Below are 41,718 nucleotides of genomic sequence, written 5' to 3' on the forward strand. Positions count from 1 at the left end.
AGGCGGGCGACGTTGGCGGCCGGGCAGACGGGATCGTGCATCCCGTGCGCGGCGAACAGCGGCACGCCCGCCTGCGCCGCCCGGCGCGCGAGCGCGAGCACGCGGCGCTCGCCGAGCCAGCAATCGCGCCGCAGGTAATGCGCCTGGATCCGGTACTTGTCGATCAGCCGGGCGACGGTCTTGTGCGAGCGGATCGCATCCGCGGGTGAGCGGCGCGGGTTCGGCGATGCGAGGATGGCGTTCTCGTACGCGTGCCAAGCAAGCGCCACCGCCCGCTGCCGGGCCGCGCCCGCGCCGGGTTGCAGCCGGCGCGCGCAGCACGACAGCAGGCGATCCGGCCAGCTGCAGCCGGCCGCCGCGTACAGGCGTCGCCATTCGCGGGGCGCGCGCGTTCGCGACGTCGTGAACAACCGGCGGACTTCGCGTCGCGACGTCAGGAACAGCCCGCGCAGCACGACGCCGGTGATCCGTGCGGGATGTGTGCCCGCGTATGCAAGTGCGAGCGCCGCGCCCCACGAGCCGCCGACGACGCCCCAGCGCGCGATGCCGAGCTGCGCGCGCACCGCTTCGAGATCGTCGATCAACCGCGCGGTGTCGTTGTGGCGTGTGCCGCCGCGCGGTGCCGACGCGCCCGCGCCGCGCTGGTCGACGAGCACGACGCGCACCCGCGTCAGGTCGAACAGCCGCAGGATGCCGGCCTGGCTGCCGCTGCCGGGCCCGCCGTGCAGCACGACGACCGGATGGCCGTGCGCCGCGCCGGCGACGGAGAACGCGATCGATTGCGCGTCGCGGTGCAAGCGTCCGCGAACGGGCGCGGCGAGCGCGGCCGGTGACGCCGGCGACGCGGGTCGGGATCGGGATAGGGGGCGAATCGGGGCAGGCATCGTGTCGAATCGGTTCGGGGGGAATCGGGGCAATCGTCATGCGGCCGCGATAGAGCCGAAGCGACCACTGTAATTGATCCATGACAAAGCCAGAAACGCGCCAGCCGCAAAGATCGGGATTCGCACGGGTAGTCACGCGCCGGGCGGACGCGGTATCACGAAGACCGGCCCGTGCGGTAACTCGACACGCCCGGCGGAACCGGATCGTGTCTTACATCCTGCTTTCGACTGAAGCCGTGCCGCTCGCGTGGCCCGATGCTTGCTTGCAATGACGGCAAAGAGTCCGGCAACTGACCGGAAGATCCCCGGAGGAGACAATGCGCGATGACGTAGAGCAGGCGGCCGGAACGCGGGCCGCGCATCCCGCCGGCTGGCCCGCGCCGTCGATCCAGAAAGCCCATGAGCGGTCCGAGACGTTCGGCCTGCAGGTGTCGGCGCGCCCCGACTACGACGTGCTGTCGAGCGCGGCGCTGGTGCTCAAGCGCGAGCAGAGCCGCGTGCTGTGCGCGCATGCGATGCCGGTGATGGAGACGCTGCACGAGCAGATCGTCAACACGCAGAGCATGATCGTGCTGACCGATGCGCAGGGGTTGATCCTGCATTCGATCGGCGACGACGATTTCCTGCGCCGCGCGGAGAAGGTCGCGCTGCGCCCGGGCGCGAACTGGGCGGAGGACCGGCAGGGCACCAACGCGATCGGTACGGCGCTCGCCGAGCTGTGCCCGATGGTCGTTCACGGCGACCAGCACTTCCTCGCAGCGAACCGCTTCCTCACCTGTTCGAGCGTGCCGATCCTCGATCCGTACGGCGACGCGATCGGCGTGCTCGACGTGACCGGCGATCACCGCAGCTATCACCAGCACACGATGGCGCTCGCGAAGATGTCGGTGCAGATGATCGAGAATCACCTGTTTACGACGACCTTTCAGGAGACGTTGCAGGTGTCGTTCCATGGCCGCCCCGAGTTCCTCGGCACGCTGATGGAGGGGATCGTCGCCTTCACCGCCGACGGCCGTTTCCTGTCCGCCAATCGCAGTGCGCAGTTCCAGCTCGGCATGCCGCTCGCCGCGCTGCGCGCGCATACGCTGTCGTCGCTGTTCGACGTCACGAGCGCGCAGTTGATCGACCGCATGCGCGCAAGCACCGACCGGCACCTGATGCTGAACCTCTGCAACGGCGCGGTGGTTTGCGCGCGCGTGCATTTCCGGCGCGCGACGCTCGCCGAAGGCAGCCGGCCGACGGACGTTCACGATGCGGGTGCGCCGGCCGCGCGCGCGAATGCCGTGCCCGCGCCGGCGGCCGGCACGTCGGCCGGCCTGTCGCGGCTCAACTACCTCGATACCGGCGATCCGCAGGTTGCAAGCGTGATCGCGAAGGTGCGCAAGGTGATCGGCAAGGACATCCCGATCCTGATCACCGGCGAGACCGGTACCGGCAAGGAACTGCTCGCGCAGGCGATCCACAACGACTCGCCGCGGCGCGATGCGCCGTTCGTCGCGGTCAACTGCGCGTCGATTCCGGAGACGCTGATCGAGTCCGAGCTGTTCGGCTACGAAGAGGGCGCCTTCACCGGCGCGCGCCGCAAGGGCTCGATCGGCAAGCTGCTGCAAGCCAACGGCGGCACGCTGTTTCTCGACGAGATCGGCGACATGCCGTATCCGCTCCAGGTGCGGCTGCTTCGCGTGCTGCAGGAGCGCCTCGTCAACCCGCTCGGATCGACGAAGACGATCGCCGTGGACATCGCGATCATCTGCGCGACGCACCGCGACTTGCGCGACATGATTGCGCAGAACCGCTTTCGCGAGGATCTGTACTACCGGCTGAACGGCCTCGTGGTACGCCTGCCGCCGCTGCGCGACCGCACGGATCTCGCGGTGGTCGTGCAGAAGATGCTGCAACGGGAAGCCTACGCGGGCCCGGGCCGGCCGCCGCTGTCCGTCGCGCCGGACGTGATGGCGCTGTTCGTGCGCTGCGCGTGGCCCGGCAACTTCCGCCAGCTCGGCAACCTGCTGCGCACGGCGGCGGCGATGGTCGACGACGACGGCGAGATCCGGCGCGAGCACCTGCCGGACGATTTCTTCGACGACCTGCGCCGCGACGATACGCGGGCCGATCCGGCCGCGCACGATCCGTCCGCCGCGGCATGGCCCGCGGACGCGCTCCCGGCAGGCGATGCGCGGTTGCAGGATGTCGCCGCGTCCGCGATTGCGGCTGCGCTCGCGCGCCATGGCGGCAACGTGTCCGCGGCGGCGCGCGCGCTCGGCGTGTCGCGCAACACGATCTACCGGAAGATGCCGGCCGCCGACCCGCAGCGCCAGCCGTCCGACGAAAGCTGACGCGCGCCACGGGTTCGCGGCCGCGCGGCCTGTCACAGCCGGTGTGTCAAGTTGCAACACCGGTGTTCAACGATTCAACACCTGTCACCGCCCACGCGCATCGTGCGGCCGTGGCGCCGAACCGCATTCGTGCCAATCGCGTAGGCAAATCGTAAGGATTCCGTCCCGATGCCCGGGCGACCGCCGCGTATCGCTGTCGGGCCGTCGAATTGCGGCCTCGGCACGCTCCTTGCTGAATAGGAACCGACCGCTCGATTGCCGCGGTTGTACGACTCACCGACGCAACTCATCAACTCAATCAGGAGACACATCATGCAGTGGACCACCCCGTCTTACACCGACCTGCGTTTCGGCTTCGAAATCACGATGTACATCGCCAACCGCTGATCGCCGAGCGTGCCGCCCGTCTTGCCGTGATCGGCGCGGGCGGCGTCGGGAGCTGACGCCCATGAAGATCAAGATACTCGGCTCGGGAGCCGGCGGCGGCCTGCCGCAATGGAACTGCAATTGCGCGAACTGTCGCCGCGCACGCAGCGGAAGCGGGCACGTGCTGCCTCGCACACAGTCGTCGATCGCGGTCAGCGACGACGGCATCGACTGGGTCCTCGTCAACGCGTCGCCCGACATCCTTTCCCAGTTGCGCGCGGATCCGGAGCTGCAGCCGGCACGCGCGATTCGCGACAGCGGCATCGCCGCCGTCGTGCTGTGCGACGCGCAGATCGATCACGTGACGGGCCTGCTGATGTTGCGCGAGCGTTCGACGCCGCTGCCGCTCTACGCGAGCGCGCCGGTGCTCGACGACCTGTCGACCGGCTTGCCGCTCGTGCCGCTGCTCGGCCATTACTGTGGCGTCGCCGCGCACACGATCGTGCTCGGCGAGCCATTCACGGTGCCGGCGGCGAGCGGGGTCCGCTTCACCGCGATTCCCGTCGACAGCAAGGCGCCGCCTTATTCGCCGCGGCGTGCGTCGGCCGCGCCCGGCGACAACATCGCGCTGTCGATCGAGGATGTCGCGAGCGGCCGGCGCGCGTTTTATGCGCCGGGGCTCGCGGCCGTCACCGACGACGTGCGCGCGGCGATGGACGGCGCCGATCTCGTGCTGGTGGACGGCACGTTCTGGAGCGGCACCGAGATGATCGACCTCGGCCTGTCGGGCAAGCACGCGGCCGACATGGGGCATCTCGCGCAATGCGCGGAGCACGGGCGGCCCGGCATGATCGACTGGCTCGACACGCTGCCCGCGCGCACGCGCAAGGTGCTCACGCACATCAACAACACGAATCCGATTCTCGATCCGCATTCCGTCGAGCACGCGCACCTGCGCGCGCATGGCATCGACGTCGCGCACGACGGCATGCAATTCCAGGTCTGACCATGAACGCACCGATTCCCGCTACGGCATTGCATCCGACGCCCTGGAGCGCGCCCGAGTTCGAGGCGCGTCTGCGCGCGCTCGAATCGCGCTATCACATCCATCACCCGTTCAACCGCCGGCTCAACAGCGGTGCCTGTTCGCCCACGCAGATCCGCGGCTGGGTCGCGAACCGCTTCTACTACCAGATCAACATCCCGCTCAAGGATGCGGCGATCCTGTCGAACTGCCCCGACCGCGACACGCGGCGCCGCTGGATCCAGCGGCTGATCGACCACGACGGGCAGGGCGACAACGAAGGCGGCATCGAGGCATGGGTGCGCCTCGGCGAGGCATGCGGTCTGACGCGAGACGAACTGTGGTCGCTCGAACACGTGCTGCCCGGCGTGCGTTTCGCGGTGGACGCGTATGTGAATTTCGCGCGGCGCGCGCCATGGCAGGAAGCCGTGTGCTCGTCGCTGACAGAGATGTTCGCGCCGCAGATCCATCTCGACCGGCTCGCGGGCTGGCCGTCGCATTACCCGTGGATCGAGCCGGACGGGCTGCATTACTTCCGCAGCCGCGTGCCGCTTGCGCAGCGCGACGTCGAGCACGGGCTTGCGGTCACGCTGCAGCACTTCACGACGCCGGATGCGCAGCAGCGTGCGCTCGGCATCCTGCAATTCAAGCTCGACATCCTGTGGTCGATGCTCGACGCCGTCGAAAAGGCCTACCCGCTATGAACGCGATCGAAGCTGCCAGCGGCGTGCCGCTGCGCCCCTGTCTCAGGGGCATGTACCGCCTGCAATGGGAGGCGGCCCAGGATGCATACGTGCTCCTCTATCCGGAAGGAATGGTCAAACTGAACCCGAGTGCCGGCGAGATCCTCGCGCGTTGCGACGGCACGCGCGAGCTGGACGACATCATCGGCGAACTCGAGCGCCTGTTCAGCCAGTCGGACCTCGCGACCGACGTGTACCGTTTCCTCGATCATGCGCGACTGCGCGGCTGGCTCGACTGACATGGCCCCCGACACTTCCCGTCCGTCCGCGCCGCTGTGGCTGCTCGCGGAACTGACGTACCGATGCCCGCTGCACTGCGCGTTCTGCTACAACCCGGTCGATTTCGCGACGCACGGCGCGGAACTCGACACCGATGCGTGGCGCACGGTCATCAGCGATGCGCGCGCGCTCGGCGCCGCGCAGATCGGTTTCTCGGGCGGCGAGCCACTGCAGCGCGACGACCTCGAGACGCTCGTCGCGCATGCGCGCGGGCTCGGCTTCTATACGAACCTGATCACGTCGGGCGTCGGGCTGAACGTCACGCGCATCGAGCGGCTCAAGGCGGCCGGGCTCGACCATATCCAGTTGTCGCTGCAGGATTCGACGCGCGAGCTGAACGATTTCCTGACGAGCACGCGCACGTTCGAGCTGAAGCGCGGCGTCGCGCGGCTGATCAAGGCGCACGGCTACCCGATGGTGCTCAACTGCGTGCTGCATCGCTACAACCTGCCGCACGTCGGACAGATCATCGAGATGGCGCTCGACCTCGGCGCCGATTACCTCGAGCTCGCGAACACGCAGTACTACGGCTGGGCGATGGTGAACCGCGACCAGCTGATGCCGACCATCGAGCAGGTGCGCGAGGCGGAGGAAACGGTCAACCGCTATCGCAAGCTGATCGGCGAGCGTTGCAAGATCCTGTTCGTCGTGCCCGACTATTTCGAGCGTCGCCCGAAAGCGTGCATGAACGGCTGGGGTTCGGTGTTTCTCGGCGTCGCGCCGGACGGCACCGCGCTGCCGTGTCATGCGGCGCGGTCGCTGCCGGGGCTCGCGCTGCCGAACGTGCGCGACCGGTCGCTGAAGGAAATCTGGTACGACAGCGACGCATTCAACGCGTATCGCGGCGAGGACTGGATGCGCGAGCCGTGCCGCACGTGCGACGAGCGGCATGTCGATCACGGCGGCTGCCGGTGCCAGGCGTATCAGTTGGCCGGCGACCCGGCGCAGCCCGATCCGGTGTGCGAGAAGTCCGCGCATCACGGCCGGGTCGAGCAGGCCGTGCAATTCGCGCGGCGGCCCGCGCCGCGCGACGAACGACCGCTGGTGTTTCGCAGCAAGGAGAATTCGCTCGCGCAATGTGGAGCGGCCTGCGACTGCTGACACGGCAACGGCAAAGGCCGCGCGGCTAACAAGGCAAGGCAACGCGATGGAAGACGGATCGATAGATATGCACTCCTCTTCATGTCGGCGATGTGGCGCACATGTACGAGGATGGGTGAACGCGGGAAGGCGGGGGCGATGAGCACCGCTGCCTTAGGCGCGCGGCAGGCGACCGGCGTGCGTGGTGCCGCTGGCGATCGGGCACGCCATCGCGGAATTTGCGTCGCGTCGGTTTTCGCAGTCGTATGCGCTCTGCATGCCGCCCTGTTCGTACTGCTCGCACATCAGCAGATCGTACGACGCGAACCACTGCAACGGCAGGTGATGGTGGCGACGCTGATCGCGTCGATGCCGGAGGCGTCGACGATGGCGGCTGCGAAGGCGAAGCCGGTTGCCGCGTCGCGCGCGGTGCAGGAGGCTAGGTCTGCGCCCCGATCGTCTGCGGGCAGTGCGTTGCGGACGAACCGGCAGGTCGCGTCCGGCCGTACCCGCCCGCCGGCGCATGATGCGCCCGTGCCGGCTCCGGCACGGCCAGATCCGTCCCCGCCGGCCGTGGCGCAACGCGATACGTCGCGCGGCGACGCGGCCGCACGGATGCCGACGCAGACATCGACACTGACCCCGACTCAACCCGAATCCCGATCGTCTTCCGTATCTGCGCCGCCGCGCTTCGTCGCGCATCCCGACTGCGCGCTGGTCAAGCCCGACTACCCGCCGCAGTCGCTGCGCCAGGGTGAGCACGGCACCGTGCTCGTCGAGCTGGAGACCGATGCGACGGGGCAGATCGTCGCCGCGCGTGTCGTGACCGGCAGCGGTTATCCGCGTCTCGACGCGGCGGCGCGTGAAGCCGTACTGGCGAGCCGCTGCGCGCCGCATGTGTTCGACGGCGCGCCGGTGCCGACGCGGGCACGCGCGCCGATCGCGTTCAACCTCGACGACTGACAGGACACGTCATCACGACAATCCATGGAATCGAGCACGGATGGACGCAGGGCGACCCGATGATGCGCGCGGTCGCGCTGTTGCTCGTCGCGATGTCGATCGCATCGTGGACGGCGATCGTCATCAAGGCGATCGAACGCGTCGGCATCCGTTGCCGCGCGGTGCGCGCGGAAGCGCGCTTTCGGGGCGCCGGCGGCGCGGCCGGCGCGATGCACACGCTCGGGGAGCAGGACAGTCCGTTCGTCGATCTCGTTCACGCGGTGTCGCGTTGCATGGACGATGCGATGCGGCACCTTCGCCGCACCGCGTCGTGCCGGGGGCTTACTTCGCCGAACTCGCGCTGACCTTCGCGAAGTCCAGGCTGCCGAAGCCCGTATCGTCGTCCCAGCCGGCCTTCGCGGTATAGCCGTGGCTGCTATAACCGTTGTTGCCCGAGGTCACGTCGTGGAGCAGCGACGTATTGGTCGGGAAGTTCTGGTAGAACGCCGACGTCGGCAGGCCGAGGCTGTTGTTATTCGCCGATTCGACCCGCGCCCAGCCGCCGACGAAGATCGGCGATGCGAGGCTCGTGCCGCCGACGAGCTGGTTGGCCTGCCCGTTGATGACGATGTACGCGCCCGTCGATTGCGCGGCGTCGAACGCCACGTCGGGCACCACGCGTTTCGTCACCGTGCTGCCGAGCGCGGCCGTCTGCCAGCTCGGCGCGGTTTCGAACGCGCTCACGCCGCCGCCCGTCGCCCAGATCCGCACGGCGTTGTCGACCGGGTTGCCGTTGCTGTCGAGATCCGCGTACGCGACGCCTTCGTTCCACACGGTTTCGCCGGCCCACGTCGTGGTGCCGGTGGTCGAGAGCGTCGTGCCGCCGACCGCGACGACATACGGCGAACTCGCGGGCGACGACACGCTGTACTTGGACAGGTTGATCGTCGTCCTGACCGACGTGCCGTTGTACGTGCCGATGTAGCCGGGCGCGCCTTGCGGCGACGTCGACCATTGATAGACGCCCGCGTCGCCGGCCGAGACCGAGAAGATCTGGCCCTGCGCGACGGCCTGCTTGAACACCGCGTCGTCGGCGGCGAGCGAGCCGTCCGAGTTCGCGGCGGTTTCGTCGAGGCCGAGCGACACGTTGATGACGGTCGCCTTGTTGTCGGTCACGGCCTTGTTGTACGCCGCGGTCAGCGTCGCGTCGGTGAGGCCGCTGTCGTTGCTGTCGCCGTTCACCGCCGAGTAGAAGATCAGCTGCTTGACGCCGCCGGACGTGCCGATGATGTCCTGGCTGTCGAGATCCCATTCGCCCGGATCGCCGTCGTCGGCCAGCGTGCCCGATCCGCCCGCGACCACGGCCATGTTGACGGTCGGCAGGCCGGCATTCTGCGTGAAGGTGTTCAGGTCGGCGATGGTCTGGGTCATGTCGCCCCAGGTGATGATGCCTACCGTGGTGTTGGTCGCGGCGGGCAGGCCGCTCGCATCGTAGATCTTCGCGAAATCGGTCGGCTGGTGGCCGACTTGTTGCGACGCGGCGGCCGCGTTCTTCGCGATCCTGTTCGGCTCGATGGCGGCGGCCGGCGCGAAGCGGTGGAGCAGGCGGTGCGGCACCGCGGCGTTCTGCAGGCCGAGCACCGCATCGACGACCGGGCCGAGCGACGCCGGGATCAACGCGGCCGAATCGTTCGCGAAGACCGGCTTGCCGCGATAGTTGAAGCGCTTGATGCTCGCGTGGAAGCCGTTTTGTGCGTTGGTCGCGTTGCCGTCGGCGGAGACCAGCGTGTTGTTCTCCGACACCGTGACGTTGCTGAAGCCGTTTGCCTTCAGGTGGGCCACGACGGCCGCGACCTGGTCGTCGGTCGGCGCGAAGCGCGCCTTGAACTGCGCGGGCGTCAGGTACTTGCGGTAGTTCGCGCTGCCCGGCTGGTTGACGTCGCGCAGGAACGCGTCGAGCTGGTCGGTGTTGCGGTTCTTCAGCACCACGGTGACGTGCAGCGGCTGGCTCAGTTCGAGCGGGGTGACGTGCGTGTCGGTGAGCGCCGGCGTGCCGATGCTGTTGAGCGAGTACGCAGGCTGGGCCTGCGTGGCGGCCGAAGCAGCCGCGGCGGGCGCATTCGACAGCAGGAAAGCGGCGGTGCGGGTCGGCACCCAGCTGGTGGCGGCCTGGGCGGGCAGCGGTGCCAGCGTGGCGGCTAGCGCGAGCGGCAGTGCGGCGAGGGCAAAGCGTTGCGAGCGTGTGCGATTGACGTGCTGAGTTCTCTGCATTGTGAGCTCCGAGATTTCGACGAAGAACCGGTGCAGCGCGCGACCCGGATCGCGGGTAGCGGCAGGGCGGCGCATGCAACCTGACGCAAGACCGGACCGACCGGCGTGATTCACGGCGACATGAGTTTTCCTCCCCCTCCCACCATCAAGATCGGAGGCCGGCCCGGGTGTCGGATTCACATATCGCGAACGTCGATCCCGCGCACGGCCTGCTGTCGTGCCGGCTCGCGTCGCAGCAACGGCGCGCGTGCCGGCCATCTGTTTCCCTTCAATCTGCTGTTGCGGATGCTTCACTGCGTTATCACTTAATTAGGAATCCAATGTATAAAATCCGTATAAGCGGGCAATGCATTGTCGAGCGACGACGTGGTGTGCGTGTTTCGTGTGAGGTGCTGCGGGCGAGATCGAATGTCCCGGTCAGCCGGGAGAGATGTCGACATCGTCCTCTTCCGCCAGAAGCGGAACGGGATGACCGGTGAAGCGGGAGCTGTGTGTTGCGAGCGGGTGCTGCGGCTTACGAATCAGCTACTTGTCGTTTGAAACGTAATAAAAACGGAAGTGGATTGTCGGGCCGTTGATTCCCTGATGCGGATTCGATTTCCCGGCGAGATTTCTTGCGGGGAAAGATAACAAGAAAGAAAACGACGAGTCAAACTTTTTTTGATTAGGTTTAAAAAGTTTAGATAATCGCTTCTCAGGGTGTTTTTTATAAACGGGAAACGATGATGTAAGTCGTTCGTCATCCTTGACGAATGAGGCATTGACGCAATGCAGGCGAAGCGCAGGCGTTGCCGAGAACCGGTGCGGCCGCTGTCAGCTGTCCGTTGTCCGTTGTCATTTCGCGGCGGCGTTCCGAAGCCGGATCTCGAGATTTCCTTGTTGGCGTGTGGCGAGAGCGCGCGCGTTCGGCGCAGCGCTCGATTCCCTTCGATTGAAACCAGGCGGATCGCACGCCTGGTGTTGCACGGCATCTTCTTTTCCTTCTTGCCGGCTTTCCTGCTTTCCGCAGCGGCGGCGCGCGGGTCGCGCGCCATGTGCCGCGCATCACGGCCCGGCGATCATCCATCGTCCGCCTTGGCCTGCAATCCCTTCAACCCCTGGATCACGACCAGCAGCGCGCGGCCGTGCTCGTCCGATCCGTCCCACGCGTCGACGATCGCGTCGCGCAACAGGTCGTTGTATTGGCGGCGCGATGGCTCGGTATCGACGCCGTAGAAATTGCATAGCTTATTGAATGGCGCGCTGCGGCGCAGCCGATGCCCGTTCGACAGCCTCAGGCGCGATACGGTCGGCTGGCTGACCCCGGAGAGTCGCGCTATTTCGCTGGACGAGCGTGTATCTGCCAGCAGGCGGCGCAACAGGTCTTGTACGGGAAAATCTTGGTCCGGGGCTTCCATGCGATGCATTATACCTATACAGTTACGGCTGTTGAATGGGCTTGCTGTCACCAGCGAGGCTGTATCCCGAGAAAGTTGATGACACTGAAACACCTCCCACCCACGTTCTGCTGGACCAAGATCGGTACCGAGTCCGGCGAGGAACTGCCGACCGTCGTGCTCCGCAAGGAATGGGAGCGCCGGCTCGGGGGCGGGCGTTTTCTGTGGGGCATCAACCAGCCGCTCGGCAACAGCGCGCAGATCGCCGCGCATCGCACGGGTTCGCTGCTCGCGCTGTTCTCGCCGGTCGCGTCGCGCCCGCGCGCGGGCGAGCGCAAGGACGCGCTGTTGTGGAATGCGTGGATCGACGCGAGCGGGCAGGTGCGGCCGTTGCCGCCGCATACCTTCATCGCGAGCCGCTCGACCTTGCCGTCGGGCCGGCGCCGCGAACAGCACTACGCGCTCGTCTGCGCGTCCTCCACCGCGCTGACGGTCGGCACGCAATTGCGCGTGTTTCCCGATCACCTGCGCAGCGTGAGCACCGGCAAGGCGCTCGGCGCCGCACAGGGCGCGGCCGTGGTCGATTGCGTCGGGCGAGCGAAGGAACAGACGGGCAAGAGCTATCCGCTCGCGCTGTCGGTCGAACTCGAGGCACCGTATTTCGTGCGGCTCGCCCAGCCGTGCGTGCTGAAGGCGCGCGATCTCGCGGAAGTGAACAAGGCGACGCGCGCCGGTGATTTCGATCGCTTCGTCGAACTCGTCGCGCGCTTGCGCGGCCGTTCGCCGACGGACGCCGTGCGCGGCGTCACACGCGATCTGTTCGACGTGCCGCCGATCGAAACGGCGGCCGCGTATGTGGCGCCCACGCACGTGGCGCGCTTGCGCAACCGGCCGGCGGCCGAGCATCCGCGCGATCTCACGGGCGACCTGTTCGACCTGTCGCCGGGCGAAGCGGCCGCGTTCGCGGGCCTTGCACATCCGCGCGTCGGGCGCGCGTGACGAATCACGCGCGGCACGTCGCGCAAGAATTTGTTGCAATCTCGCCATAGCGGAGCGGCGAGTGCGGAGGGACAATCGGCTCGAAGCGCGCTGCGCGGCGGCCGATGCGTCGACGATCGACGGGTCGTGGTTCACGCTGCCGACATGCGCACCACGCACACGGGGCGTCGGCGTGCTTCACACTGCAACCCTGAGGGAGAAGTGTCGATGTCGACCCACATCTGTTCGCGGGAAGCCCGGGCCGCGCAACGCTTCGTCGAAGCAACGCGCAACGTCGATCAGGCCTTTCGCGCCGTGCGCGGCGAAAGCGACGACGACGGTTCGTCGGCCGAATACGCGCGCGCGATGTCGCGCCTCGATCGCGCGCTCGCCGAGCTGGCGCGTGCGCAGGAGTTCTTCGATCGCGTGGTCGGCGCCGATACGACTGCGCACGACAGCTGATTCCGCCGCTTCCATGTATCCGCGCGTCGAGTGACGCGCGCGCCTCTTCATGCCGGGCAGGGCAGTCCGGCATCTCGTTCGTCCCGTTCAGATTTCAGACCTTGCGGCCTTCGGCCGGATAGCCGGGATCGGTATACCCGTGCGTCGATGCGTGCCCCGGCGGCACGATCGACGAACCGTTCGTCGTCCGGGCCGGGTTCGGGCGTCAGCATAGCGATGTCGCTGTCCCGATGCGCATCGGTGCGCAGCCCTGCGATCGTCGAGCCGACGATGCGGTTCTTCATGACCCATGCGAGCGCGAACGCCACCGATGTCGCACAGCGCCCGGCCGCTCGCGTGAAACTGCGCTCGCGCGCGACGGCGATGAAGGCGGGGAGGTCCGCCAGGTTGTCGCGCGGCATGGGAGGTGTCGGGTGGTCGATGCCAGTGCAACGTACCACCGGGTTCAGCGGGCCGCGCGGCGTACGCGTCAGCCCGCGCGCGTCATCTCCGGCACAGCCGGTGCGGGATGGTACGCGTAACCGCGATGCTGGAACGAGGTCGCGAAGAACCGCATCTGGTAGCGGATCGCATTCGCCCAGTAATCCCACGTATGACCGCCGGGCCGCTCCGTATAGTCGTGCGGCACGCCGAGCGCGAGCAGGCGTTCGTGCAGCGTGCGGTTCGAGCCGACGAATGAATCGTCGCGGCCGCAATCGATCGCCAGGTCGAGATGGGCGCGCACGAACGCGCGCGCGCTTTCGACGATCACGTTGCGGTTCCAGAATGACGAATGGCGTTCGGGATCGCCGAACACGTGGTCGATGCCCGGCTCGTCCGCGCAGCAGCGCGGATCGACCGCGCCGCTGATGCTGCCGACCGCGCCGAACGTGTCGGGCCGGTCGAGTGCGATGCGCAGTGCGCCGAAGCCGCCCATGCTGAGCCCGGTGATCGCGCGCGCGTGCTGCGTCGCGATCGTACGGAAATGCAGGTCGACGTAGGACACGACTTCATCGCCGATGAAGGTTTCGTAGCGGCTGCCCGAATCGAACGGGCTGTCGATATACCAGCTTTCGTGGCCGCCGTCGGGCATCACGAGGATCACGTGATAGCGGTCGGCGAGCGCGGCGATGTGCGTGTTCGACGTCCAGTCGGTATGGTCGCCGCCCGAGCCGTGCAGCAGATAGACGACCGGATAGCGTTCGTTGCCGCGGTTGTCGCGCGCGTAATCGTCGGGCAGCACGATCGTCGCCTTCAGTGTCTCGCTCATCGCAGCGCTCGGGATCGCGACGACCCGCGCATGAAACGCGAAGGCAGGGCTCGTGACGGCCAGCAGCAGAAGCAGCCAGAAGGTACGTGCCAGGTGCATCGATCGTTGCATGTGTCGACCCAGTCCGGCGCCGGGCGCCGGGAAAACCCTGTTCCGGTGACTCTAGCAACCGCGCCTTTCAACCAAATTTCGGCGAATCATACGGTTTCGACATTTTCCCCGCCTGACGACCGGAGTTTCCTGCTGCGCCCAGGATGCGCCCGATTGCATCGCGAAACGCATCCGGCCGCTCGGCCGGAATCAAGTGCCCGCAGCCAGCGATCATGTCGAAGCCAGCGCAGCGCGCGAGCGCCCAGTCGGGCACGTGCCAGCCCGTGCGTGAGCGTTCGCCGGCGACGAGCCAGACGGGATGACGCTCGAACACCTGCGCGAGCGCCTGCAGGTAGCCGGGTTCGCCTGTGGTCGCGACGACGGAGCGGCCCATCGCGCGCAGCGTCGATGCAGGCTGATGCGCGAGCCAGCGGCGGGCGTCGTCGAACTGGGCCGGCGACGGCGCGTCGATCGCGCCGCGCAGCCAGCCGGGCGCATCGGCGCGCAGCCCGTCGAGCATCGCATCGGCTTCGTCGGGTGTCATGCGGCCGACCGACGCCGACCAGAACGCATCGTCGAGCGTGAAGTTGCCTTCGACGTTGACGATCCGCCGCACGCATTCCGGGTGCGCATGCGCGAACAGCATCGCGATCGCGCCACCGACCGAGTGGCCGACGACATCGACCGGCTGCGCGCCGAAGTGAGCATCGACGGTTTGGCGCACATGCTCGACCTGGCCGGCAAGCGAGATCGCGTCGAATGGCGCCGCGCGATATGCGCCGTAGCCGAGCAGGTCGGGCGCGAGATGCGGGCCGTTCCATCCGCGCACGTCGAGCGTGCCGATGAAACCGTGAATGAAGACGACGGGCGTGGGCTGGGTCATGGCGCGGGCGGGCAAGGAAGGGGCGGCAATGCGAGTTCGGCGAGCAGTTCGTCGAGTTCGAGCACGTGCGTGCGGTCGTGATCGAGCAGCTCGCGCACGAGTTCGTCGAGCGACATGCGGCGGATGCCGTCGCGCAGCCCGCAGCGTGCGAGCTGCGCGGGATCGAGCGCGGCGGCGACTGCGCACAGCGCCGCGCGGCCCGTGCGGAACGCCGCGACCGCCGCGTCGAGCGGCTGCGCGAGATAGTCGCGTTGCGCGGCGAGTGCGGTGCCGTCGACGGAGGCGATCACCGGCAGGTCGAGCGTGCGTACGGCGTCGATGCGCTCGGCGAACACCGCGTCGAGATCCCGCAGGTGGCACGCATGCTCGACGAGCGAGAAGCCCGTGCCGTCGGGGCGGCGCGTCCGCAATGCGGCCGGCACGTGCGCCGCATACGCGGCGAGCCGATCGGGCAGTTGCGCCAGCGCGGCGACGACACCGGCGAACGGCAGCAACTGCGGATGCGCGCTGAACACCGCGCCGTAACTGAACAGCGTGCCGCCGAGCCGCCCGCGCGCCTGCACGACGTCGTGGCCGTGACGGCGCATGACGTCCGCGACCATCGCGCCGCAGAACTGGCGGGCCGTCGTGTCGGTTTCGATTTCAGGGAATTTCAGCGCGATCTCGTGCTGGATCGCGCCGATCGCGGCGACGCCCACGCGCGACAGCGCCGCGAATTCGACGTAGCGCTCGGGTTGAGCGATCAGTGCTTCGAGCTGGGCGCCGAGCGCGGTGGTGCGGAAGCGGTCGAAACGGGAATGCATGATGGAAGGCGCTCACCGGGTAACGTATCAAAACGATACGTTACCCGGTGGGGAGCGTCAACCGGGGAAGTCGGGCGATGCGCGGCATCACTCCTTGCCGGCGCCCCTGGCGGCCTGTTCGATCAGCTTCGCGACTTCGGCCGGATGCGAGATGTAGGCCACGTGGCTCGACTTGAGTTCGATCGTCTTGCTTCCGGCGCGTTGCGTCATGAAGCGTTCGAGCTCGGGGTTGATCGCGCGATCCGCGGAGGCGACCACCGCCCAGCTCGGTTTCGTCCGCCATGCGGCGTGCGTGATGGGTACACCGAACGACTGCGCGGCCGGCGTGACTTGCGAGATCGCCATGAATTTCGCTTCGGCGGCCGGCACGTCGGCCGCGAAGTCGGCGTGGAACGACGCTTCGTCGAAATACAGGTGGCCGTCTTCGGTGGCCTTGATCGCCTTCGTCGCGGGCGGCGTCTTCTTGGTGAGGTCGAGCGGGCTTTCGCCGGTGTCGGGCTGGAACGCGGCCACGTAGACGAGGCCCGCGACCTTGTCGTCGTTGCCGGCTTCGGTGATCACCGCGCCGCCGTAGCTGTGGCCGACGAGGATGCTCGGGCCGTCCTGCGCGTCGACGACACGCCGGGTCGCCTTCACGTCGTCGTCGAACGACGTTTCGGGTTGCTGAACCACCGAAACCTTGTAGCCGTCGCGCGTGAGGATGTTCGAGACGGCTTGCCAGCCCGAGCCGTCGGCGAAGTAGCCGTGAACCAGTACGACGTTCTTGACGGGGGCCGCGACGGCCGCATGCGAACCGAGTGCGGCGGCGGACAATGCGAGTGCCGCGGCGATCTGGCGGACTTGGGAAAAACGCTTCATTTTCATTCTCCAGAAGGAAGACAGGGTAGAAACCGTCGAATATCGACAGCTATCTCGTTCTGCCGATGTGTTCATCCTACTAGTAGGTAGGGTGAGATGCAATGAAAAATCACGGCTGGAAAAGAGTATCTCAGGGCGGTAAACTATCCCTGTTTTTCATCCGACTAGATGGTAGGCAGATATGACGGTAACGGGGGACAGTACGGCGGGCCGCATTCTCGAGGCCGGGCGGCAACTGATCATGCGGCGCGGCTACAGCGGGTTCAGTTACGCCGACATCGCCGACGCGATCGACATCCGGAAGGCGAGCATTCACCACCACTTCCCGACGAAGGCGGACCTGGCGGTCGCCGTGCTGCAGCAGTCGCAGGCGAAATTCGATGCCGACATGGCGCTGCTCGACGCGAGCGGCGCCGACGCGCTGGTGCAGATGCGCGCATACATCGGCTACTGGGAACGCTGCATCGCGGACGACAGCGCGCCGTTCTGCGTGGCCGGCATGCTCGGCGCGGAGCTGCCGGCGCTGCCTGACGAAGTCGCGCGGGCCGTAAAGGCGCATTTCGACGACCTTGCCGCATGGCTGGTGCGCGTGCTCGAGGCAGGGGTGAAAGACGGCATCGTGCAGCCGGACGTGTCGGTGCAGACCGAGGCCGCGACGTTCGTGGCGCTGGTCTATGGCGCGATGCTTGCCGCGCGGGCGTACGGCAATGCCGGGATGTTCCGGGACGTGACCGGCGGGGCGGTCGAGCGGCTCGCGGTGCCGCGCAAACGCGCATGAGCCGCGCACACTCAAAAAAGCAGGGCGGCGCCCGGCGGTCATGTGAAACCGTCCGGCGCCGCCCGTCTCACGCGTGTTTCCCCGCCTCCGCTTGCGCACTCTGCCGAGCTTTCAGTTCCTGCAGCTCGGTCGTGAATGCCGGACTGAAATCCTCGGCCTCGAACAGCGGGCGGATCTCGATGTCGGAGTCGCCGGGCATCGGGTTCGGGCAGCGCTTCACCCATTCGACCGCTTCTTCCATCGATTTCACCTGCCACAGCCAGAAGCCGGCGACGAGTTCCTTCGTTTCAGCGAACGGGCCGTCGATGACGGTGCGGTTCCTGCCGGCAAAGTGCACGCGCTTGCCGCGCATGCTCGGGTGCAGCCCGTCGGCGGCGAGCAGGATGCCGGCTTTCGCCAGTTCTTCGTTGAACCGACCCATCGCGGCGATCATTTCGGGGGCGGGCATCCGGCCGGATTCGGAATCGGCGGTGGCCTTGACGATTACCAGGACGCGCATGGTCGTATCTCCTTCAAGGGAATGAGGGGGCGCCGCCGGCCGCGCCGACGGCAAAACGATCGGTTACGACAACACGACGCGCGACGGCGACGCGAATCGACATCGGTTCCGACGAATATTCGGGGATGCCCGCGCCGGCGGGCGATGCGGCGGAGCCCTGTGCCAAAACTGGTATGCTGATCCCCACCACGTTCACGCGGAGGGTGCCATGGCTGCTAAGGAAGTGTCGAAGAAGAAGTACCTGAAAATCCTGAACAAACGCCTGCGCGCGGAACCGGAGGCCCCGGCCGGCGCATCGTTTGTCTTTTTCCCGCTGGGTGCGAAAGCGAAGAACGCGACGGGTGTCGTGTCCGGCGACGCGCGCAGCAAGCGCGAACTGGCGGTGATGGCCGCGGTCCAGCGCAAGGCGGCCGAAGAGTTCGTCGTCGCCGGCGCCTGACCGGAGCCAGCCGGACCGTCGTCGGGTGGCCGCCTCCACGGCTTACGCGGCGGCGGCCTCGCAATGTGCGATCGCGCCGGCGAGCACGCGCGGGATGTCGTGTGTGATCGGGCGCGAATCCTGTCAGTTCACGCAGCGGCCGGCACGGCGCTGAGCGCCATGCCGGCCGGAACGCACGCCCGGGTCGTCGATTCGGCGCTCAGGACATCTTGTCGGCCGCTGCCGCATACCGGCCGCCGCCGCCCGCTTCGTCGCCTGCCGCGAGCTGTTCCAGCGCGAGCCCCTTCGTCTCGATACCGAGCGTCCACACTGCAATTGCCGCCGCGACGAACGACAGCGCGCCGAGCGTGAACACGCCGCCCTGGCCGAACACCGGCAGCACGACGCCGACCACATAAGGCCCGATCAGCGAGCCGACGCGCCCGATCGCCGATGCGAAGCCCGACCCCGTCGCACGCGCACCCGTGCCGTACAGTTCGGGCGTGTACGTGTACAGCGCGGCCCACATCCCGAACAGGAAGAACTGCATCGCGAGGCCGGTGACGATCAGCAGCGTCGTGCTGCCGCCGTACAGCGCGCTCTGGCCGTATGCGTATGCCATCGCACCGCCGCCGATCAGCGACGCGATGCAGGTCGGCTTGCGCCCCCAGCGTTCGACGAGCCACGCGGCGCACAGGAAGCCCGGCACGCCGCCGAGCGAAATCAGCACCGTGTAGAACACCGATTTCGTGACCTCGAAACCGGCCTGCTGCAGCAGCGCGCCGAGCCACGACGTGAGGCCGTAGAAGCCGAGCAGCGCGAAGAACCACAGCAGCCACACCATCACCGTGCGGCGACGATACACGCCGCTCCAGATCTCGCGCAGCGCGCCGTGGCCGCGTGCCACGACCGGTTCCGCAAGCCGCGACGGCGGCGGCAGCGTCGTGACGCCGGCCGAGCGCATCACCTTCGCCTCGATCGTGCGCATCACCGTGTCGGCTTCCGTGTGCCGGCCCGCATGCTCGAGCCAGCGCGGCGATTCGGGCACGATCCGGCGCACGACGAGCACGAACACGGCGGGAATCGCGAGCAGCGCGAACACCGTGCGCCAGCCGAACTGCGGCAGCACGAAATACGCGACGATGCCGGCCGTGATGAAGCCGAGCGGCCAGAAGCCGTCCATCAGCGCGATCAGGCGGCCGCGCTTCTCGGTCGGCACGAATTCGGACAGCAATGTTTGCGCGACCGGGAATTCCATCCCCATCCCGATCCCGAGCAGCACGCGGTAGACGATCAGCGCGTCGACGCTCTGCGCGGTCGAGCACAGGTAGGAGGCCGCGCCCCACAGCACCATGCTCCACTGGAATACCGGCCGGCGGCCGAAGCGGTCGGCGAGCAGGCCGGCCACGGCCGCGCCGAGCACCATCCCGAAGAAGCTCGCGCTCGCGACGAGGCCGGCGGCCGCGGTCGACAGGCCGAACTCCTTGCGGATCGAGCCGAGCACGAACGTCATCGTGCCGAGGTCGACCGAGTCGAAGAAGAACGCAATCGCGATGATGAAGAAGATCCGCTTGTGATAGCCGGAGAACGGCAGGCGTTCGAGCCGGGCGGCGGCGGAGGCGGGAGCGGTGGCGGCGGGCATGGCGTCCTCTGAAATGAAAAGGGGCCGCGAAGCGCGTGCTTCGCGGCCCCGATGCTTCGTCTTCAGTAGACGCGACCACAAAATGCCGCATCAGAGGAAAAACGCCGCCTGCTTGCCCAAATGCGTCATCGGCGGCGGCGCGGGGTGCGGCCGCTTTGCATCAGTTCTTCAGCTTGTAGCCGGTGCGGAACATCCACGCGACGATCGCCAGCAGGATCACGAGGAACAGCCCGGTCGCGGCGAGGCTGATCCACACGTGCACGTCGGCGAGCCCGTAGAACGACCAGCGGAAGCCGCTGACCAGGTAGACGATCGGGTTGAACAGCGTGATGACGCGCCACGCGGGCGGCAGCATGTCGACCGAGTAGAAGCTGCCGCCGAGGAACGTGAGCGGCGTGATGATCAGCAGCGGCACGAGCTGCAGCTTCTCGAAGCTGTCGGCCCAGATGCCGATCACGAAGCCGAACAGGCTGAACGTGACCGCCGTCAGCACGAGGAACAGCACCATCCAGAACGGATGCAGGATGTGCAGCGGCACGAACAGGCCGGCCGTGGCGAGGATGATCACGCCGAGCAGGATCGACTTCGACGCGGCCGCGCCCACATACGCGATCACGATCTCCCAGTACGACACGGGCGCGGAGAGGATCTCGTAGATCGTGCCCGTGAAGCGCGGGAAGTAGATGCCGAACGACGCGTTCGAGATGCTCTGCGACAGCAGCGACAGCATCACGAGCCCCGGCACGATGAACGAGCCGTAGCCGATGCCGTTCACATCGCTGATGCGCGAGCCGATCGCGGAGCCGAACACGACGAAATACAGCGACGTCGAGATCACCGGCGCGATGATGCTCTGCATCAGCGTGCGGCGCGTGCGGGCCATTTCGGCGCGGTAGATCGCGCGGATTCCATGCAGGTTCATGCGTCAGGCTCCTTGCTGCACGCCGTTGCGGCGGTTGTCGATCAGGCTGACGAAAATGTCCTCGAGCGAGCTCTGCGTCGTATGCAGGTCGCGAAAACCGATGCCGGCCGAACCGAGCGCGTTGATCAGCGTCGCGATGCTTGCATCGTCGCGCTGCGAGTCGTACGTGTAGACGAGCGCTGTGCCGTCGTCCGCGCGTTCGAGGCCGAACGGCGCGAGCGCGGGCGGCACGTCCGCGAGCGGGTGCTCGAGCTGCACGGTGAGCTGCTTCTTGCCGAGCTTGCGCATCAGCTCGCGCTTCTCCTCGACGAGCACGAGCTCGCCGCCGAGGATGATGCCGATCCGGTCGGCCATTTCCTCGGCTTCCTCGATGTAGTGCGTGGTCAGCAGGATCGTCACGCCGCTTTCGCGCAGCGAATCGACGAGCTTCCACATGTCGCGGCGCAGCTCGACGTCGACGCCGGCCGTCGGCTCGTCGAGGAACAGGATGCGCGGCTCGTGCGACAGCGCCTTCGCGATCATCACGCGGCGCTTCATGCCGCCCGACAGCGTCATCAGCTTGTTGTCGCGCTTGTCCCACAGCGACAGCGCCCTCAGCGTCTTCTCGATATGCGCGGGATCGGGCGCCTTGCCGAACAGGCCGCGGCTGAACGACACGGTCGCCCAGACGGTTTCGAACGCGTCGGTCGTCAGTTCCTGCGGTACGAGGCCGATCATTTCGCGGGCCGCGCGGTAGTGATCGCGGATGTCGTGGCCGCCGACCGTCACGCGGCCCGAGGTCGGCGTGACGATGCCGCAGATCGAGCCGATCAGCGTCGTCTTGCCGGCGCCGTTCGGCCCGAGCAACGCGAAGATCTCGCCGGGGCGGATGTCGAGGGTCACGTGCTTCAGCGCCTGGAAGCCGGACGCGTAAGTCTTGGAGAGGTCGGAGACGGAAAGGATCGGTTGCATGCTCACGGATGGCGCGGCCGGCCGGCGCAACGGTGTGCGCCGCGCGTGCCCGGCGCCGCCGCCGCTGCGAAGCGGCCGGGACCGGGGACGGCATGGCGAACGGGCGTCATGTCGAACGGCGTTGTGGTGCGGGATCGCGGGATCGCCATATTAGCAATCGACAGATGGAAATGCATTCTCGTGGAAAGGGCGAGCATTACCGGTGCCGGATTGGCGCGAATTGGCGGCGCATTACCCAATAACGTGGTGATTTATTTGCGGCTTGCGAACAATGAGCGCCATTTTCCGCGAACAGGGGGGCGATCGCGTGTCCGCCCGGATGCGGCGCGGCCGGCCGGCCGACTGTGCTGCCTGAAGCCCGTCGCGCCGTACCGGGACGGCGTGTGCCGCGCTCGCGATAATGCGTTCCTTTCATCGTTTACGGAGCGAAACGCATGTCTTTGATCGATTTCAAATCCGTGGCGGCCGCGCAGGCCGTCGCGTGGAAATCCACGATCGTCGGCGAGGTCGGGCCGGCCAGGATCAAGGTGCTGCGCATGGATGCGCAGGCTTACGAAGCGGAAGTGCACGACTACAACGAGGGGCTGCTGGTGCTCGACGGCCGGATGATGCTCGAGGTCGGGGGCGAGACGGTCGTCGTCGAGGCCGGGCAGATGTACCTGGCGCTCGCCGGCACGCCTCACGCGGTGCTGCCGGGCAGCCACGGCACGCTCGCGATCGTCGACGTATGAGGTTGCGCCGCAGCATGCGGGCGGAGCGTCGAGGGCCGGCAGGCAAGGCAGAGCGTGGATCGGCCATGGTTATTCAAACGCGTGTTACACGGGCCATGTATTTGTCTGAGCAAATAAATTGAAGGCTGTTTGAAAATCTGTCAAATCCCCGGCACGCACTGCGATTGCGCGGTTTCGGCCGTTTGGAACTCTGCATCCATTTACTTGTAGGAATCGTCCGATCATAGTCTCGTCAAACGACGCATCACGATAACGAATCAAGCGTACGGATGGAGACCAATTGATGAGACGCCTATCCGCGGGGCCAGTCGGACTGCCGTTTCCCGTTTTTTCGCTGAACGCAGGCGCGATGCAGGTCGCGTACCTGCGTTGTCATATCGCCGTGTAGCGGCGAACCACATCCCGTTTCGATTGTTCTCACGGCGCCGTGCCGCATGACGGCGCCGCGGGAGAGCGCTTGCCTGCCGCCGCGGCGCGTGCCGCATTTGCCTGACCGGCATCGCGGCAACCTGGCGCACACCGTCATGCGCCGCGCGTTCGTGCGGCGGCGCGATACCAACCGGCGGGCCATGCAGCCTGTCCGGACGAGACTTGTCGTACCTGAAAAGGAGGGGTTGATGATTTGCATTCCTGAATGGCGGAAAGCGATCCTGTCGTGCGCGGTCATCGCTTTGCCGTTCGTCGCCGGTTGCGGCGGCGGCGACGATCCGGGGCCGATCAACGTGCCGCAGTGCTCGGGGAGCGCGTGCGGGCCGAGCGGTTCCGTCACGACGCCGCCCGTCGTCACGAAGCTGTGCCCGGACGCGCTCGACTACACGACGACGTACACGGGTGGCGCAGGCAGCGGCGAGTACGTGAAGGTGAAGTTCGACACGACGAAGATGACTTACCAGATGCAGTTCATCGAATCGTCGGTGCCGACATCGGCAGGGCAGGTCAACAACACGCGCGCCGGCCTGACGATCAGCGGCGCGTTCCATCATCCGACCACGCTCCCGACCGCCGAGCAGAACCGCTGTGCGTTCGTGCTCGACAGCGGCGCGACGAGCGACGGCGCGTATTCGGTGACGATCAACCGTGCGGATCCGCCGATGCTGTTCGTCGGCAATGGCGTGGTGGGCGGCGGGATTCCGGGGGCGACGATTGCGTTCGCCGGTATCCCGCTGCTCCCGGGCATCACGCTCGGCGTCGTACCGTCGCGCACCTTCGATTTCTATCCGTTCATCGGCTTCACCGACACCGAAACCGACTTCACGAAAGTGGCGGGCAACTACAACGAGGTCGGCATCCATCTGTCGCCGATCGGCGGTGATGGTCAGAGCCCGACCGGGCCGGTCGGCTGGGAGCCCGACGTCGTCAACTGGAATCAGACGTTCAATGCGGACGGTTCGTGTTCTATCACGCCGGGCAGCGACTACTCGTGTCAGACGACCGGGACGCCGTGGGCGCAGCGCAAGAACGCGGACGGATCGGCAGACAATGTATTCGTGAGCAATCCGGTGGGGCAGGGGTATCCGATCGCGGGGCAGGGCTCGACGCTGATCATTGCACCGAGTCAGGCGAAAGGCATCATGATCGTCGGCAGGCTGAACGGCGTACTTGTGCCGATCGTGATTCGTGTCGGCTATACGCACGTCGATACGGTCAATCTGTTCGCATCGGTCGCCGATGCCGAAGTCGGCATCTCGATGCTGGCGTCGACGAAAGCGATTGCCGCGAACTCCCTGAAGGGGGGGTATATCGGTGCGACCAGCGCATCCGCATGCGGCGTTGTGACATCCAGCGGTCAGGCGAACAAGGTGACGTCGCCGGGGCCGAGCTTCAACCCGAACATGCCGCACCCAGACCTGCCCGGCGTCTTCACCAATAACACCTTCTATTCGGTAGCAGGCAGTTGCGATGACGGCACGGCCGTCTCGACGATGGCCGCGAACTATACGTCCACGCTGTTCCAGGGCAGTACCGCGGCGTTCATCGATCCGCAGACGTCGGGGGTGACCTCGCAGTTCGGGCTCGACTACACGCAGGCGACGCCCGGCAAGATCAAGGTCACGGCCACGCAGGACTTCAACGCGAAGGGCCCGAGCGGCAACGTGGCGATTTTCAAGAAGGGCGACACGGGCTGGCTCGTGACGGCCGGCAATGTCTACGCGATGGTCGTCAACAACAGCCAGGTCAACCCGTTCTTCACGGTCGGCGCGTTCGTCCAGTAACCCTGTATTGAACACGTAACACCGGCGGCGCATGCGTCGCCGCCGGCGAATCGAATTTCAAGAGGATTCCTATGAATGTGAAGAAATGGATGGCCGCGGTGTCGCTCGCGCCCGTGCTCGCCGCGTGCGGCGGAGACGGCGACCCGCCGCCCGCGCCGGTGGTCCGGCTGTGCCCGCAGACGATCGACTACAACACGGTGTTCATCGGCGGTTCGGGATCGGGCGAACTCGTGAAGGTGCAGCTCGACACGACGAAGATGACGTACCGGATGACCTATCTCGCGTCGCCGGTGCCGACCACGACGGGCACCGTGCAGCCGACGCGCGATACTGCGCCCGCCAATGTGGTCGACGGCACGCTGGCCGACGAGACGGGGCTGCCGACGGTGAAGCTGAACCAGTGCACGTTCCGGATGCAGAACGCGAGCCTCGACCCGAGCCGCCCCGCGCGACTGTTCCTCGGCGAAGGCGTGCTGGGCGGCGCGATCCCCGGCGCGACGATCCAGTTCGACGGCGTGATCGGCGTCGGCAAGATCCCGAAGACGACGTTCCCGTACTACCCGTTCATCAGCTTCTCGTCGCTGGAAACCGACCTGACGAAGATCGCCGGGAAGTACAACCAGCTCGGCTACCACCAGGTGCCGTCGCAAAGCTTCCAGCCGGTGGCGCTCGACCAGCAGGTGACGATCAACGCGGACGGCAGCTACGTCGAGACCGACAACTTCGGCAAGAAGAACGGCGGGCAGCCGCTCGCGTCGAGCGCGACCGTGAACCAGCCGTTCACGCTGCGTCCGGATGCGCCGGCGTTCCAGTCGCTCAACTACCTGCCGCAGATTCCGCCGACGCTCGCGGCGGTCGATCCCGCGAAGGCCGGCAAGGGGATCCTGATCGTCGGCAAGCTGCGCAACCAGCTCGTGCCGATCTTCATCCGCACCGGCGCGGCGAATGCGGACCTGACGCAGGGCTCGCCGAGCGCGGACGACGAATCGGGCATCTCGTTCCTGAGCCCGCAGACGGCGATCACGCAAGGCTCGCAGAACGGCGAGTACACGGGTGTCGACAGCGCGTTCAACTACCGCGCGACCGCGCTCGTCGGCGCGCAGGCCACGCTGCTCGATCCGTTCAATGCGTCGCAGGCCGCGCTCACCCGCGCGCTGAACCTCGATTTCACGCAGAAGGTGCCGGGTGTCGTCACGACCGTGCATGCGGATGCGGCGTCGGGGCCCGCGACCGGCAAGTTCGTGTTCACCGGCGGCGTGTTCGGGTTCCTCGACATGAACGATACGAGCAATCCGTACTTCACGGTCGGCGCGTTCGTGCAGTAACGCAAGCCCGGATGGAGACACGGCGGCGCCGCGCGAAGGGGCGCGGCGCCCGGACAGAACGAGAAGGAGACTTCATGAAGAAGCTGATTGTCGCGGGTGTCGTCGCAGGCATATCGACGCTCGCATCGGCCCAGCAGGCGGGCGACAACGTCGCGACGCTGGGCTGGTTGCACATCATGCCGCAGGATTCGACCAACGGGCTCACGACGAATCTCGCCGGCATGCCGATCAACGGGCCGCTGCGCCTGCCCGGGTCGTTCACGTCGCCCGGCACGAGCCTGACCGTCAACAACGCCGATACGGTCGGCCTGACGCTCACGCACTTCTTCACCGACCACATCGCGGTGACGTCGGTGCTCGGCGTGCCGCCCGAGTTCACGCTGACCGGGCACGGCACGATCAAGCCGCCGGGCCCGTCCGGCGCGCTGGGCAGCGTCAACATGGACAACCCGGCCAACCAGCCGGCCGTGAAGAACGCAAGGCAGTGGAGCCCGACGATCATTCTGCAGTACTACTTCAATTCGCCGACGGCGAAGTTCCGCCCGTTCGTCGGGATCGGCGTGGCCTACAGCTGGTTCAGCAACATCGAACTGAACGGCAACTTCGCGAAGGACATCAACGAAAACCTCGGCAGCGTGCTCGCGGCGGGCGCCGGCAAGCCGGGGCCGACGTCGGTCGAGGGCAAGGCGTCGTCGTCGTTCACGCCGGTCTACAACGTGGGCGCGAGCTACGCGATCGACAAGCACTGGGGGCTGACGGCAACGCTGACGTACATGCCGCTGAAGACCTACTCGTCGCTCGTGATCAAGGCGGCCGACGGTTCGACGCTCGCCACCACGCGCACACGGTTGAAGGCGGATCCGCTGATCACGTTCGTCGGGATTTCCTACAAGTTCTGAGCCGTCCGGCGCGCATGACGCGCACCGGCGGCTTCCTGCGACCGTCGGGCCGGAACGATCCGGCCGGGCGGTCGCGTTCCTGGCGGCGTGCCGCCATTTGTGAAGAGAGGGGGCAGTTCAAATGAGCATTCGCAAAATCGTATCGCTTGTTGCTGCAGTGGCTTTCACCGCGGTTTCGGCCGCGCCTGCTTTCGCAGTCACCGTTTCGCGGGCTGATGGTCAGCCGATGAACCCGAATGGCGAGCCGTTCTCGGCGACCGGGCTCACGAACCTCAGCAAGGGCGCGATCAGCGCAGGCTGTACCGCGACGTTCAACGGCACGATCACGTCGACCGGCATCGTCAACATCACGTCGACGACGTTCTCGGGCGGCGCGACATGCTCGCTGATCAACGGCAGCGCGAGCAGCACTTCGCCGTGGACGGGGCAGGCCGACAGCACGACGCAATTGTCGATCAACAACGTGAAGGTGAACGTCACGCTGCTCGGCACCTGCGGGCCGAGCAAGGTTGTCACGACGTGGAGCGATACGAACTCTTCGCTGACGTTCAATAACGCCACGCTGACGCCGGATTGCACGGTGGGCGGCACGGTGCTGACGTCGCCGAAGTTCCACGTGCAGTAAGCGTCGCGGATCGAAGCGGGTACCCGCCGCGCGCGAGGGCCGTGCGACAGGTGCGGCGGGTATTCGCGGTTTCGATGGGTTCGTGCCGTCGCGTGCATGGGCGCGACGGCCGGATTCATTCGGCAGAGCGGTCGCGTTTCTCGTGTAAGGCCGCCATATATAAAGAGAGAGGCCGTACAGATGAACATTCGTCAAATTGCATCGCTTGTTGCTGCAGTGGCATTCACCGCAGGTTCGGCCGCGCCTGCTTTTGCAGTGACCGTTTCGCGCGTGGACGGCCAGCCGATGAATCCGAACGGCGAGCCGTTTTCCGCGTCGGGGCTCACGTCGGTCCAGAAGGGAGCGTTCAGTCCGATCTCCTGTACGACGACGGTCAACGGCACGGTCACGCCGACCGGCATCATCAACATCACGTCGACCCAGTTCACCGGCGGCACATTGTGCGTGTTGTTCACCGGTAGCGCGAGCAGTGCGGCGCCATGGACGGGAAACGTGGACAGCACGACGCAAGTGTCGATCGACAACGTGAAGCTGGACATGCGGGTGCTCGGTACTTGTGGACCGAGCAAGGTCACGGTGGCGTGGAGTGATCCGGACTCGCGGCTGACGCTCAACAACGCCGTGCTGACGCCGGATTGCACGGTGAACGGCTGGATCATGACGTCGCCGAAGTTCCACGTGCAGTAAGCGTCGAGAGTCGAAGCGGGGAACTCGCCGTTCACGAAGGCCGTGCAGGATGTACACGGGTTGCCGCTTCGTCGATGCGCTCGAGCCGTCTTCCGTATCAGCGTGACGACAGGCTGGCCGCACGTATCGCGATCCGATGCGTGTGGCGTTGCAGGATCGGTACGGCGTACCGCGCCATCCGATTCGACTGAATTACCACTATTCCAAATTGGCCAGAACTATCCCGGAAGACCCATGCTTACCGATCCAGCAAAGTATGGCGATGCCCGCGGCGCGACGCCTGACCGGCTGCGCACGGCCGCGTGGCTGCAGTACCTGATCGAACATCTCGACGCTGCCGCTTGCGTAGCGATGGCGGCCGATGCCGGCGACACGACCGTCGCCGCGTCGCAGGCGATACGCATGCGGACAGGCGCGAATCTGTCTCGTGACGCAACTGCCGTGCTTCACGGGCTCGCGCCGTGGATCGCATCGGACGGCAGCGCCTGTGCATGCGACCTGACCGACCCGCACGGCGCATGCTCGCATGTGCCTTCGATGCAGCAGCTCGCCGAAGCCGAACGCAGTTGTCCCGGCTCGCGAGCCGTGTTCGAAACAGCAAACGGCGTGATCGATGCGTGCGCATTCGACGATCCCGATGTCGGCTGGGCCGCACTCGAGCGGATTGCCAGCGGTCTCGAATGCAGCGGGGGGGATGCCGGCACATGCACCGCACATGAGACGGGCGTGCAGGGCGACACGCTGCCTGCGAAGAACCTGAGAGACAGGCTCGCCGTCATCGCGGCGGCGAGCGGAGAAACGTCGACCCTGCCGGGCGCCGTCATCGACGCGATCGTGCTGCGTGTATGCGGGCCGCGCGACGATGCATCGCGCATCGACGAGATGGCTGCGCTCGTGACGTTCTCGGCCGTGCTCGCCGCCGGCAACGGGATCTCCATTGCCGCGTATGGCGGTGAGCACAACCTCGTCGCGCGGGCGATCCGCACGCATCGCGCCGATCTCGCGTCGGTGGACGGGCTGCTCGCGGCGTTATCCGTATGCAGGCTGGATCGACTCGTCGGCGCGGGCAGCTTTTGGGCTTACTACGCGCTGGCGGGCATCGTGATCGAAGCGCCGGACGTCGTGCGCGAAATCGGTCGCCGCTTTCATGGCGACGAGTGGCAGGCGTGGCTCGATCACGTGCTCGCGTGGCCGGCGGTCAGCCGCTTCGGGCCGAAGGAGGACGTCGCGTTCGATCACCTGCGTGGCGCAATGAGCCTGACATCGCGATGGAATCCGATCGTCCGCGGGAAGCGGATGCGGAAGCGGGCCGGTGTAGCGCCCTGATTCCACGAGCAAGGGGGCAAGGCCGGCTGACGCGCCAGCTTTCCCGAAGCCTCTTTCGAAGTAATCCGCAAGGATGCCAAACGATTCGCGTACGCGCATCCTGATTCGCGCGCCATGCCGGACCCCGTTCGCACACGCGAACGGGCATCGGGCGGCAGCGCGCCGAGCCGTCATGCCGTCACCAGTCCACACTGGCCGCACACCGCACCATCCATCCCGCCTGCGCCCCCCGATTCCGGCGCCATCGCCCGAACGCAGTATGATTCCGCAGACGATGCCGGCGACCGCTTCGACGTCACAGCCCGCTCGCGTCGCCGAAGAATTGCCAAGCTTGCTGTAAGCCGGACGCAAACAGCCGCCGTGTGAGAGCGCCGCCGCGAACCCGCGTTCCGACCACCTTCATCGAAACGGTCAGTCAGATGTCAAAGCAAAACAAGAAGATCCTCCTCCTGAGCGTCAGCGCCGGCGCCGGCCATACCCGAGCGGCCGAGGCGATCCGCGCATTCGCCGACCATCATCCCGCCGGCATCGAAGCCACCCACCTGGACGTGATGGATTTCGTGTCCACCGGCTTCCGCAAGCTGTACACCGATCTCTACATCAAGCTCGTCAGCAGCCAGCCGGCGCTGTGGGGCTACCTGTACCAGAAGACGGACGAAGTCGATCCCGCCGCCCCGTCGCAGAAGATCCGGCGTGCGATCGAACGGCTCAATTGCCGGGCGCTGCTCGCGGAGATCGAACGCCAGCGCCCGGACGCGATCATCTGCACGCACTTCCTGCCGGCCGAGCTGCTGTCGCGCGAGATCCGCAAGGCGCGCGTCGACACGCCGGTGTGGGTGCAGGTCACCGATTTCGACCTGCACAGCATGTGGGTCGTGCCGAACATGCGCGGTTATTTCGCGGCCAACGACGAGATCGCGTGGCGCATGCATGCCCGCGGCATGGCGCCTGAAACAGTGCACGTCAGCGGCATCCCGATCATGCCGGCGTTCGGCCAGCCGCTCGATCGCGCGGCCTGCGCGGCCGAGTACGGCCTCGATCCCGCGCGCCCGACCTTCCTGATGATGTCCGGCGGCGCGGGCCTCGGCGGGCTCGACGTGCTGGCGGCGCGCCTGCTCGGGATGGACGCCGACTTCCAGCTGATCGCGCTGGCCGGCAAGAACCAGGCGATGCTCGCGTCGCTGCAGGCGCTCGCCGCGCAGCATCCGGGCCGGTTGTTTCCGCAGGGCTTCACGCAGCAGGTCGAGCGCCTGATGGCCTGCGCCGACCTCGTCATCACGAAGCCGGGCGGCCTGACGACGTCCGAATGTCTCGCGATGCAGTTGCCGATGATCGTCAACTCGCCGATTCCGGGCCAGGAAGAGCGCAATGCGGATTTCCTGCTCGAACAGGGTGTCGCGCTGAAGGCGATCGACGACGACGCGCTCGTCTACCGGATCCGCGCGCTGCTGCAGGCGCCGGAGCGTCTCGCCGACATGCGCCGCCGCCTCGCGCCGCTCGGCCGGCCGCTTGCCGGCCGCTTCGTGCTCGATCGCGTGCTGGGCCTAGAGCCTGCCGCATGAGCGTCGCGCGCTTCGTGCCGACGCGCCATACGCTGTTTGTCGTTGCATGGGTCATGTTGCTCGCGTATTTCTTCGCGAACGTGGAGATCCAGATCGAAGGCAGCGCGGGCTGGGCGGCCAACCTGCCGACGTGGCGCATCGAGCATCACTGGCTGCTCGACATCTTCTGGGGCGGGCGGCCGATGACCGGCTACCACGCGTGGGTGTTCCCGTTCGTCGCGCTGTTCTTTCACTGGCCGGCCGTGTTCAACCGACGGTGGTCGTGGCGCATCGAAGCGCGGATCGTCGCGTGCATCATGGTGTTCTGGCTGACCGAGGATTTCCTGTGGTTCGTGCTGAATCCGGCCTACGGTCTCGCCCGCTTCAATCCCGCCAACGTGCCGTGGCATATCCACTGGTTCGGCGTGGCACCGACCGACTACTGGACGATGAGCGCCGCAGCGATCGTGCTGTTCATTCTTTCCCGCGAGCGCAAGCGCGCGTTCTACTGATCCCCGACCCGACATGAAACTCGCCTTCATCGCCGCGCTCTCCGTCACGCTCGCCGGGCTCGTGCAACCGGCCCATGCGGACCCGGCCTCCGAGGTGTCCGCCCGGCCGAGGCCGATCAAATGGGCGCAGGGCGTGACCGATGCGCATGTGAACAACCTGCATCGCATCACGCCGACGCTGTACCGCAGTGCGCAGCTGTCGCGCGCGGATGTGCCGGAACTGCAGAAGCTCGGCATTCGCAAGGTCATCAGCTTCCGTTCGTTTCACGCGGACGACAGCATCCTGGCCGGCACGCAGATCAAGATGCAGCGCATCCGGATCAACACCTGGGACATCCGCGACGAAGACATGGTCGCGGCGCTGAAGGCGCTGCGTACGGCCGACCAGGACGGCCCCGTGCTGATCCACTGCCAGCACGGCGCCGATCGTACCGGCCTCGTGTCGGCGTTGTACCGGATGGTGTATCAGGGCTGGACGCGCGAGCAGGCGCTCGACGAGTTGCAGCATGGCGGCTACGGGTTCCATCCGATCTGGCAGAACATCACGAACTATCTGAAGCGCGTGGATGTCGAGCGGTTGCGGCAGGAGGTCAATAGCGGCTGAGCCCGACCTGCGAGGACCAGCTCCCGACGTCACCGTAGCGCTCGGCGCTCGTCTTCGCTGCAGCAGCAGAAAGCCGACTTTCCCGGCATGCAGCCGGCTCTTCACCCACGAGCTGCAGCAAAGCCCAAGCAGCCGGTCGGCTCCACCACGATCCTCGAAGAGGCGCGAACGAGGCCGTGCACCCGTGCAACACGGAATGCGGCCTTTGCACTGCCCCGGATCGCTCGCGCAGCCGCGGGGCGATCTGATCGACCGCATCTTTGAGGGGAAGCCACGTAAATCCAACATACTGTGGCTAAGCGGGTCATTTTGTCGATAAAACGCAGAATTAAAGAATTAGTCTCCTTGAGCCAAGGTGGCGTTAATTCCATAATTTTGGGTGTTAACCGGCATGGACAGGGTGTAAGACACACTATGTTGGATTTAAGCTTCAGCAAGCCGAGCGAGGTCGTCAAGCGACTCTGCGAGCGTCTGCGCACCGAGCGTCTGGCTGCGGGCATGACGCAGTCGGATCTTGCCGGGCGTGCCGGCATCGCGACCAACACCGTGTCGAACCTGGAGGCCGGGCGCAATGTCGGCTTCGAGGCCGTGGTTCGGGTGGCGATGGCGCTCGGCCGGATCAAGGAGCTCGAAGGCCTGTTCCAGCCAAAGCTGGACAGCATCGAGGACATTCTGCGCTACGAGAAATCAGCCAAGCGCCTCCGTACGAGGAGGAAGTTCGGCGATGCCTGAACAAGTGAATGTTTTCTATGAGGGCTGGGGGGGGGGAGCGGTGGCTTTGGGGCACGCTGGTCTCCACGACTGCCCTGACCGGTCGCCCGCTGATCGTGTTCGAGTACAGCAGCGAGGCGAGGCAGAGGGGCCTGGAGCTGTCTTTGTACACATTGCCGCTGGAGGGCCCCCGGTTGCGGCGAGATTTCCCGGTTCATCAATTGCAACTGCCGGGGCCTGTCTATGACGCGTTGCCGGACGGGTAGGGCATGCTGCTGATGGACCGTATGTTCCGGCGCCGTGGGCTCAACACCGCGCGCATTGGCGCCCTGGAGCGGTTGGCCTGTATCGGCAGCAACGCGATGGGGGGCCATGGCGTTCGAACCCGTCGCACCCGAAGAAGAGGCGCCGGACGTCCACATCCCGCTGGAACAGCATGCTGCCGAAGTTCAGGACGTGCTCCATGGTGAAGGGGCGAGTTCCTGCAGACGTTGCTGCGGGTGGGCGGCTCGCCCCAAGGTGCACGGCCCAAGGTCCTGATCTATCGCGATCCGCAAACCGGCGGGTTGACCACGGCCGCCACACCGGGCTTCGAAGCCTGGCTGGTCAAGTTCCCCGCAAGAGACGAGCACGCCGAGGTGTGCGCCATCGAGATGGTCTACGCCGAATGTCTGCGCAGATGTGGCATCGAGACTCCGGACACGCAGTACTTCAGTTTGCCCAATGGGCTGGCGGCGTTCGCCAGCAAGCGCTTTGATCGGCATGAGGGATCGCGTGTCCCCATGCAGAGTCTCGCGGCGTTTACGGGGGCCGATTACCGGCATGCGGGTTCGCTGGACTACCTCAACTTCTTGCGGGCGACCCGGATCTGTACCAACGACGTGCGAGAGATGAGGAGGGCCTTCGAGCGCGCCGTCTTCAACGTCGCGTTCAACAACCGCGACGACCATCCCAAGAACTTCGCCTACGTCATGGCGCCACATGGTCAGTGGAAACTGGCGCCGGCCTACGATGTGACCTTCTGCGAGGGGCCCGGTGGATATCACCAGATGGACGTGATGGGGGAGGCACTGGAGATTTCCCGCACGCACATGCTTCGGTTTGCCGAGGAAGCCGAAGTGCCCCAGGACGTTGCCGGCAGGATGATCGACGACATTTGCGAAGTGGCCGGTCAATTCTCGGACATGGCCGAGAACATGTACCCGCGGATCATTACTCGAGATACCCTGCGCACGATCCAGGGCCGCATCAACGAGAACGTTGCCCTGCTTCGCCAGGCTCCGGTGGGTCGCGCTCACCGGTGAGGATGCACGTAAAAACGCCGCCGACAATCCCTGTCGGCGGCGCTTAGTCAGTATATTGATGAGCGGGCAGTGCGTCCGCCGTCGTCAAACCGTCTCCGGCTGCCGCACGGCCTTCGCGACATTCCTTGCCATCGCCCCGTTCGCGACGAAATAAGGCACGTCCACGCGCGCGAGCGGTTGCTTGCCACGAATCTTGTCCGCGATTTTCTCCGCGATCATGATCGTCGGCGCGTTGAGGTTGCCGGTCGTGATGATCGGCATGATCGACGCATCGACCACACGCAGCCCTTCCAGCCCGTGCACGCGGCCTGCTTCGTCGACCACCGCCATATCGTCGTAACCCATCTTGCACGAGCACGACGGATGGAACGCGGTTTCCGCGCGGGCCCGCACGAACGCGTCGAGTTCCTTGTCGGTCTTGCAGTCCGCGCCCGGGTTCAGCTCGCGGCCGCGATAGCGGTCGAGCGCCGGCTGCCGCATGATTTCACGCGTCGCGCGGATCGCATCGCGGAACTCGCGCCAGTCGAGCGCTTCGGCCATGTAGTTGAACAGGATGCTCGGATGCTGGTTCGGATCGCGCGAGCGCAGCTTCACGCGGCCGCGGCTCGGCGAGCGCATCGAGCCCACGTGTGCCTGGAAGCCGTGCATCTCGATCGCGTTCGAGCCGTTGTAGTTGATCGCCACCGGCAGGAAGTGGTACTGGATGTTCGGCCACAGGTCGTCGTCGCGCGTGCGGATGAAGCCGCCCGCCTCGAAATGGTTGCTCGCGCCGAGGCCCGTACCGTTCAGCATCCATTCGAGGCCGATCTTCGGCTGGTTCCACCACTTCAGCGCCGGGTACAGGGAGACGGGCTCCTTGCACTCGTACTGGATGTACATCTCCAGGTGATCCTGCAGGTTCTGGCCGACGCCGGGCAGGTCGAGCACGACGGGAATGTCGAGCTCCTTCAGCCACGCGCCGGGGCCGACGCCCGAGCGCTGCAGCAGTTGCGGGGACGCGATCGCGCCGCTGCACACGAGCACTTCGCGGCGCGCATGCGCGGTCGCGCGTTCGTTGCCGCGCAGGTACGTGACGCCCGATGCGCGCTTGCCGTCGAACAGGATGCGGTCGGCGAGCGCATGCGTGACGATCTCAAGGTTCGGCCGTGCACGCGCCTGGTCGAGGTAGCCGCGCGCGGTGCTCGCCCGGCGGCCCTTCGGCGTGACGGTGCGGTCCATCGGGCCGAAGCCTTCCTGCTGATAGCCGTTCAGGTCGTCGGTGCGCGGATAACCGGCCTGCACGCCCGCGTCGACCATCGCCTCGAACAGCGGGTTCACGCCCGGCTTGCTGGTCGTGACCGACACGGGGCCGCTGCCGCCGTGATAGTCGTTCGGGCCGACGTCGCGCGTCTCGGCTTTCTTGAAGTACGGCAGGCAGTCGAGATACGTCCAGTTCTCGAGGCCCTTGTGCGTCGACCAGTTGTCGTAGTCGAGCGCGTTGCCGCGGATGTAGCACATCCCGTTGATCAGCGACGAGCCGCCGAGCCCCTTGCCGCGCCCGCATTCCATCCGGCGGTTGTCCATGTGCGGCTCGGGGTCGGTTTCGTACGCCCAGTTGTAGCGGCGGCCCTGCAGCGGATAGGCGAGCGCCGCCGGCATCTGCGTGCGGAAGTCGAAGCGGTAGTCGGGGCCGCCCGCTTCGAGCAGCAGCACCGTCACGTCCGGATCTTCCGTCAGGCGCGTTGCGAGCACGTTGCCCGCGGAACCCGCGCCGCAGATGATGTAGTCGTATTCGCGTGTCGTCATGACGGTCAATCTCCTTTCGTGATCCTTAAAACACCGGGTTGTAGCGGCCGAGCTCGACCTGCACCGACTTGATTCGAGTGTAGTGCTCGAGCGTCGTGATGCCGTTCTCGCGTCCGACACCGGATTGCTTGTATCCGCCAACCGGCATCTCGGCCGGCGATTCGCCCCACGTGTTGATCCAGCAGATGCCGGCTTCGAGGCGATGGATCGTGCGGTGCGCGCGCGACAGGTTCTCCGTCACCACGCCGGCGGCGAGCCCGTAGTGCGTGTCGTTCGCACGGGTAATCACTTCGTCTTCCGATTCGAAATCGAGGATGCTCATCACCGGCCCGAAGATTTCCTCGCGGACGATCTTCATGTCGTCGCGGCAATCGCCGAACACGGTCGGCGCGACGTACTGGCCGCCGCCAAAGTGGCCGTCCGTCAGGCGCGTGCCGCCCGCGAGCAGCTTCGCGCCTTCGGCCTTGCCGCTTTCGATGAAGCCGAGCACCTTGTCGAGCTGCGCGGCCGATACGAGCGGGCCGAAGTTGGTGTCGGCGTCGGTCGGCTTGCCCACGCGGATGCGCTTCACGCGTTCGAGCACCTTCTGCGTGAACGCGTCCTTGACCGAACGGTGCACGAACACGCGCGTGCCGTTGGTGCAGACCTGGCCCGAGCTGAAGAAGTTGGCGGTGACCGCGATGTCGGCCGCACGGTCGAGATCCGCATCGTCGAACACGATCAGCGGCGACTTGCCGCCGAGCTCCATCGTCACTTCCTTCAGCGACGATGCGCCGGCCAGCGACATCACCTTCTTGCCCGTCTCGACGCCGCCCGTGAACGACACCTTCGCGATGTCCGGATGGCCCGTCAGCAGCGCGCCGACCGAGCCGTCGCCCTGCACGACGTTGAACACGCCGGCCGGCACACCGGCTTCCGTGTAGATCTCCGCGAGCTTCAGCGCGGTGAGCGGCGTGACTTCGCTCGGCTTGAACACCATCGCGTTGCCGGCCGCGAGCGCGGGCGCCGTCTTCCAGCACGCGATCTGGATCGGGTAGTTCCATGCGCCGATGCCCGCGCACACGCCGAGCGGCTCGCGCCGCGTGTAGACGAACGATTCGGCGCGCAGCGGCACCTGCAGCCCTTCGATCGCGGTGGCGAGGCCCGCGTAGTACTCGATCACGTCCGCGCCGGTGACGATGTCGACCGCGAGCGTCTCGGCGATCGGCTTGCCCGTGTCGCGCGTTTCCAGCGCCGCGAGTTCGTCGTTGCGCTCGCGCAGCAGGTCGACCGCGCGGCGCAGGATGCGCGAGCGCTGCATCGCGGTCATCGCGGCCCATTCACGCTGGCCTTCCTGCGCGGATGCAACCGCGCGATCGACGTCGGCCGCGCTGGCCTGCTGCACCTGCGCGAGCAGTTCGCCGGTGGCGGGGTCGAAGGTGTCGAAAGTCTTGCCGCTCGTGGCGTCGACGTAACCGCCACCGATGTAGAGGCGCTGCAAACCGAATACGGACATGAGGATCTCCTTGAGGGCGACTGCGTGGCGCGTCAGTCGGACGCGAGCAGCAGGTCGATGTAATCGTGGGCGAGCTTCAATGCAGCCCGGGTGTCGATCGGGCCGCCGGCGAGTGCGCCGCGCAGCCACAGGCCGTCGATCAGCGCGGCGAGGCCGCTGGCGGCTTCGCGCGCTTGCGTGCGGGGCAACGCCTTCGCGAATTCCGCGCACAGGTTCGAATGGAGGCGCCGCGTGTTGACGTGCTGCAGGCGCTTGAGCATCGGGTCGTGCATGCTCTGCGACCAGAACGCGAGCCACGTCTTCATGACGGGGGCGCTCACCTGTGTGTCGTCGAAGTTAGCGGCGACGATCGCGCGCAGCCGCGAGCGCGGGTCCTTGCGTGCCGCCACGCGGCGGCGCGTGGTGGCCGACCACAGGTCGCGCAGCACGTGCCGCATCGTCGCTTCGAGCAGGCCGTCCTTGTCGCCGAAGTAGTGGCTGACGATGCCCGTCGAGATGTTCGCGCGCTGCGCGACGGACGCGAGCGTCGTGCCGGGCAGGCCCGCTTCGTCGATCGAACGCAGCGTGGCGTCGATCAACTGTGCGCGGCGAATCTCCCGCATTCCGACTTTCGGCATCGCGACTCCCTTCGCCCGGACGGGCCGTCCATGGAAGTCGAGAGCTTAGCGGTTTTTTATTGATCGTTCAATCAACAAAAAATCGGGGTCTGACGGTGACGACGGGTGCCGGGCAGACGAAAGGGCAGTCGATCGTGCGTTGTGCAGGTGCGGAAAAATAATCGAAAGATGGTTAAGAAAACAGAAATTTGTTTAAAACGCTTTCTGAAGTCGGCAATCAATCCGGTTAATCGTTGCGGGTGCCGAAGCGATTACGGAATGAAAGAATATTGAGCTATGTGATATTCGGTGAAATATCGAATTCGGACGAAGAAACGACGTCACGATTCATTCATGAAAATCCGTTTGAAATAAGTGAATGAAACGGATCAAGTCATTGATTTGCAATGAATAATGCATGATAGGGCGGGCTTGGGTCGGCGCTCCGCAAACGATTGCGGTCACCCTCGAAAGGATTCCGCTTACCATAAAAAATGACGGAATAATTTGAAGCGGCGGTATTTCCTGACAGAGTAGAGGGTATCGTTGGAATGACTTGAGTCAGTAATATTGTCCGTATTAGTATGGCGCCGCACTACGAGGAATGAATCGACGCCGCCGGTATTGCCGCGGTGCATTGGCCAACCGCGCGATTCGGATTGCGCGCGAAAACCGGCGCAGCCATTGCGCACCTGCAGCATGCCGCGACGTCGAGACGCCGCATCCACCGGAGAACGACGATGCTGACCGAAAAACACGTGGTCCCGCTACCGAATGGTCTGAAGGTCTACGTCGAACGGAACGTGTTCGACCCGGCGTTCGACACGGCGATGCTCGTCAACGGCGCGCTCGCGACGACCGCGTCGTTCGGGCAGACCGTCCAGTATCTCGGCGAGCGGATGAACACGATCTGCTTCGACCTGCCGTACGCGGGGCAGTCGCGCCAGCACAACCCGGGCTGCTTCATCCTGACGAAAGACGACGAAGCCGCGATCCTGCAGTACCTGGTCGAGCGTTTCGCGCCGGCCTACCTCGTGTCGGTGTCGTGGGGCGGCGTGGCGTCGCTGTTCGCGCTCGCGCGCGGCTGCCCGAGCGTGCGGCGCGCGGCGATCTGCTCGTTCTCGCCGTTCCTGAACGACGCGATGGTCGACTACGTGACGCGCGCCCGCGACCACATCGCGGCCGGCGAGAACCTGAAGGCCGCGCAGTTGCTGAACGACACCGTCGGCCGCTATCTGCCGCGCATCATGAAGCTGTACAACTACCGCTATCTCACGCGCCTGCCGCGCGACGAGCAGGACCAGGTCGCGTTCCACGTCGACCAGATCCTGTCGCTGCAGCCCGAGCGCTACCTCAGCGAGTTCTCGAACATCGGCTGCGAGCTGCTGTTCCTGAACGGCGAGCGTGACGAATACACGACGCCCGCCGACGTGCGCCAGCTCGGCGCGCACGTGCCGCGCGCGCGGTTCGCGACGGTGCCGGACGCCGGCCACTTCCTCGACATCGAAGGCCGCGCGCAGCGCGAATACACGCGTGCGGCGCTACTCGACTTTTTCTGTGGCGAGTCGTCGCTCGCCTCCGGCATCGCGCTCGCCGCCGCGCAGGCGTGCGTGCCCGCGCCGATGCACGCGCTGTCGTCGTGACGCCGCGCGCCGTGCGTCCGGTACGCAACGCGCATCCGAATTCCCATCCCAACGAGGCAGGCCAGCCGTGAATATCGTTCAGACCATCGCCATCGTCGTTCCGTGGGCCGCATGGCTCGCCTACTGGATCGCCACTTCGCAAGGCGTGAAGGCGACCGTGCGCAAGGAAGCGTCGCGCTCGCGCACGCTGCAGTCGATTCCGCTGATCGTCGGCGGCGCGCTGATCATCCTGCCCGATCCGTCGTGGCAGGCACTCGTGCCCGACTGGCAGCGCTTCGGCTTGCAGGCGCAGTGCGGGCTCGCGGTGCTGGTCGCGGGCCTGCTGTTCTCGGTGTGGGCGCGGCTGCATCTCGGCACGAACTGGAGCGTGTCGGTCACGCTGAAGGAAGACCATGAACTCGTGCGCACCGGGCCGTACGCGCTCGTGCGTCACCCGATCTATACGGGCTGCCTGATCGCGCTCGCCGGTGCCGCGCTGATCGGCGGCGAATGGCGCGGCGCGATCGGCGTGCTGCTCGTGTTCGCGTCGCTCGCGTACAAGGTGCGTGTCGAGGAAAGCTGGCTGACCGGGTATTTCGGGCCGGCATACACGCAGTACCGCCGCGAGGTCGCGGCGCTGATTCCCGGCTTCTACTGATCCCCGCGAGGCGCGCGATGGCGAAGATGATCGTGACCGCGATCGGCTCGGCGGGCGACGTGCATCCGCTGCTCGGCGTCGCGCGCACGCTCGCGGCGCGCGGCCACGACGTCGTGTTCTGCACGCATGCGCCGTTCGAGGCGGCCGTGCGCCATTGCGGGTTCGAATTCATGCCGATCGGCACCGCGGCCGAATACGAGGCCGCGATGGCGAACCCCGCGCTGTGGGATTCGCGCACGTCGTTTCGCACGCTGTGGCAGGTGATCGCACCGACGCTGCGCCCGCACTACGACGCGCTGCGTGCGCTGGCCGACGGCGATACGGTGCTCGTCGGCACGCTGTGGGCGTTCTCCGCGCGCTTCATGCAGGAGCTGCACGGCACGCCGTATGTGTCGGTGCAGGTGTCGCCGTCGACGCTGCTGTCCGCGCATGCGCCGCCGACCCACCCGCGCCTGACGATTCCCGCGCGTTGGCCGCTGCCCGTGAAGACGGCGCTGATGACACTGATCGAGCGCCAGGTGCTCGATCGCACATGCGGCCCCGCGCTCAACGCGGTGCGCCGCGATCTCGGGCTCGCGCCCGCGCGGCGCGTGCTGGGCCGCTGGCTGCATTCCACCGACGGCGTGCTGTGCCTGTTTCCCGGCTGGTTCGCGCCGCCGCAGCCGGACTGGCCGTCGAATCATCTGCAAAGCGGTTTTCCGCTGTTCAACGATATCGCGGTGCCTGACGACGATGCGGAACTCGAAGCGTTTCTTGCGGCCGGCGAGCCACCCGTCGTGTTCACGGCCGGCTCGACGCTCGTCGATCACGCGGCGTATGCGCGCGCGGTGGCGGACGCGCTGCGCGCGACCGGCGCGCGCGGGATCCTGCTGACGCCGCACGATGCGGCGCCGGACGGCAACCGGTTGCTGGTGCGCCGCTTCGTGCCGATGCGCACGCTGCTGCCGCGCTGCCGCGCGCTCGTGCATCACGGCGGGATCGGCACGGCGGCGCTCGCGTTCGAAGCCGGGATCGTCCAGGTCGTCACGCCGTTCGCGCACGACCAGTTCGACAACGCGCAACGCGTCGTGGCGAGCGGCTGCGGCGTGCGTGTCGACGGCCCGATCGACGGCGCGCGTCTCGGCGCGGCGCTCGCGCACGTGCTCGACGAACCCGCGTTCGCGGTGCATGCGGAGCGCGCCCGTGCGCTGCTCGACGCCGCGCCGGACGGCTGTCGTGCGGCCGCCGATTTCATCGAACGGTTCGCGCCG

The 41,718-nt window shown here is 66.5% G+C and carries 43 protein-coding genes; 27 read left to right on the forward strand and 16 right to left on the reverse strand.

Going from position 1 to position 41,718, the window contains the following annotated elements:
- The coding region (locus L810_RS20940) for an alpha/beta fold hydrolase (protein WP_042975578.1) at positions 1-884 on the reverse strand (884 nt) is incomplete at its 3' end.
- A gap of 317 nt (positions 885-1,201) precedes the next feature.
- On the opposite strand from L810_RS20940, the gene L810_RS20945 reads away from it, so the two are divergent.
- The 8 genes from L810_RS20945 (at position 1,202) to L810_RS20980 (ending at position 8,019) form a co-directional block, all read left to right on the forward strand.
- Positions 1,202-3,220: a sigma-54-dependent Fis family transcriptional regulator gene (locus tag L810_RS20945; RefSeq protein WP_021160291.1), complete on the forward strand. Its 2,019-nt coding sequence runs from the start codon at positions 1,202-1,204 to the stop codon at positions 3,218-3,220.
- 312 nt (positions 3,221-3,532) lie between these two features.
- The gene (gene pqqA, locus L810_RS20950; RefSeq protein WP_006485436.1) at positions 3,533-3,607 is read left to right on the forward strand and encodes a pyrroloquinoline quinone precursor peptide PqqA; all 75 of its coding nucleotides are present in this window, start codon (positions 3,533-3,535) and stop codon (positions 3,605-3,607) included.
- Between the two features lie 61 nt (positions 3,608-3,668).
- On the forward strand, positions 3,669-4,592 hold the full coding sequence (pqqB, locus tag L810_RS20955) for a pyrroloquinoline quinone biosynthesis protein PqqB (RefSeq protein WP_021160294.1): 924 nt from the start codon (positions 3,669-3,671) through the stop codon (positions 4,590-4,592).
- Between the two features lie 2 nt (positions 4,593-4,594).
- A complete protein-coding gene (gene pqqC / locus L810_RS20960; RefSeq protein ID WP_021160295.1) occupies positions 4,595-5,314 on the forward strand; it encodes a pyrroloquinoline-quinone synthase PqqC in 720 nt (239 codons plus the stop codon).
- Entirely contained in the window at positions 5,311-5,592 is a 282-nt protein-coding gene (gene pqqD, locus L810_RS20965) for a pyrroloquinoline quinone biosynthesis peptide chaperone PqqD (protein WP_021160296.1), read from the forward strand. Before pqqC ends, pqqD begins: the two co-directional genes overlap by 4 nt.
- A 1-nt stretch (position 5,593) precedes the next feature.
- Positions 5,594-6,733: a pyrroloquinoline quinone biosynthesis protein PqqE gene (pqqE, locus tag L810_RS20970; RefSeq protein ID WP_021160297.1), complete on the forward strand. Its 1,140-nt coding sequence runs from the start codon at positions 5,594-5,596 to the stop codon at positions 6,731-6,733.
- A gap of 324 nt (positions 6,734-7,057) precedes the next feature.
- The gene (locus L810_RS44070) at positions 7,058-7,675 is read left to right on the forward strand and encodes an energy transducer TonB (RefSeq protein ID WP_021160299.1); all 618 of its coding nucleotides are present in this window, start codon (positions 7,058-7,060) and stop codon (positions 7,673-7,675) included.
- 59 nt (positions 7,676-7,734) lie between these two features.
- A complete protein-coding gene (locus tag L810_RS20980) occupies positions 7,735-8,019 on the forward strand; it encodes a hypothetical protein (protein WP_021160300.1) in 285 nt (94 codons plus the stop codon).
- Here L810_RS20980 and L810_RS20985 read toward each other — a convergent pair.
- The 3 genes from L810_RS20985 to L810_RS20990 form a co-directional block, all read right to left on the reverse strand.
- A complete protein-coding gene (locus L810_RS20985) occupies positions 7,997-9,925 on the reverse strand; it encodes a S53 family peptidase (RefSeq protein ID WP_042975582.1) in 1,929 nt (642 codons plus the stop codon). The genes L810_RS20980 and L810_RS20985 overlap by 23 nt on opposite strands.
- A 521-nt stretch (positions 9,926-10,446) precedes the next feature.
- Positions 10,447-10,959 carry a hypothetical protein gene (locus L810_RS47420; RefSeq protein WP_155836330.1) on the reverse strand — a complete coding sequence of 171 codons (513 nt, stop codon included), beginning with the start codon at positions 10,957-10,959 and terminating at the stop codon, positions 10,447-10,449.
- A gap of 24 nt (positions 10,960-10,983) precedes the next feature.
- On the reverse strand, positions 10,984-11,322 hold the full coding sequence (locus tag L810_RS20990; protein WP_021160302.1) for a helix-turn-helix domain-containing protein: 339 nt from the start codon (positions 11,320-11,322) through the stop codon (positions 10,984-10,986).
- A 78-nt stretch (positions 11,323-11,400) separates the two neighbouring features.
- Here L810_RS20990 and L810_RS20995 point away from each other — a divergent pair, with 78 nt between their 5' ends.
- Both L810_RS20995 and L810_RS21000 read left to right on the forward strand, forming a co-directional pair.
- Entirely contained in the window at positions 11,401-12,300 is a 900-nt protein-coding gene (locus tag L810_RS20995) for a hypothetical protein (RefSeq protein ID WP_021160303.1), read from the forward strand.
- 207 nt (positions 12,301-12,507) lie between these two features.
- The gene (locus L810_RS21000) at positions 12,508-12,741 is read left to right on the forward strand and encodes a hypothetical protein (RefSeq protein ID WP_021160304.1); all 234 of its coding nucleotides are present in this window, start codon (positions 12,508-12,510) and stop codon (positions 12,739-12,741) included.
- 47 nt (positions 12,742-12,788) lie between these two features.
- Here the strand turns inward: L810_RS21000 and L810_RS21005 are convergent, their stop codons facing one another.
- The 5 genes from L810_RS21005 to L810_RS21025 form a co-directional block, all read right to left on the reverse strand.
- Positions 12,789-13,142 carry an aldo/keto reductase gene (locus L810_RS21005; RefSeq protein ID WP_021160305.1) on the reverse strand — a complete coding sequence of 118 codons (354 nt, stop codon included), beginning with the start codon at positions 13,140-13,142 and terminating at the stop codon, positions 12,789-12,791.
- A gap of 68 nt (positions 13,143-13,210) precedes the next feature.
- The gene (locus tag L810_RS21010; protein ID WP_059552768.1) at positions 13,211-14,089 is read right to left on the reverse strand and encodes an alpha/beta hydrolase; all 879 of its coding nucleotides are present in this window, start codon (positions 14,087-14,089) and stop codon (positions 13,211-13,213) included.
- A gap of 79 nt (positions 14,090-14,168) precedes the next feature.
- The gene (locus tag L810_RS21015) at positions 14,169-14,963 is read right to left on the reverse strand and encodes an alpha/beta fold hydrolase (RefSeq protein WP_021160307.1); all 795 of its coding nucleotides are present in this window, start codon (positions 14,961-14,963) and stop codon (positions 14,169-14,171) included.
- Positions 14,960-15,766 (reverse strand): DinB family protein, encoded by an 807-nt coding sequence (locus L810_RS21020; protein WP_021160308.1) that lies wholly within the window; start codon positions 15,764-15,766, stop codon positions 14,960-14,962. Before L810_RS21020 ends, L810_RS21015 begins: the two co-directional genes overlap by 4 nt.
- Before the next feature lie 87 nt (positions 15,767-15,853).
- Entirely contained in the window at positions 15,854-16,624 is a 771-nt protein-coding gene (locus L810_RS21025) for an alpha/beta hydrolase (RefSeq protein WP_042975586.1), read from the reverse strand.
- A gap of 181 nt (positions 16,625-16,805) precedes the next feature.
- Between L810_RS21025 and L810_RS21030 the strand changes: the two genes are divergently transcribed.
- The gene (locus L810_RS21030; RefSeq protein ID WP_021160310.1) at positions 16,806-17,402 is read left to right on the forward strand and encodes a TetR/AcrR family transcriptional regulator; all 597 of its coding nucleotides are present in this window, start codon (positions 16,806-16,808) and stop codon (positions 17,400-17,402) included.
- Between the two features lie 67 nt (positions 17,403-17,469).
- Here the strand turns inward: L810_RS21030 and L810_RS21035 are convergent, their stop codons facing one another.
- Positions 17,470-17,901: a YciI family protein gene (locus tag L810_RS21035; RefSeq protein ID WP_021160311.1), complete on the reverse strand. Its 432-nt coding sequence runs from the start codon at positions 17,899-17,901 to the stop codon at positions 17,470-17,472.
- A gap of 208 nt (positions 17,902-18,109) precedes the next feature.
- Between L810_RS21035 and L810_RS21040 the strand changes: the two genes are divergently transcribed.
- Entirely contained in the window at positions 18,110-18,340 is a 231-nt protein-coding gene (locus L810_RS21040) for a hypothetical protein (RefSeq protein WP_021160313.1), read from the forward strand.
- A gap of 199 nt (positions 18,341-18,539) precedes the next feature.
- Here the strand turns inward: L810_RS21040 and L810_RS21045 are convergent, their stop codons facing one another.
- The 3 genes from L810_RS21045 to L810_RS21055 all read right to left on the reverse strand — a co-directional run bounded on the left by L810_RS21045 (position 18,540) and on the right by L810_RS21055 (position 21,834).
- Entirely contained in the window at positions 18,540-19,961 is a 1,422-nt protein-coding gene (locus L810_RS21045) for an MFS transporter (protein WP_021160315.1), read from the reverse strand.
- 160 nt (positions 19,962-20,121) lie between these two features.
- On the reverse strand, positions 20,122-20,883 hold the full coding sequence (locus L810_RS21050) for an ABC transporter permease (RefSeq protein WP_021160316.1): 762 nt from the start codon (positions 20,881-20,883) through the stop codon (positions 20,122-20,124).
- A 3-nt stretch (positions 20,884-20,886) separates the two neighbouring features.
- Positions 20,887-21,834: an ABC transporter ATP-binding protein gene (locus tag L810_RS21055; protein ID WP_021160317.1), complete on the reverse strand. Its 948-nt coding sequence runs from the start codon at positions 21,832-21,834 to the stop codon at positions 20,887-20,889.
- Between the two features lie 434 nt (positions 21,835-22,268).
- Here L810_RS21055 and L810_RS21060 point away from each other — a divergent pair, with 434 nt between their 5' ends.
- From L810_RS21060 to L810_RS49190, 12 genes are all read left to right on the forward strand, one after another.
- Entirely contained in the window at positions 22,269-22,565 is a 297-nt protein-coding gene (locus L810_RS21060) for a cupin domain-containing protein (RefSeq protein WP_021160319.1), read from the forward strand.
- Between the two features lie 617 nt (positions 22,566-23,182).
- Positions 23,183-24,778, forward strand: coding sequence for a DUF2957 domain-containing protein (locus L810_RS21065; protein WP_042975588.1), 1,596 nt, complete (start codon positions 23,183-23,185; stop codon positions 24,776-24,778).
- Positions 24,779-24,849: 71 nt separating this feature from the next.
- Positions 24,850-26,103 (forward strand): DUF2957 domain-containing protein, encoded by a 1,254-nt coding sequence (locus L810_RS21070; protein ID WP_021160322.1) that lies wholly within the window; start codon positions 24,850-24,852, stop codon positions 26,101-26,103.
- Between the two features lie 74 nt (positions 26,104-26,177).
- Positions 26,178-27,002 carry an OmpW/AlkL family protein gene (locus L810_RS21075; RefSeq protein WP_027789759.1) on the forward strand — a complete coding sequence of 275 codons (825 nt, stop codon included), beginning with the start codon at positions 26,178-26,180 and terminating at the stop codon, positions 27,000-27,002.
- 121 nt (positions 27,003-27,123) lie between these two features.
- Positions 27,124-27,627, forward strand: a complete 504-nt coding sequence (locus tag L810_RS21080; protein WP_021160324.1) for a hypothetical protein — start codon at positions 27,124-27,126, stop codon at positions 27,625-27,627.
- A gap of 180 nt (positions 27,628-27,807) precedes the next feature.
- A complete protein-coding gene (locus tag L810_RS49180; RefSeq protein ID WP_042975571.1) occupies positions 27,808-28,314 on the forward strand; it encodes a hypothetical protein in 507 nt (168 codons plus the stop codon).
- A gap of 234 nt (positions 28,315-28,548) precedes the next feature.
- Positions 28,549-29,640, forward strand: coding sequence for a hypothetical protein (locus L810_RS21090; protein ID WP_042975573.1), 1,092 nt, complete (start codon positions 28,549-28,551; stop codon positions 29,638-29,640).
- Positions 29,641-30,059: 419 nt separating this feature from the next.
- Positions 30,060-31,202 carry a UDP-N-acetylglucosamine--LPS N-acetylglucosamine transferase gene (locus tag L810_RS21095; RefSeq protein WP_021160327.1) on the forward strand — a complete coding sequence of 381 codons (1,143 nt, stop codon included), beginning with the start codon at positions 30,060-30,062 and terminating at the stop codon, positions 31,200-31,202.
- Complete coding sequence (locus L810_RS21100; protein WP_021160328.1) at positions 31,199-31,693, forward strand: hypothetical protein; 495 nt, start codon at positions 31,199-31,201, stop codon at positions 31,691-31,693. The genes L810_RS21095 and L810_RS21100 overlap by 4 nt, the downstream gene beginning before the upstream one ends.
- Before the next feature lie 13 nt (positions 31,694-31,706).
- A complete protein-coding gene (locus L810_RS21105) occupies positions 31,707-32,297 on the forward strand; it encodes a dual specificity protein phosphatase family protein (RefSeq protein WP_021160329.1) in 591 nt (196 codons plus the stop codon).
- A 414-nt stretch (positions 32,298-32,711) separates the two neighbouring features.
- A complete protein-coding gene (locus L810_RS21110; RefSeq protein ID WP_021160330.1) occupies positions 32,712-33,029 on the forward strand; it encodes a helix-turn-helix domain-containing protein in 318 nt (105 codons plus the stop codon).
- A gap of 479 nt (positions 33,030-33,508) precedes the next feature.
- Positions 33,509-34,312 (forward strand): type II toxin-antitoxin system HipA family toxin, encoded by an 804-nt coding sequence (locus L810_RS49190; protein WP_257008918.1) that lies wholly within the window; start codon positions 33,509-33,511, stop codon positions 34,310-34,312.
- 84 nt (positions 34,313-34,396) lie between these two features.
- On the opposite strand, the gene betA is transcribed toward L810_RS49190, so the two are convergent.
- The 3 genes from betA to betI are packed head-to-tail and all read right to left on the reverse strand — an operon-like array spanning position 34,397 to position 38,209.
- Positions 34,397-36,097 (reverse strand): choline dehydrogenase, encoded by a 1,701-nt coding sequence (gene betA, locus L810_RS21120; RefSeq protein WP_021160331.1) that lies wholly within the window; start codon positions 36,095-36,097, stop codon positions 34,397-34,399.
- Positions 36,098-36,122: 25 nt separating this feature from the next.
- On the reverse strand, positions 36,123-37,592 hold the full coding sequence (betB, locus tag L810_RS21125; RefSeq protein ID WP_021160332.1) for a betaine-aldehyde dehydrogenase: 1,470 nt from the start codon (positions 37,590-37,592) through the stop codon (positions 36,123-36,125).
- 32 nt (positions 37,593-37,624) lie between these two features.
- Positions 37,625-38,209, reverse strand: a complete 585-nt coding sequence (gene betI, locus L810_RS21130; RefSeq protein ID WP_021160333.1) for a transcriptional regulator BetI — start codon at positions 38,207-38,209, stop codon at positions 37,625-37,627.
- Positions 38,210-38,928: 719 nt separating this feature from the next.
- Here betI and L810_RS21135 point away from each other — a divergent pair.
- The 3 genes from L810_RS21135 to L810_RS21145 all read left to right on the forward strand — a co-directional run.
- On the forward strand, positions 38,929-39,831 hold the full coding sequence (locus L810_RS21135) for an alpha/beta fold hydrolase (RefSeq protein WP_042975590.1): 903 nt from the start codon (positions 38,929-38,931) through the stop codon (positions 39,829-39,831).
- A 67-nt stretch (positions 39,832-39,898) separates the two neighbouring features.
- Positions 39,899-40,468 (forward strand): methyltransferase family protein, encoded by a 570-nt coding sequence (locus tag L810_RS21140; RefSeq protein WP_021160336.1) that lies wholly within the window; start codon positions 39,899-39,901, stop codon positions 40,466-40,468.
- A 17-nt stretch (positions 40,469-40,485) separates the two neighbouring features.
- The coding region (locus L810_RS21145) for a glycosyltransferase (RefSeq protein ID WP_042975576.1) at positions 40,486-41,718 on the forward strand (1,233 nt) is incomplete at its 3' end.

Origin of the sequence: Burkholderia sp. AU4i, from assembly GCF_000466765.1 — a bacterium.
Classification (GTDB): domain Bacteria; phylum Pseudomonadota; class Gammaproteobacteria; order Burkholderiales; family Burkholderiaceae; genus Burkholderia; species Burkholderia cepacia.

Coding starts and splice junctions, on each gene's coding strand:
- L810_RS21050 (WP_021160316.1), bottom strand. CDS start 20,883: ATGAACCTGCATGGAATCCGCGCGATCTACCGCGCCGAAATGGCCCGC.
- betI (WP_021160333.1), bottom strand. CDS start 38,209: ATGCCGAAAGTCGGAATGCGGGAGATTCGCCGCGCACAGTTGATCGAC.
- L810_RS21090 (WP_042975573.1), top strand. CDS start 28,549: ATGCTTACCGATCCAGCAAAGTATGGCGATGCCCGCGGCGCGACGCCT.
- pqqC (WP_021160295.1), top strand. CDS start 4,595: ATGAACGCACCGATTCCCGCTACGGCATTGCATCCGACGCCCTGGAGC.
- L810_RS21135 (WP_042975590.1), top strand. CDS start 38,929: ATGCTGACCGAAAAACACGTGGTCCCGCTACCGAATGGTCTGAAGGTC.
- L810_RS20995 (WP_021160303.1), top strand. CDS start 11,401: ATGACACTGAAACACCTCCCACCCACGTTCTGCTGGACCAAGATCGGT.
- betA (WP_021160331.1), bottom strand. CDS start 36,097: ATGACGACACGCGAATACGACTACATCATCTGCGGCGCGGGTTCCGCG.
- L810_RS21035 (WP_021160311.1), bottom strand. CDS start 17,901: ATGCGCGTCCTGGTAATCGTCAAGGCCACCGCCGATTCCGAATCCGGC.
- L810_RS20985 (WP_042975582.1), bottom strand. CDS start 9,925: ATGCAGAGAACTCAGCACGTCAATCGCACACGCTCGCAACGCTTTGCC.
- pqqE (WP_021160297.1), top strand. CDS start 5,594: ATGGCCCCCGACACTTCCCGTCCGTCCGCGCCGCTGTGGCTGCTCGCG.
- L810_RS20945 (WP_021160291.1), top strand. CDS start 1,202: ATGCGCGATGACGTAGAGCAGGCGGCCGGAACGCGGGCCGCGCATCCC.
- L810_RS21070 (WP_021160322.1), top strand. CDS start 24,850: ATGAATGTGAAGAAATGGATGGCCGCGGTGTCGCTCGCGCCCGTGCTC.
- betB (WP_021160332.1), bottom strand. CDS start 37,592: ATGTCCGTATTCGGTTTGCAGCGCCTCTACATCGGTGGCGGTTACGTC.
- L810_RS21010 (WP_059552768.1), bottom strand. CDS start 14,089: ATGCACCTGGCACGTACCTTCTGGCTGCTTCTGCTGCTGGCCGTCACG.
- L810_RS21100 (WP_021160328.1), top strand. CDS start 31,199: ATGAGCGTCGCGCGCTTCGTGCCGACGCGCCATACGCTGTTTGTCGTT.
- L810_RS21110 (WP_021160330.1), top strand. CDS start 32,712: ATGTTGGATTTAAGCTTCAGCAAGCCGAGCGAGGTCGTCAAGCGACTC.
- L810_RS47420 (WP_155836330.1), bottom strand. CDS start 10,959: ATGGCGCGCGACCCGCGCGCCGCCGCTGCGGAAAGCAGGAAAGCCGGC.
- L810_RS21080 (WP_021160324.1), top strand. CDS start 27,124: ATGAGCATTCGCAAAATCGTATCGCTTGTTGCTGCAGTGGCTTTCACC.
- pqqD (WP_021160296.1), top strand. CDS start 5,311: ATGAACGCGATCGAAGCTGCCAGCGGCGTGCCGCTGCGCCCCTGTCTC.
- L810_RS21060 (WP_021160319.1), top strand. CDS start 22,269: ATGTCTTTGATCGATTTCAAATCCGTGGCGGCCGCGCAGGCCGTCGCG.
- L810_RS21055 (WP_021160317.1), bottom strand. CDS start 21,834: ATGCAACCGATCCTTTCCGTCTCCGACCTCTCCAAGACTTACGCGTCC.
- L810_RS21105 (WP_021160329.1), top strand. CDS start 31,707: ATGAAACTCGCCTTCATCGCCGCGCTCTCCGTCACGCTCGCCGGGCTC.
- L810_RS21015 (WP_021160307.1), bottom strand. CDS start 14,963: ATGACCCAGCCCACGCCCGTCGTCTTCATTCACGGTTTCATCGGCACG.
- L810_RS20980 (WP_021160300.1), top strand. CDS start 7,735: ATGATGCGCGCGGTCGCGCTGTTGCTCGTCGCGATGTCGATCGCATCG.
- L810_RS49180 (WP_042975571.1), top strand. CDS start 27,808: ATGAACATTCGTCAAATTGCATCGCTTGTTGCTGCAGTGGCATTCACC.
- L810_RS21000 (WP_021160304.1), top strand. CDS start 12,508: ATGTCGACCCACATCTGTTCGCGGGAAGCCCGGGCCGCGCAACGCTTC.
- L810_RS21040 (WP_021160313.1), top strand. CDS start 18,110: ATGGCTGCTAAGGAAGTGTCGAAGAAGAAGTACCTGAAAATCCTGAAC.
- L810_RS21020 (WP_021160308.1), bottom strand. CDS start 15,766: ATGCATTCCCGTTTCGACCGCTTCCGCACCACCGCGCTCGGCGCCCAG.
- L810_RS21045 (WP_021160315.1), bottom strand. CDS start 19,961: ATGCCCGCCGCCACCGCTCCCGCCTCCGCCGCCGCCCGGCTCGAACGC.
- L810_RS21065 (WP_042975588.1), top strand. CDS start 23,183: ATGATTTGCATTCCTGAATGGCGGAAAGCGATCCTGTCGTGCGCGGTC.
- L810_RS21095 (WP_021160327.1), top strand. CDS start 30,060: ATGTCAAAGCAAAACAAGAAGATCCTCCTCCTGAGCGTCAGCGCCGGC.
- pqqB (WP_021160294.1), top strand. CDS start 3,669: ATGAAGATCAAGATACTCGGCTCGGGAGCCGGCGGCGGCCTGCCGCAA.
- L810_RS21075 (WP_027789759.1), top strand. CDS start 26,178: ATGAAGAAGCTGATTGTCGCGGGTGTCGTCGCAGGCATATCGACGCTC.
- L810_RS44070 (WP_021160299.1), top strand. CDS start 7,058: ATGGTGGCGACGCTGATCGCGTCGATGCCGGAGGCGTCGACGATGGCG.
- L810_RS20990 (WP_021160302.1), bottom strand. CDS start 11,322: ATGGAAGCCCCGGACCAAGATTTTCCCGTACAAGACCTGTTGCGCCGC.
- L810_RS21005 (WP_021160305.1), bottom strand. CDS start 13,142: ATGCCGCGCGACAACCTGGCGGACCTCCCCGCCTTCATCGCCGTCGCG.
- L810_RS21030 (WP_021160310.1), top strand. CDS start 16,806: ATGACGGTAACGGGGGACAGTACGGCGGGCCGCATTCTCGAGGCCGGG.
- L810_RS21025 (WP_042975586.1), bottom strand. CDS start 16,624: ATGAAGCGTTTTTCCCAAGTCCGCCAGATCGCCGCGGCACTCGCATTG.